This is a genomic window from uncultured Polaribacter sp., assembly GCF_947503855.1.
Lineage (GTDB): Bacteria > Bacteroidota > Bacteroidia > Flavobacteriales > Flavobacteriaceae > Polaribacter.
Genome location: NZ_CANNFF010000007.1, coordinates 115344 through 173014 on the forward strand (window position 1 = coordinate 115344; position 57671 = coordinate 173014).

Below are 57671 nucleotides of genomic sequence, written 5' to 3' on the forward strand. Positions count from 1 at the left end.
ACCCCAACAAAAAGAATTTTAGGGTTTTTAAAAAGACGTTTAAAATCATCAATAGAAATACCCAGAGCTACCCCAAACATAATAATAGCAATAGCAATATTTAATACCCATAAACCACTGGTATCAAAATTTATTTTTATGGAATCTATATCTATTGGGTTTTGCATATTTTTAGTTTCAAAGTTTCAAAGTTTCAAAGTTTCAAAGTTGTTGATTTTTGTGAGTTTTAATTAAATTGCTCTAATTTTTTATTGTTACCAAAATCCACCAGACAAAACCTAATTCTTAAAAGCAAACTCTATAATATTTGCACCCATTTTTAAAGCTTTTTCTCTTACATTTTTAGGATTGTTGTGTATAATTTTATCTTCCCAACCATCACTTAAATCGGTTTCATAATCGTAAAAAACAACCAATCTACCTTCGTGAAAAATACCAAAACCTTGTGCAGGTTTTTTATCGTGTTCGTGTATTTTTGGGATACCATTTGGGAATTTAAATGTTTGATTGTATATAGAATGATTGCTTGGTATTTCTTTAAATACTAGTTTTGGAAATACTTTTTTCATTTCGTTTCTAATAAATTTATCCAAACCATAATTGTCTGAAATGTGTAAAAATCCACCAGAAATTAAATAATTTCTTAGGTTTTCTGCTTCATTATCTGTAAAAAATACATTTCCATGACCTGTCATAAAAAGCATAGGGAAATTAAAAATATCTTCACTACCAACAGCTACGGTTTGTGGGTTTTTAGAAATACTGGTTTTAATATTTGTATTGGCAAATTGCACTAAATTAGGTATAGCAGTTGGGTTGCTGTACCAATCTCCACCACCATTGTATTTTAAAATGGCAACATCTTGTGCGTTAGATTGTAGCAATAGCATACAAAGAAAAAATGTAAAAATATATTTCATATAATAAAGAGTTCTCGATAAAATTTCTATGAAAACGAAATTACTTGAACTAACATTTTGTTAAAAGATAAGCAAGATAGTGATTCTAATTCTGAGAATAAAAAAACGCCATTAAAATCTTTAATGACACTTTTTCTGGAAGACAATTTTCCTTTTTCAAATATTATTATGTGTTTAAAATAATTTTCCGATTATAATACCAGCTCTTGGGTAAAGTAGATTTACTTTATCAGAATTTACTAATGTTCTACTTACACCAAAAGAAAATTCACCAATCCAACCATTTTTTGTTCTGTATTTTTTACCCACATTAAAACCTATGCCAAAACCAGTACCACCTTTTTTTTCTGAACTAAATATATCGCCCGCAGTTTTTTTCTGAGAATAAATTGTTAGATTAGCTTCAACAAAAAATCCTGCCTTTGGTTTTTCTCCAAAATAAACTCTATAATAGGGTATTAAACTAAAGTTATAAGCATTGTTTTCTTCTTCATTAGATTTATTATCTATAGCAAAACTTAATGATATCCCTAAAGAAGTTTCTGACGTTAATACTCGTTCAAAAAGTATTTCTGGATAACCAGCAATTAAATAAGCTACATTTAATTTTAGCTCATTTTTACTTGTAAAATTTGTATAAGATTTTTGTTCTTGGGAGTAAGAATTTATACCTAAAATAAAAGCAAATAATAAAATAAAATGTTTCATAACAAATGTTTTAAAGTTGTTTCCAAAATTATAGTTTGTTAAAAAACAAGAGTCCAGAATTTCTTAGTTTTAGAAAATTCTGGACTCATTTGTAAAATATCGGACTCATTTTAAATTTTAAAATGCCAATATGAAGTTGCTTTTATTTTTTAAAAGATTTTTGATATGCTGCAGGTGTAAAACCTGTATGTTTTTTAAACGTGGCATAAAAGGTAGATTTAGAATTGAAACCAGACTCTAAACCAATAGATGTAATGGTGTAGTTTTTATATTCTTCGTGTATTAGTAGTTCTTTTGCCAAATCAATTCTGAGCTCATTTAAATAATCGTTTAGGTTTTTACCAGAAAATAATTTAATGGTGTTCGATAATTTATAAGCACTTACATCTACTTCTTTTGCTAAAAACTCTACGTTTAATTTTGGCTCTATAAATAGTTTTTTTTTCTTGAATCAAAGCTTCAATTTTATCGAACAATATTTTTTTATCTCCGTCTTTTTCTTCTCCACTGTTTAAAGGTTCTTCAGCAACAGGAGCAAAATTTAATTTTTTACGCAAGTGTTTACGTTCTTTTAAAAGCCTTAGCTGTATGATGGCTTGGTAACCAATCCAATAAATTAAAACAGTTGTTAAAACTCGCAAGGGATAATATGAATAAATAAATTCTTTAAAATCTAAAGCTACAGTAATTGCCAAAGCAATAATCCAAAAAATATAAGTTAATAAGCCTAATTTAAAGAATGTGTATATCCATTTTAAATTATCAAAAGACAGTATTTTGGTAAATAATTGCTCTTTTTTAGATAAAATCTGAAAAGAATATGCAAAAATAATTAACGAAACAATTAATGAGAAAATTTCTTCTATAGACGTATATTTTTCAAATAAATAAGCTATATCTGCTGTGTTTTTATCACTAAAAAAAGATACAAAACCAATTCTAATACATATGATGATTACAAAAATAGGAAGTATAATTTTTAATAAGTTTTTACTCCGTTTTTCTATTTCTAAATAGTGTATTAAAAACATGTAAAAAAATGGTGCAATTAAAAAATGCCAAGGAATATGTACATAATCTAAAAAGAAATATTCGATGAAAAAGTTTTTGGCAAGAATCCAAGATTGTATGTTGTTTAAAGAAATGATTAGCACTAATAAATTGATAAACAACATGCTTTTTTCTTTCCTATTTTTAGAAAATAAGATGATTGTACAAAATAAAAAACCGTGTAAGGCACTTACTAATAAAAAGAGGTTGAAAATTTCTTTAACAGACATTGATTTTTTGAAGTAAGATAGTAAATGAAATTGAAAGAGGTGAAAAAATTTTATTCTAAGTAGTTTCTTATAATTATTACTATCAATTATTCATTCATAAAAGAAACCAAATTAACAGCTACCAAAGCAGCAGTTTCTGTGCGTAATCTACTTTCGCCCAAAGAAATTGGAATGCATTTTTTTTCTAACGCTTTTTTTATTTCACTTGTTGAGAAATCGCCTTCTGGTCCAATTAAAATAGTTGTTTTTTCAGATGGGGTGATGACGTTTTTTAAGTGGTTTTTATCATTTTGATCTTCACAATGTGCAATACAAATTTTTCCGTCAAAACCTTGATTGATAAACTCATTGAATTTTACAGGAGCATTTATTTTTGGCAAGGTGAATTTTAAAGACTGTTTCATGGCAGACTGAATGATTTTTTCAAAACGTTCTGTTTTTACAATGCGTCTTTCTGAGTTGCTGCAAATAATGGGGGTAATTTCATCAATACCAATTTCTGTGGCTTTTTCTAAAAACCACTCTGTTCTATCATTATTTTTTGTAGGTGCAATAGCTATGTGTAAGAAATAATTCCAAGGCTTTGGTTTTACTTCGCTTTTTATAATCGTGGCAGCACATCTTTTATCGTTTGCAAAACTAATTTCGGCATCAAACAAAAAACCTTTTCCATTGGTTATTTTTAAAACATCGCCTTCTTTTTTTCGTAACACACGAACAATGTGTTTGCTTTCAATTTTATCAAACGTAATTTGTTGTGTTTCTGTAGAAATGTCTGAATTATAGAATAGTTGCACTAGTGGTTCTAAATTTAAAGTTGAATAATCAAAGTTAGGTATTTAAAATGATTTTGATGTTTTAGTTTCAAAGTTGTTCTCGATACAATTTCGATAAAAAATCGAAATCACTCGATCTAAAGCATTTAAATAAAAGCTAACCTAAAATAAATTTGTTAACTCTCATCTTCCAACTCCCAACTGATTTAAAGAATGCTTTTTCTATAGGTTCTTCTTCTTTTATGAGTTGTAGGATCAAAATCTTCCCATATTTTTTTAATGGCTTCATTGTCTTCTAATTCAGGGGTTCTAATACAATTTACAATTCCTTTTTCTGCAAATGTTTTTGTGTATTGGTCAAAAATAATAGCATGAACACCTTTGTTTTGATAAGCAGGATCTACACCAATTAAATAAAAAGTAACGTCTTTTGCATTTTTTCTAGCATTTAATAAATGAAACAATCCAAAGGGAAATAATTTTCCTTTCGCTTTCTGTAAAGCTTTAGAAAAAGAAGGCATTACAATAGCAAAAGCAACTAATTTATCTTCTTTGTCAACTACAAATTTTATGTATTCTGGATTGATAAAACTAATATATTTTTTCTTGAAAAACTCAATCTGAGCGTCAGAGATAGGTACAAATGTGGAAAGTTTAGAGTACGATTTGTCAAACACTTTAAACATTTCATCTACATAAGGTAAAATGTCTTTTGTTTTGGTAAAATCTAACGCTTTTAGTTGTAATCTTTTTTGTAAAATATTGCTAATTCTCTTGTAATAAGTAGCATTTACCTTTTCGAATTTAAATTTATTTTCTAAATATTCTTTTTCTTTTACAAATCCTAATTCTTCTAAATGGTCTTTAAAATAGGGGTGGTTGTACCAAGTAATCATGGTGCCTAAATGATTAAAACCATCTATTAAAACCCCAGTTTTGTCTAAATTATTAAACCCAACAGGACCTTCTAAATACTCAAGTTTATGTTGCTTACCAATTTCGCTAACTTTATTTAGTAGTGCTTTGGTTACTTCTAAATCATTAATTACATCAAACCAACCAAAACGCATTTTTTTTATTTGTTGCTTTTCAACTTCAAACCAATTGATAATTGCTGCAACTCTACCCACAATTTTACCATCTTTTAAAGCGATAAAAAACTGAGCATCTGCATTTTTAAAAACAGGATTTTTATTAGGGTCAAAGTTATCAACTTCGTCTTTAATAATAGGAGGTACCCAAAATTTGTTATTTTTGTAGAGTGAAAAAGGAAATGTAACAAACTGTTTCATTTCTTTTTTAGTCGTAATTTTTTTGACTGTAATCATTGCAAAAAAGAGTTTCTATTTGTTGCTTTTTTTTTCTTCTTCTTTTCTTCCTTTTTCATTTTTTCTTCTAGCTCTTTAATTTCTTTTCTATTTCTTTTAGGTCTTGTTCGTCTATTTTAATTTTTCTTCTTAAATACACGAAACAATTTACTAAAAAAGCTATTTTGTTTTTTGTTGAAGTTATCAATTGGGGTGTCTTTTATTTCTAAACCATCGTCACCTAGTTCTTTAAAATTATCATAGTGTTTATCTATTCTGTAAGAAACACCTAAACTAGCGTAAAAACCCTGAGTTTTTCCCTCAAACAACATTCTTGCAGAAGTATTAATCTGTAAATTTCTATTATATAAATATGCAAAACCTGCACCAAGATTTATGTTATTTTGATATTCTTGAAAAACGGTTTGGTTTTCAAAAAAAGCAGACCATTGGTTGCTAAAGTTTTGTGTTGCTGTAATTATGTAAGAAAATTCGGCAAAATCACTCCTAATATTGTCATAGAAAACATTGGTAATCACATTAAAATCTCTAGTTAAATTATGTTGTAATAAAACACCTACTTTTGGGGTAATGTTTCCTGTTTTGTGTATGTCATTTACAAAATCTGTATTCATCCCTAAATAGATAGCTACAGAAGGTATTAATCTTTTTTTATCAAAAGCATTTCTTCTTTTCCAGCTTCTAACTTCTTTTGATTTATCTTCGTATTCTTGTTGATATACTAAATATTTTGCACCAATAGTAGCTCTGCTTAAACCCGATGTAAAATAATGAGAGGTATAGATGTTTTTAAAAGCAACTTTATCTCTTTGATAAGTTAATTGTGTGTTTAATTCTAAGTTTTCTGATAAAAAACTAGTTCTAAAAAGCAAATCGAAACCCAAAGATTGTGGTCTAGAAAAGGTGGGTTCTATAGTAGTATTTCTAAAAAATAGAGTACTTTCAAACTGATAAACTCCTGAGCCAACACTATATGGGCTTTCAGAAAAACCAGGTTTGTTAGAGTTGATAAGATCTGTATACTGCGCATTTACAGCAAGGTAACTCAAAAAACAGAATACAAGAGTAAGTTGTGGTTTTTTTAAGTTCATACGTATTGTAAAGAGTTAATGTATTAAGTTTAACAGGTTACACAAACATAGGGTAAAAAAAGCTATTTTATAAAGGCAAACCCTACTTTTTTAGGTTTAAGAAAGTTTTATAGATTCATAACGCTTCAATTGTGTTCAAATTGTTATTTTTGATATATTTTTAATTATATTTTTAAATGGGTTTACTTAAAACAATCTTTTTTATTCTCATCTTTTATTATGCTTTTAAATTTTTAGCAAGGTTATTTGCCCCTTTTTTAATGAAAAAAGCCGCAGAAACCATTCAGAAAAAAGCCGCACAACAATTTAAAGGAGAGCATAGACAGCAATCATCTACTGTAAAAAATGGTGAAACAATTATTGATAAAAAACCTGGTAGCCATAAAGAAACTAACAAATCTGTTGGAGATTACGTAGATTTTGAAGAAATAGACTAGTAACTATTTTCTTACTCATACATTAATCAAAAAAAATAAAAGCTTTGAAATTTACTAAGATATATCCTTACTTACTAGCCATTGTAATATTTACTGTAGCGTCTGTAATTTACTTTCATCCTGTATTAAAAGGACAAAAATTAAATCAATCAGACATTACTCAGTTTAGAGGTATGGTAAAAGATATTAATGATTACAGAGCAGAATATAATGCAGAACCTTTTTGGACAGCAGCTTCTTTTAGTGGAATGCCTGCATACTCTGTAAGCGCATATTACCCAAATGATTTTGTAAGAAGCTTAGATAAATTATTACGTTTTTTACCAAGACCAGCAGATTATACTTTTTTATATTTTTTAAGTTTTTTTGTATTGATGATGGCCTTAAAAGTAAATTGGCGATTGGCAATTTTAGGAGCTTTAGGCTTTGGGTTTTCTACCTATTTAATTATAATTTTTGGAGCAGGACACAATGCAAAAGCACATGCAATTGCTTATATGCCCTTGGTTTTAGCAGGAGTTTTATGGGTTTTTCAAAAACGATTTGTACTCGGTTTTATAGTAACAGGGGTGGCAATGGCTTTAGAAATTTATGCAAACCACATTCAAATGACCTATTATTTAGGTTTTTGTCTTTTAATTTTAGGAATTGTAGAATTTATATACGCCTTAAAAGAAAAAGTATTGTCTTCTTTTATTAAAAAAGCAGCAGTTATCTTAGCAGCAGTTGTTTTAGGTCTGGGGGCAAATGCACCACGTTTAATGGCAATGAAAGAATATTCAGACCATTCTACCAGAGGTAAATCTGAATTAACCATCAATCCAGATGGAACTCCAAAAAAAGCTACAAAAGGATTAGATAAAGCATATATAACGCAATATAGTTATTCAAAATTAGAAACTTTTAATTTGTTTGTGCCACGTTTTATGGGGGGAGGAACCGTAGAAAAATTAGGAGAAAATTCTAATTTTTATCAATTTATTGAAGGGAAAGCGGGTAAAAAAGCTGCAGATGATTATTCTAAACAAGTATTAACCTATTGGGGAGATCAACCCATTGTAGAAGCACCTGCATATATTGGAGCTGTATTTTTCTTTTTATTTTTCTTAGGATTTTTCTTGGTAAAAGGCAGACTAAAACAATGGTTAGTAGCTGCTACTGTATTTTCAATCATTTTAAGTTGGGGTAGAAATTTTGAAGTAGTTACCCACTTTTTTATTGACTATGTTCCTTTATACAATAAATTTAGAGCAGTTTCTTCTATACAAGTAATTGCAGAATTGTGCGTGCCAATTTTAGCAATTTTGGCGTTACAAGCTTTCTTTTCTTCTAAAATTGCTAAAAAGGAAAAACAAGAAGCGCTTAGAAAAGCGGTTTACACTTTTGGAGGATTAATTATTGCTGGTTTTTTATTAGCACACATGATTGGTACTTTTGAAGGATTAAGAGATGCACAACAATACAGTGAAATACCAGGGTTTTTAGAAGCTGTTATTGCAGATAGAAAAGCCATGTTGTTAACAGATACTATGCGTTCTTTAGTTTTGATGCTTTTTGCGGCAGGATTTTTATGGTATTTATTAAAAGAAAAAATAAAGCAGGTTCCTGTAATTTTAGGCTTGTTAGTTTTACTACTTTTCGATTTGATTTCTGTAGATAAAAACTACGTAAATGCAGACGATTTTAAATCTGCAAGAAAAATTAAAAAACCTTTTGTAGCTACAAATGCAGACAAAGCCATACAGCAAGATAAAGAGTATTTTAGAGTTTTAAATTTTGCTGTAGATCCTATGAATGATGGAAGTACATCTTATTTTCATAATTCTATCGGAGGTTATCATGCAGCCAAGTTAGGGCGTTATAACGAGTTGTTTGAGTATCAAATTGCAAAAAATAACATGCAAGTTTTAAACATGTTAAATATCAAATATTTTATTATACCAGATAAAGAAGGCAATTTGCAACCGCAAATAAATCAAGATGCAAATGGAAACGCTTGGTTTGTAGATAATTTATTAATTGCCAAGACTGCCAATCAAGAAATAAAAGCATTAGACTCCTTAGATACTAAAAAAGCAGCTGTAATTATAGAGAGTGATTACAATCAGCTTAAAAAAGAAAACAATTTTTCTTTACAAAAAGATACTACAGCAACCATCAGTTTAGAGAAATATAGTTTGACAAGTTTGGTCTATAAAACGCAATCTCAAAAACCTCAATTTGCTGTTTTTTCAGAGATATTTTACCAAGATGGTTGGATTGCTTACATAGATAAAACACTGGTGCCACATTACCGAGTAAATTATGTTTTGCGAGGAATGAAAATACCAGCAGGCACACACACTGTAGAGTTTAAATTCGAGCCAAAGGTAATTCAACAAGGTAAATTAATATCACTTTCTTCTTATGGTTTGCTAATTTTGATGGGTTTGGGATGGTTTTTTTATAAAGAAAAGAAGAAGCCTAAACAATTATGAGAATAGGTATGATTTTAGATGCTTCTTTTCCTCCAGATCCAAGAGTAGAAAATGAAGCGGTTTCCTTAGTTAAAAATGGACATGAGGTTTTTCTTTTTTGTTTAAAATATAATAAAAAACAAGAAGATGAAATTATTAACGGAATTCTTATAAAAAGATATGCATCTAACAAATTAGAATACAAATTATCTGCTCTAGCCTATACAATTCCTATTTATTCTTTTTTGATGAAAAAAAAGATTAAAAATTTTATAAAAAACCATGATATTGAAGCATTACACATACACGATATTAAAGTGGCAGAAGCTGTTTTTAAAGCGAATAAAAATTTTAATTTACCAGTAGTTTTAGATTTGCATGACAACATGCCAGAAGTGATGAAATTGTATCCACATTTACAGAAATTTCCTGGAAAGTATATTATTTCTCCTAAAAAATGGAAAATTAAAGAAGAGGAGTTTATACGTAAAGCAGATAAAGTAATTTCAGTTTCTCCAGAGTTTTTAGAAACATTGGCTATAAGATTGCCTAAAGAAAAAGAGAAACTGATTTTAGTACCTAATACAATTAGAACTTCTTTTTTTAAAGATTATATAATAGAGCAAAGTATTTTAGAAAAGTATAAAAATAATTTTGTGCTTCTGTATTTGGGAGATACCCATTTAAGAAGAGGTTTACAAACTGCTATTGCAGCATTAGCCACTTTAAAAATTAGCATACCCAATATTAAGTTGGTAATTGTTGGTAAAAATACCACAGATACTATTTTAAAAAAACAAGTTAGAGATATAGAAATTGCAGATTATGTAGATTTTGAAGGTTGGCAAAGTGTATCTTTATTTCAGTCTTATATTTTAGCAAGTAGTATTTGTATTTCTCCTTTACATAGAAATTTACAGCACGATGTTGCCTACGCAAATAAAATATTTCAATATATGAGTTTTGCAAAGCCTTTGCTGGTAAGTAATGCAACAGCCCAACAAAAGCTAATTGAAAAAGTAAATGCGGGCTTGGTACATACAGATAGAGATATTACAGATTTTACCAATAAAGTTTTAGAGCTTTATAAAAATGAAAAATTAAGAGTAGTTTTGGGTAAAAATGGAAAACGATTTGTAAAAGATGAATTTTCTTGGGAACAAACCTCAAAAAAACTACTACATTTATACGATAACTTACAAGCTTGAAAGTATTAATAATTACATATTATTGGCCACCTGCTGGTGGTTCTGGTGTACAACGTTGGTTAAAATTTGTAAAATATTTACAAAATTTTGATATAGAACCTGTGGTGTATACTGTAGATAATGCCAACTATCTAAAACAAGACAGCTCTTTAGAAAGTGAAATTCCAAAAAATATAAATATTTTAAAACAGCCTATTTGGCAACCTACAGATATCTTTTTTTGGAAAAAAAATAAGCAACAAAAAAAAGGAATTTCTAACTTGAGTAAAGGAGGTTTTTTATCTTTTGTGAGAGGAAATTTTTTTATTCCAGATCCTAAAGTGTTTTGGGTTAAAAAATCTGTAAAATTTTTACAAAGATTTTTAAATAACCATAAGGTTGATGTAATTATTTCTACAGGACCACCACACAGCATGCATTTAATTGCAAAAAAAATCCATCAAAAAAATAACATAAAATGGATTGCAGATTTTAGAGATCCCTGGACAGATTTGTATTACAATAAAGATTTTAAACAATTATCATTTGCTAAAAATAAAAATAAGAAGTTAGAAACTTCAGTTTTAAAAAATGCAGATTGTGTTGTAACTGTTAGCAATCATTTAAAAAAGCAGTTTGCTGCCATTGCAAAAAACGTAGAAGTAATTACCAATGGTTTTGATGATGAGGTTTTATCTGAAAATACTTTCGTTTTAGATAAAAAATTCACCATTTCTTATATTGGTTTGCTACCCAAACAAAGCAATCCAAAGGTTTTATTTGGTGTTTTAAATCAACTTTGTCTAGAAAATAAAGATTTTAAAAAGGATTTACAATTAAATTTTATTGGAGATATTGCTGATGAGGTGAAATTAGAAATAGAAAATACTAATTTATTAGAAAACGCATCTTTTACAGGATATGTTTCTCATAAAAAAGCTATTGAATTTCAGAGGAAAGCGCAAGTGTTGTTATTGTTAATACCCAATGTAATAAATAATAAAGGAATTTTAACTGGTAAATTATTCGAATATTTAACCGCAAAAAGACCTATTTTAGCCATCGGTCCAGAAGATGGGGATTTGGCAACAATTTTAAAAGAAACCAATGCTGGTGTAATTTCAGATTTTAATAATTCAGTAAAATTAAAAGTAGAAATTTTACACTTATATCAACAATATAAAACAGGTAGTTTAGAGGTTTCTTCTAAAAATATCAATCAATATCACAGAAAAGAGTTAACGCAACAATTGGCAACAATCATTAAAAATTTATAAAATAAATGGGCATTGTTTTAAAACAGTCTTTTAGAAATACCATAATTATTTATGGAGCATTTTTAGTGGGGGGTATCAATACAATTGTTTTTTATCCTAGAATTTTAAAATCTGAATTTTACGGTATGGTAACCTTTTTGTTGTCTGCTTCTAATTTGGTAATGCCTTTAACTGCATTTGGTGTTCAATATACCATTGTAAAGTTTTTTTCATCTTATAATAGCAAAGAAGAAAAAGACAAGTTTTTATCTTCGGTCATTTTTTTACCCTTATTAATTGCGCTGCCTCTGGGTTTTATGTGGGATAATGCACATGATTGGATTATGAGAAGCGTAACCAAAGAGAATGAAATTATAGAAAGTTATACTTTTTCCATTTACTTAATTGCTATTGCTTGTGCGTATTTCGAGCTTTTTTATTCTTGGACCAAAGTTCAGCTACAAACAGTTTTTGGGAATGTTTTAAAAGAATTATGGAATAGAGTAGTAGTAATGTTTTTACTATTGGCTGTATTTTTTGGTTTTATAGCTAAAACAGAATTTATTTGGTACTTAACGTTTGCGTATATTCTTAGAGCATTTGTAATGATGTTTTATGCATTTTACATGTATTTACCGAAGTTTTATTTTAAACTCCCAGCAAACTTTATAGAAATTATTAAATATTCTTTATATATCATTTTAGCAGGTTCTGCAGGTGCCATTTTATTAGATATTGATAAAATTATGATTCCTGGAAAAGACACCATAGAAAAAGCAGCTTATTATTCTGTAGCTGTTTTTATTGGTTCTTTTATAGAAGCACCCAGTAGAGCTATGACTCAAATTTTACAACCTTTAACCTCTAAATCTTTAAACGAATTTAATACCAAAGAAGTAGAAAGTTTATACAAAAAGAGTTCTATTAATCTATTATTGGTAGGTGGTTTGTTTTTTTTATTAGTGAATTGTGGGGTTAGGGAATTATTTAAATTAATGCCAGAAAAAGGATATGCAGGTGGTGAGTTGGTTGTTTTAATGATTTCTTTAGCAAAATTATACACTATGTTTTTAGGTAGTAACGGAGCTATTATAAATAATTCTAAGTTTTATAAAGTTACTTTGCCAATTGCTATAGGTATGTCTGTTTGTGTGTATCTATTAAATCAGTTATTTTATTTTAATTTAGAATTTGGCACAGATGGTCTAGCCTTGGCAACATTATTAACAATTTTATTGTTTAACTCTTTTAAGTTGTGGTTTGTGCATCGTAAATTTTCTATAACACCATTTACACCCAAATCTATAAAAATGGTGTTTATAATTTTGGTGCTATTTTTAGGGTTTTATTTTTGGGATTTTAATTTACCTGCTATAGAAGTACAAAATTTTTCAATAACACCAATTATAAATATTTTAATTAAAACAGTTTTAATTACGGTGGTGTATGTTTATTTAGTTTTAAAACTAAAAGTATCTAACGAGTTTGATGCTTTACTACAGAAGTTTTATAAATTTTATAAGTAACAATCTAAATAATCTGTAGCCATATGAAACAATAAAGCAATGGCTAAAATTCTAATTCTCTTAAAAAATAAGGCTATAAAGTAACCACCAATAGCAATATAACTATGTAATGGGTGAAAATTGATACTACATCTATTTTCATCAAAAATAGGATTTGCTAATAAATGATCTACATCTACCAACATAGAAGCTAAAAATATAAGAAACACTAATTTCCATTTTTTTCTAAAAAAGAAAAAAGCTATTAAGAAAGGGGCAATAAAATGTAAAGAGTAATGTATTGTAAATTTTAAATCAATCATATTTTAAAAATAAGCCCTATTTATAGATAGCTTAATGTATTAGGACCTTCCATAAAAATTAAATCTAGAATAGATAAATTGGGTATAAAGCCATGTTTGTCATCAAACATTTGAATGTACTTCTTAAAAGTGTTTTCTGGTTGATGTTTTACATCTGCTAAAAACCGAAAATCATTCTTTATATTTTCAGTTGCATAAGTGTTTGTTTTCTGGAATTGAATGTCTAATTGCATAGCATCTTTAACAAATAAAAAAGTATCGATATTTAAATCTTGTAAAAAGTTGTATTCTTTGGTAAATATGGGCAACAAATCATCAATATAAAACTCAAAAAAAGGTGAGTTATGGTAAGCTGTTTTTAACGATTTTAAATGTTGATCTTGCCAAGCCACATTGTTTTCTATACGTGTGTCTTTTGTTTTTTTTCTGCCATTTGTGACAGGATGTTTAACAGGAATATTTAATAATTGTTTGCCATTTGTGTTATAAATGTAGCATCTATTCCTATAACTTTGTTTCTGAAAATTATCTTCTACTTCAAAAGTTATTGCTCTATTATCTGCCATTCCAGTATATTGAGAAATAGGAGAGAAGTAAGTAGGAATAAACAACGCCATTGTTTATTTTTTTGTGGCTTTTTTCTTCGGTTTAAAAAAGCTATACCCAATATAAATAGCAATTAGTGCAAATACAATGTATCTATAAGAAACAGGTTTTCCATCTCCACCTACAGTGGTAAACATTCTGTCCCATCGAATCGATTTAATTTTTGCCCCAAAACTAGGTGCATTGGCGTCCCAACTAAACCAAACCATTACAGGTTTTCCTAAAACATGATCAAAAGGAACATACCCCCAATATCTTGCGTCTAAAGAGTTGTGTCTGTTATCTCCCATTAACCAATAATAGTCTTGTTTAAAAGTGTAAGAATCTGCTTTTTCTCCGTTGATAAAAATATCATCTCCAACAACTGATAAGCTATTATTTTCGTAGTTTTTAATAATTTGCTCATAAAAAGGTAAAGTTTCTGTATTTAACTGTACAGATGCCCCAGCTTTTGGTATGTAAATTGGTCCAAAATTATCTTGACTCCACCCTAGTTTTTCAACATGAGGAAAAATGGCTTTGTCAGCTCCAAACGTTAATTTTGTTAAAGATGCAGTTTGTGGGTGTTTTCTTAATCTAGCAGCCTCTTCTTCAGTTAAATTGATATTTATTTTATTTTCTACAGAAACTATATTAAGTTTTGCAGCTAAACCTTGACTTACACCACCAGCAACTTCTGTGTATAAAGAATCGTTGCTAATTTTAGTTAAGTTGGCAGCTTTTTCAAAAGCTTCTTGTACTCTTGTATCGTTCCAATATTTGTTTAAAACTTTATAGACACCTGTTCTTTCTTTGCTAATTACAAACTTTGGAAACGTATTTCTAGTAATAGGCCCCTTAGCTTCATAGGTATAGTAAAATTGTAGTTTGGCTCTTTCTGGTAATACATTTTTCTTACCATTAATATATACATACCCATCTCTTAGCTCTAAAGAATCGCCAGCAATAGCAACACAACGTTTTACATAGTTGGTTCTTTTATCTACTGGTTTGTAGGTAAACTCGCCAGAGTTATCTCCCCACATTGTTTTTAAAGAATCTACAGGCCAATTAAAACAAACAATATCGTTGTTTTTAATTTTCTGCAAACCAGGTAAACGTGTATAAGGTAGTTGAGGTTTTTTTAAGTAAGATGCCAAACCAGTTAAAGGTATAGAATCGTGTACCATAGGCGCTGCAATTACTGTTGATGGAACTCTAGCCCCGTAATGAAACTTGCTCACAAACAAATAATCGCCCACCAAAAGTGTTTTTTCTAAAGAGGATGTTGGTATGGTAAATGGCTGTATAAAATAGGTGTGTACCAGTGTTGCAGCAATTACTGCAAAGGTAATTGAGCTTATCCATTCTCCTAACTCAGAACGTGGTTTTAAGCTTCTGTTTTCATGAAACGAAGCATCTGCAGTGTAATTGATATAGTAAATATAGAAACCTAAGGTTACTATTACTAAAAGAGAATCTATCTTTTTGTAAAAACCAAACGTTCTGATGGTTTCTATCCATATTACAGGAAACATTAATAGATTCACTACAGGTATAAATAATAAGATGGTCCACCATTTTGGGCGTTTTATCATTTGCATTAAAACCACTCCATTATAAATTGGTATGGCTGCTTCCCATGCTTTTCTACCTGCTTTTACATATAGCTTCCAAGTACCCAAAAAGTGAAGTACCTGTACTACTATAAAAAATATAAACCATTCTGTAAATGTCATACTATTTTATTTTATTGATGTCAACTTGATCTTAGTTAAGAATTCATTATAAATTACTTAATAAGAACTCTTTATTGCTTTTAAGGAAACAAAACCATTTTTTATTGGTAGGTTTTGCGTGTATTTTGTTACAATATTATTTAATGTTTAATACATCTTTCATAGAAAAAACACCCGTTTTATCTAAAATCCATTCTGCAGCAACTACTGCGCCTAAGGCAAACCCTTTTCTGTTGTGTGCTGTATGTTTTATTTCTATAGAATCTACTTCAGAATTATACCAAACAGTATGTGTGCCAGGAACTTCTGGTATTCTTTTAGCTACAATTGGTATGTTGTTTTCTGATGTTTTATGGTCTAACTCCCATTTTTCTTTAGATGAGTTATCTATAATTCCTTCTGCTAAAGTAATGGCTGTTCCACTTGGTGCGTCTAATTTTTTAGTATGATGAATTTCCTCCATAGAAATGTCATAATCTTCTAAATTTTCCATCATTTTAGCCAATTGTTTGTTTAGCTCAAAAAATATATTTACACCTAAACTATAATTAGAGGCATAAATAAATGCCCCTTTTTCTTTTTTACAAAGGTTTACAGCATCCTCATATTTAGCTAACCAACCGGTTGTACCAGAAATAACTGGAACCCCATTTTTTAAACAATTAGAAATATTATCAAATGCAGAAGTGGGCACACTAAAATCAATAGCTACATCAGCTATTGTTATGTCTATAACATCTTCTACATCTTTTCTTATAACAATTTCATGGCCTCTAGAAACTGCAATTTTTTCAATTTCTTTGCCCATTCTACCATAACCCAATAATGCAATTTTCATTTTTAAAAAGTATATTTTAATGTAAAACCAACTTTTGGAGCATCAAACTGAATAGGATCTTGCACCATTGTTGGTCTAATTGATAAATTATCGTCTGTATTAAATTGAATTAAGTGTGCGTTTACACTTGCTTCTACAATTTGTAAAACATAAAGAATAACACCAGAAAGTAAAGACATATCTCTGTTTTCTCTTAACTGTTCTTGTGCTCTTTCTAAGGTTTCTAAAGAAACTCTTTCGTTTCCTAAATCATCTGTAAATTCGTCTTGAAAACCATTTTTTCTTAACTTGTAAGCAGTTCTATATCTTTTGTAGCTACTATTATTTGTTAAATAATAATAAGTAGGTATTGCTAAAGCACCCCAAACAATAGGAGCTTTCCAGTATTTTTTGTTATAAATTTGGCCTAAGCCAGGTAAAATAGCAGAGTAAAATGCAGCTTTTGCGGGTGCTAAAGGTTTGTAAGTACCTTGTGCAACAAACACATCATCTTTAATTTTAATGTCTTTTACTTTTGTAGAATCTATTTGACTATAAAGTTGTAAAGAAAGAAAAATAATTGAAAAAAAGAATATGTTTTTTTTTGAAAACACTTATTTTAATAAGTTTTTTATGCGATTAAAATCTTCTTCTGAATCAAATGGAATGGAAATTTTACCTTTACCATTGCTTGAAACACTAATTGTAACTCCATGCCCAAAAAAATCGCTAATATCTTTTGTACCACTTTTAATATAGGCAGGAACTGCTTTTTTCTTTGGTTTTGTAACGGTACCTGATTTTAAGCTTTTTACCAAATCTTCTGTTTGTCTTACAGAAAGTTTTTCTCTTAAAATTCTTTCGTAAATGGCTAGTTGATCTTCTGTATTATCTACATTGATCATTGCACGTCCATGCCCCATTGAGATAAAACCATCTCTCATACCTGTTTGTAAAATTGGGTCTAACTTTAATAAACGTAAATAATTAGTTACTGTAGATCTTTTTTTACCAACTCTTGTGCTTAATTCTTCTTGCGTTAATTGAATTTCATCAATTAAACGTTGATAGGATAATGCTACTTCTATTGGGTCTAAATTTTTACGTTGAATATTTTCTACCAATGCCATTTCTAGCATTTCTTGGTCGTTGGCAATTCTAATATACGCAGGTATGGTTTTATTACCTATTAATTTAGAGGCCCTAAAACGTCTTTCTCCAGAAACTAGTTGAAATTGGTTTCCTTCTAATTTTCTTACAGTAATTGGCTGTATAACACCTAGCTCTTTTATAGAGCTTGCGAGCTCTCTTAGAGCATCTTCATCAAAATATGTTCTTGGTTGGTAAGGGTTTACATCAATTAAATCTAATTCTATTTCTATTATATTTCCAACCACTTTATCTGCATTTTTATCTTTTGCAGAGTTTATGTTTGGTGATTCTTTTAACAAAGCAGATAATCCTCTTCCTAAAGCTTGTTTCTTAGTTGCTTTTGCCATTTTATGAATTCTTTTTTAATAATTCTTGTGCCAAATTTAAGTAATTTACTGCACCTTTACTTGTGGCATCGTACGCAATAATGCTTTCTCCATAACTTGGTGCTTCTCCTAAACGAGTATTTCTTCTGATAATTGTATCAAAAACCATGCTAGAAAAATGCTTTCTAACTTCATCAACAACCTGGTTAGACAAACGCAAACGAGAATCGAACATTGTTAAAAGTAAGCCCTCTATTTCTAAATCTGAATTATGAATTTTTTGTACACTTTTTATTGTGTTTAATAATTTCCCTAAACCTTCTAATGCAAAGTATTCACACTGTATAGGAATAATTACAGCATCTGCAGCTACTAAAGAGTTTAGTGTTATCAACCCTAAAGACGGTGCACAATCTATTAAAATATAGTCATAGTCATCTTTAATTTCTACTAAAGATTTTTTTAACATATACTCTCTATCTTGCTTATCTACTAACTCAATTTCTATAGCTACTAGGTCTATGTGGGCAGGAATAATATCTACATTTGGCGAATTTGTTTTTACAATAGCATCTTTTGCAGAAAGTGTGTGCTCTAATACTTGATAAGTACCCCCTTCTACATTTTCTATATCAACACCTAAACCAGAAGATGCGTTTGCTTGTGGGTCTGCATCTATTAACAATACTTTTTTTTCTAAAACACCTAAAGAAGCGGCTAGATTTACACTGGTAGTAGTTTTGCCTACACCACCTTTTTGATTTGCTATTGCAATAATTTTACCCATTAAAATACCTCTAGTTTTATAAATGTAAAATTACATTTTTTTATGATTTTTTAAAGTTAAAGATGTTAACAAAAGAATAAAGTTTTAAAACACTGTATTTTAGTGTTTTATATTGTTTTTTTTATTCTTTTTTCACAAATTAAAGTCTAAAAAAACGAAGGTTTACTTCGGTTTTAAAAAGTTTTATTTGGATTAATTTATGGGGGTATTCTTTAAAACCTCTTTTAAAAAGTTCCAGAATTTCTGTGTTGATGAAATACTTGCACGTTCGTCTGGAGAGTGAGCTCCTCTAATGGTTGGTCCAAAAGAAATCATGTCTAGTTTTGGATAGTTTTGTCCTAAAATACCACATTCTAAACCTGCATGACAGGCTGAAATATGTGCTTTTTCGCCATGTAAATCCTCATATAATTTAGAAACTATTTCTACTATTTCTGAGTTGATGTTGGGTTGCCAACCAGGATATTCTCCAGAAAAAGTTACTGTAAAATTAGCCAATTCAAACGCAGATTTTAAACTATTTGCCAAATCTTGTTTACCACTTTCTAAAGAAGAACGTGTTAAACAACTTATTTTTATATTGCCATTTTTTACTGAGATTTTTGCAATGTTGTTGGATGTTTCTACCAAATCTTTAATTGCTGGACTCATTCTGTAAACTCCATTATGTGCTGCGTAAATAGCCTGAATTAAACTTTGGCTTGTGTTTTTATCTAGTGATTTCTTGGGAGTTTCAAAAGTAGAAATATGTATTTCTAAGTTGGGTTCTATTGTTTTAAACTCTGCTTTAATATTCTTTATTTCAGCATCAAAAGCAGTAACTACCTCATGATTATCATTTTTGTTTATTGTAATAATAGAAGTACTTTCTCTAGGAATGGCATTTCTTAAACTTCCTCCATTAACTTCACAAATATAAATAGCGTTAATTGCTGTGTAGTGAATACGATTCATTATTTTATTGGCGTTTCCTAAACCTTTAATAATGTCCATTCCAGAATGTCCTCCATTTAAACCTTTAACTTCTATTTTGTAAGCGATAAAATTATCAGAAACATCAACTTCAGTATACGTTTTGGTAGCTGTAATATCTACACCACCTGCACAACCCATTCCAATTTCATCATCTTCTTCTGTATCTAAATTTAAAAGAATATCACCTTTTAAAATACCGGCTTCTAAACCCATAGCGCCTGTCATGCCAGTTTCTTCGTCAATAGTAAATAGGGCTTCTAAGTTTGGATGTGCAATTTCTTTGGATGCTAAAATAGCCATAATTGCAGCCACACCTAAACCATTGTCAGCACCTAGAGTTGTTCCATTTGCAGTTACCCAATCTCCATCAACCAACATTTGAATACCTTGGGTGTTAAAATTAAAATTGGTATCATTATTTTTTTGATGAACCATGTCTAAATGACTTTGTAAAACCACTGTTTTTCGGTTTTCTAAGCCCTTGGTTGCCGGTTTTTTTATAATGACATTACCTACTTTATCTACAAAAGTTTCTAAATTTAGTTTTTCACCAAAATTGACCATAAATTGTATAATGCGTTCCTCTTTTTTGGAAGGGCGAGGTACAGCATTTAAATCTGCAAACATGTTCCATACTTCTTTTGGTGCTAAATTTCTTACTTCTAAGCTCATTATTATGTTTTTATATTTCGATACTCAAAAATACGTTTTTAAAGCGGTTCAATAAAATTAAAAACTCACTAAAATAGACTGTTTTTAGACTTTTTTAGTGAGTTGATTATTTTTTTTATTTTAAAAAAATTAAGAGATTTCTATAACCGTTTCAGTAATATTTTTTCTAACTTTTTTCAAATCTTTCATATAATCATCTTCTGCTCTAAAGCCAACAGGTAAAACTAAAATAGATTTTAAATTACGTTCTGTTAATTGTAAAATTTCGTCATATTTTTCTGGATTAAAACCTTCCATTGGACAAGAATCTATTTGTTGCATAGCACAAACCGTTAAAAGGTTTCCCAAAGCAATGTATGCTTGGTTTTTATTCCATATAAATAATTCTTCTTGTGTTTTTTTTGCAATTTCAGCTGTTAAAAACTCTTTAAACGGATTGATAATGTCATCTGGTGTGTTTCTAATTTTCTGTACTAAATTAAAATAGGTTTCAACTTCTTTTGGGGTATACTTATCTTTTACACAGATAACCAATAAATGAGAAACTTGTACAACTTGTTGTTGATTCCAAGAATGTGGAACCAATTTTTCTTGAATTTCTTTATTTTCTACAACCACTAATTTTAAAGGTTGTAAACCGTAACAAGTTGCAGTTAAATTAAACGCTTCTTTTAAGAGGTTTAGCTGTTCTTGAGTAAGGTTTTTATTTGTGTCGAATTTTTTTACAGCATATCGCCATTTTAAATTGTCTATAATATTCATTTATCTATATTTTACTTCAAAAATAAGGTATTATTGTTATTTTGTAAAAAGTAGATTATTGTATAAATTTATACAAGTATCAATTTTTTTGTACCTTGAAAACAAAAAATTATGAATGAAGATTTTCTGCACTTTGTTTGGAAATTTAAATTGTTTGCTAACAATAATTTACGTTTAACTTCTGATGAGGATTTAGAGATTTTAAAATTTGGAATGCATAATTTTAATGCAGGTCCCGATTTTTTAAACGCACAAATTAAAATTGAAGGACAAGTTTGGGTTGGTAACATAGAAATTCATTTGAAATCTTCTGATTGGTATTTACACAAACACGAAACGGACCCAAATTATGATGCAGTTATTTTACATATAGTTTGGGAAAATGATGCTGTAATTTTCATGAAAAACAATTTACCTTTGCCAACTTTGGTTTTAAAAGAATTGGTAGACGCCCAAGTTTTAAGTAATTACAGATCGTTGCTTTTTACCCAAAAAGACTGGATTCCCTGTGAGAAATCAATTGATAAAATAGATGATTTTACACTAGAAAATTGGAAAGAACGCCTCTTTTTTGAACGATTAGAACAAAAATCATCAGTTATAAAAAATCTTTTAGAACAAGAACATAATAATTTTGAAGCTGTACTTTTTCAGCTTTTAGTTAAAAATTTTGGTTTAAAAATAAATGGAGATGCGTTTTTAACACTAGCCAAATCTATCGATTTTTCTGTGGTGCAAAAAGTCAACTTTAATGAGCATCAATTTGCAGCCTTGTTATTTGGGCAGGCAGGTTTTTTAGAGGAAGTACAGGAAAATGATTATCATTTACAACTTAAAAATGAGTATCAATATTTGCAACATAAATATCACTTACAGCCAATTTTGAAAGCGCAATTTTCATTTTTTAGAATGCGCCCTAATAATTTTCCTACTATTAGAATTGCACAATTGGTAGCTTTGTTTAGTAAACAGAAAAATTTATTTTCTAAGCTGATAAATTTAAAAGAACTAAAAGAGTTTTACGATTTGTTTGCTATTGAAATGCATCCTTTCTGGAAAACACATTACCATTTTAATTCGGTTTCAAAAAAATCTCATAAAAAGCTTACAAAGTCTTTTATAGATTTGTTAATCATAAATACCATTTTACCTTTAAAGTTTCTTTATCAAAAGAGTAGAGGAGCAGTAGATGAAGATTCTTTTTTGCAGCTTTTGAAAAAGATAAAACCAGAAAAAAATAGTATCATTTCTAAATTTTCTGATTTGGGCGTTTGGTCTAAAAATGCTTTTGATACACAGGCTTTGTTAGAGCTTAAAAATAACTATTGCGCACCTAAACAATGTTTACAATGCGCAATAGGAAAAACTATTTTATATAAATAGTTCAGTTATTTTGGGTCTAAAATACTGTTAACTATTACAAAAGCATCTTTGTAATGGTATTTTGTTATTTTATCTACAGCTCTTTTACTTGCTACATTTAACTGATATTTTAAAGTAGTTAATTCTCCACGAACAATAGATGAAATATCTGTATTTTGTAAAGATTTGTCTTCCATTAAAGATTTCATTCTATCAATAAAATACTTTTGTAAATTTCTTCTATAAACAGTTACATTTTTTATAGATTTTGTTTCAGAGAAAATACCTTTTCTTAAATCACTAATCATATCTACAACAGTGTAATTGTTGTTTAGAATTACCTCTGCATCTATCATTCTATTTAAAGTTCTTGTGCTTAAAATACTTCTAAGATATCTGTTTTGGTAACTTCCAAATTTTGATATGTAACCAGCTTCATCAATTTTATTTAAAATATTTTTACTTAGTAACCAATCTTGAGTTTTAAATACATTTTCTTGCAACCATTGCATAGATTCTTTTTGCTTATCTTTAGATACTGGCACATAAATATCTCCAGATTGTGATGGTTTTTTATGAAACTCATAAACACCACCAATATTTCCGGCTACATGCCCAACATATCTGCCCCAAACACTTAATAACTCTCCATACAATTCACTTAAATCTTCGTAATTATTTGTTTGATTAGAGGTCCATTTTGGTAAGTTTTTAGCAACAATTTTTAAATTTTTTACCCCATAAGTGCTTGATTTTACTTGGTCATTTCCAATACCTTCTGTTTGTGCAGATGGGTCAAAACGTTGCGCACCAAATCTGTAAATAGGATTGTTTGCTTTGTCTTCAATCCATTTGTTTAAGATAGCAACTTCCTCTTCAGGTTTTTTTGCTGATGGTATTTTTCGATATCCCCAATTGATTGCATAATGATCATAGGGTCCTAATTGTCTTATAAAACGGATATTTTTATCTCCAGGTTGTGCTACATAATTGTATCTAGCATAATCCATAATAGTTGCTGCAATTCCATTTTTCTGAGTAAAATTACCATTTCTTAAATCTTCTGTATCATAAGCATAACTTGCAGCCATATTATGAGGTAAACCTAGCGCGTGCCCAACTTCATGTGCGATTACCATGCGCATCATATCTCCAATTTCTTCATCTGGAGTGTTTAAAGTTCTGGCAGAAGGATTTGCTGCACCTGTTTCTAATAAATATCGGTTTCTGTAAGAACGCAAATGGTTATGATACCAAATAATATCACTTTCTAAAATTTCTCCTGTTCTTGGATCTGATACACTTGGGCCAACTGCATTTCTTGTGGTACTTGCTACATATCTTATAGAAGAATAACGAACATCTTCCATAGAAAAATCTGGATCTTCTTCTTTTGTTGGTGGCATTTTCGCCATAATTGCATTTTTAAAACCAGCAGTTTCAAATACTTTTGCCCAATCATCTACACCTTGTTTGATGTATTTTCTTAATTTTTTGGGTGTTGCTGGGTCTAAATAATAAATAATTGGTTTTACGGGTTCTACCAATTCACCTTTATTATAGGCAGCCCAATCTTTTGGTTCTAAACGCCAACGTCTAATATATCTTTTACTTTCTGCTTTTAAGGCTTCTGAACTGTAATCTACATTTCCGATTGAAAAATACCCCACACGTTTATCGTAAATTCTTGGCATCATTTGGTTTTCTGGTAATAAAATCATAGATTGATTGATGCGCATTGTAATGGTGTTTGTAGAAGAATTACTCGGTGGTGCATCTGCATCAAACGTAAAATCTTGTACAACTTCTATATTTTTTGGGTAACTTTTTACGCTATTTATAAAACTTCTAGAAGCATCTAATCTTCTAACCTTATATCTTTTTCTATAATACGATGGTAAGCCAGTAATTGCTTTTACATCTGTAGAAAAGAATTTTGTAACATCTATTAAAACTGCTGTAGAATCTATGTTTTGTGATTTGATATCAAAAGCATAAATAATAGGTTCTAAGTTATTTGCTTTTACAGATTTGTAAATTGGTAAAGAGTCGTTTGCAATGGCATTGTAAGATTTTACTTTTAGTAATATTTTGTTTTTATAATGCTCCCAAACAATAACTTGTGTGTTTATTTTAGAACCCGCATTTACATAACCACCTCCTAAACCGGTAGGTAAATCTTTAATTCTGGTTACTAGAAGCATGTCTTTATTTAAAAGGTTTTTAGGTATTTCGTATAAATACGAATCTTTATTGTTATGAACTTTAAATACTCCATCATCTGTTTTTGTCTCTTTTTTTACAAAGTCGGTATATTTTTTTGCTCTTTTCTTTTTAGAAGTTGATGTTTTTGCTGTTGTTTGTTTTTTTAAAATTCTGCTATTTTGTGGTGAGCACGCAAAAAATATTAATAAAGCAAAAGATAAAAAGATTATTTTTTTCATGTGTTGGTTTGTTTAAGTTTAGTATACTAAACTATAAAATAGATTACAGAATATTCTTATAGGGTTGTTAAAAAAAAGAGCATAAAATTTAACCTTTATGCTCTTTTTATAGATTTTAAACTGTTTTTTAATATAAACTCTTATATTTTTCAGGATTGTATTCGTGCATAATTTTATATACTTTTTCAAAAATATCTTCTGTAGAGGGTTTTGAAAAATAATCGCCATCTGTACCATAAGCAGGTCTGTGTGCTTTTGCAGATAGAGTACTAGGTTTGCTATCTAAATGTTGGTAGCCATCTTGCACTTCTAAAATTTCTTGTAAAATGTAGGCAGAAGCTCCACCAGGTACATCTTCATCAACCACCAATAATTTATTTGTTTTTGCTAAACTTTTTACACAGTCGTGGTTTAAATCAAATGGTAAAAGACTTTGTGCATCTATAATTTCTACATTAATATTTACTTGTAATAATTCTTTTGCAGCTTCTTCTACCAAGCGCAATGTAGAGCCATAAGAAATTATCGTAATATCTGTACCTTCTTTAATGGTTTCTACTAGTCCAATTGCAGTTTTAAAGTCTCCTAAATTTTTAGGTAATTCTTCTTTAAGTCTGTAACCATTTAAACATTCTATTACTAAAGCTGGTTCATCACCTTCTAACAAGGTGTTGTAAAAACCAGCAGCTTTGGTCATGTTTCTTGGTACCAAAACATGCATACCTCTTACATTGTTAATAATACCACCCATAGGTGAACCTGCATGCCAAATACCTTCTAATCTATGGCCGCGTGTTCTTATAATTAATGGTGCTTTTTGTTTACCAAAACTTCTATAATGTAAAGTAGCTAAATCATCGCTCATAATTTGTAAAGCATACAATAAATAGTCTAAATATTGTATTTCTGCAATAGGTCTTAAACCACGCATTGCTAAACCAATTCCTTGTCCAATAATGGTTGCTTCTCTAATACCAGTATCAGAAATTCTAATGTCTCCATATTTTTCTTGTAAACCTTCTAAACCTTGGTTTACATCGCCAATATAACCAGCATCTTCTCCAAAAATTACAACTTCAGGGTGTTTTTTTAAGATAGCGTCAAAATTATCTCTCATGATAATTCTTGCATCTACCATATTTTTTTCTTGTGCATATTGTGGTCGTTTTTCCACAACATTTAATGCACTTAAATTACTTTCACTTAAAAGAAAAGTTGAATATTTTTTTTCAGCGTCTTTTAAACTAGCTTTTATAAAGTTTTGTAACGCTCTTTTTTCGGGAAAATTTTCATCTTTTAGATATCTTAATGTTTTTCTACAAGTAGTTAAAATATCTTTTCTAATAGGTTCTATAATTTTTTCTAAATCGGCTTTATTTTTTTCAATAAATGCGCTGTTTTTACTTTTATTAGCAACTTGCTCTAATAGGTTTACTGCTTTATCTACTTCATCTCTAATTTCGTTACTATAAGCACTCCAGGCATTTCTTTTCGCTGTAGTTACTATCTTTTTGGCTTCTTTTTCTAAAATGATTAAATCTTCTTCAGAATCTACAAAACGTAAAGTTTCTCCATTTTCTGCTTCTAATTCAAACTCTAAAATCCACTTTCTCATTTGAGCAATACAATCATGCTCTTTTTCCCAAAGAAGCCTTTGTTTACCTTTATATCTTTCATGAGAGCCAGAGGTAGAATGTCCTTGAGGTTGTGTTAATTCTTTAACGTGAATTAAAACTGGTACATGTTCTTCTCTAGCTATTTTTCCAGCTTTATTATAAGTATCAATTAATTGAACATAATCCCAGCCATTTACTATAAGAATTTCATAACCATCATGTTTATGGTCTCTTTGAAAACCTTTTAAGACTTCAGAAATACTTTCTTTTGTAGTTTGATGTTTTGCATGAACTGAAATACCATATTCATCATCCCAAACACTCATAACCATAGGTACTTGTAAAACACCTGCAGCGTTAATGGTTTCAAAAAATAAACCTTCGCTTGTACTTGCGTTTCCAATGGTGCCCCAAGCAACTTCATTTCCGTTAATTGAAAAATTAGAGCCGTTTTGAACACTTTTTTCGTTTCTATATATTGTTGATGCTTGAGCTAACCCTAACAAACGTGGCATTTGACCTGCTGTTGGAGAAATGTCTGAACTAGAATTGTATTGTTTTGTTAAATTTTTCCAAGAGCCGTCTTCATTTAAACTATGAGTTGCAAAATGCCCCCCCATTTGTCTACCAGCAGACATAGGTTCTAATTCGATATTTGTGTGTGCATATAAACCTGCAAAAAATTGTTGAGCAGTAAGTTCTCCAATAGCCATCATAAAGGTTTGATCTCTGTAATAACCGGATCTAAAATCTCCTTTTCTAAAGGCTTTTGCCATTGCTAATTGAGGTACTTCTTTACCACCGCCAAAAATACCAAATTTTGCTTTTCCTGTTAAAACTTCACGCCTGCCTAACAAACTGCATTCTCTACTAATTTTAGCAATTTTATAGTCGTTTAAAACTTCTGCTTTAAAATCTTCGAATGAAAGTTCTTTTTTATTTTTAGTAAGCTCTTGTTCTAACATTTAACCTGTTTTTTAACTACTACAAAGGTAGTTTTTTTAGTTGATATTTAAAAATATATTAATATATTAAACATTTTGTAATGTTTTTGTAAAAAATCATTCAATTATTAAGAATAATGCAATAAAAACCTGTTTTTTTAATTTTTAGAAAAAACCTCTCCTAAAAAAATTGAAAACCCTACTTATTTCGCCAGTAAAAGTAAATCTTATTTTTTGTGAATAGGATTGATGAGAAATTTCCCAACCGTTATTGGAGTATAAGGGAAAATAGATTTCAAATATATTGTGTATAAAGTTTAAGCGAATACCATTTTCATACCCAAAAAATACTGGTTTTTGCTTACTTTTTAAAAAAGCAACATCATTATAATACTCTACCCATCTCCAAAGACCAATACTAGAGTTTAAAGACAGCATGTATTGATTTGCAAACCTAGTTGGTAGTACCGTTTTAAAACCACCTTCTGTAATAATATATTGTTGACTAAAAATACCCGAATCTTCTGAACGTCCGTAATAATTTAATTCAAACAAATAATCATTAGCCCTGTCTAAACCAAAACTAAAATAATCGCCATTGGAATTGTTGTGTAAAAAAGCACCTGCAAAAATTCTAAAATCTAATTGGGTGTCTGAGGTTGTTAGTTTTCGGTACCTTATATCTGCAGCTATTTTAGAAAAACTTTTAGAAACCTCTGTGCTAAAAATATACCTGTTTTCTTTTATAATATCTGGATTAATGTAATTGTAACTTACACTGAAAACATTGTAATTGTCTTGGTCTGTTTTTATAGCTGTTGGTGCAACCTCTTTATTGATGTGAACCATTTTTGCTCTAATAAATTCATTTGAAGCATCTCTTAAAGATTTTCTTTTAAAAATTACATCTACATAAGGTATTAAGGAACTGTAAGATAAATCTGGTGCATATTGTAAGGTGCCTCCTACAACACCGTAAGCTATTTTGTAAATACTTGTTTTTTCGAAAAATTGATTGTACAAAACATTAAAAGAGCCATTTACTTTTTGACTTTTTAAAGCAAACCCTGGAGAAACTTTAAACTCTAAATTCCTTTTTATTAAAGGTTTGTTGTGCAATTTAACTCCTAAAATTAATCCGTCGTAAAAATTATAAGAAACAGTAGGCTGGTAAAATAGTTGGTTATAGTCTGGCGCTTTTACATCTTTTATTAATGTAAATTTAAACGGTTTGTTAAAAAAATTCTTTTTGATATTGTAATAATTATCAAACGTATTGTATTCTGGATATATGTTTTCGTAATTTAATGCCAATTGATCAAATTGATTTTTAGCAACAGAAATAGTGGTTTGATCCTTTATATTAGGCAGCCATTTTTTTAAGGTAATTTTATTATTTTTTAAACCATAAAAAGCTACAGGTGTAGTAATGTTTCTTTTGTTTTTTATGGTAACTTTTAAGCTATCTCCATCTTTTTCAACATCTTCTATTGTGTAGTCTATCTTTTTGTTTGTTTTTAGAAAATCGCCAAAAAACCATTCGACATCTTTCGTGGTATTTTTTTGTAATACATTTTTAAACTCTTTGCTAGAGGCAATTTTGCATTTATTTTTTTGATAAAATTCTTTAATAGATTTGTTTAAAACAGTATCTCCTAAAAAACCTTTTAAATACACAAAACCCAAACCAGCTTTGTATGTATTAACAATTTTTCTATTAAAATTTGATAAAGAATCTGCAGAGGTTGTAAGTGATTGATCTAAAAATTTTCTAGCTGTAAATTGATATACAAAAGGATATTTCTCGTTAAACTTTAGTTTAGAAATATTATATCTTTTTAAAAACCAGGAGTTTGATGCTTTACCCAACAATTTAACTTCTGGGTAATATTGGTTAATATATTCTATCATCAAATAGTTTTGTATACCATCTATCAACCAATATTCTTTTCTGCTGTTTAACAATAAAGATTTTTTGATATATCTTTTAGAGAGTACTTTAAAGAGGGTTAAATCATATTTGAAAACGTCTGAAAAAGGACTAATAAATTCAGGTAATTGGCTTAATCCATAAATGGGGTTTTTCTTACGCATTACCTCGTCTATAAAAATATTTTTTATGGGGAGTTTACCCAGGTGATTTTCTAAAAACTGTAACTCTCTATTTAAAATTTTTTCTGTAAGTTCTTTGCCAATATCTTCTTCTAAAATATTAGTTTGTATAGTATTTTTATCTGTTATGAATTCTTTAAAAGTATTATTTTCTGCAATATTAATGATAACATCTTTTTCATTTGTACCCTTAAGGTTATATGTGTTTGTTGTTGTATTACTTGTTTTAGTTGCTTTTAAACTACTAACTAAATTTAAATGTTTTGGTAGCGTAAAGTGGATGTTAAATGTTGTAAAATCTTCATACAGATCATCTAAATTTAAGTTGCTCATTAATTGCCAACCGTTTTTGTAAATTGCTGGGCTTATATACCAATATCTTAAATTAAATTTATTTTTGCTAAAACCGTAATTGGTAAACTTATGGTTGGGTAATTTTACAGAATAGGTTAATGTAATTTTTTTCTGATTTCCTGGTAATAAAGGGGTGTCTAAAAATAACTCTAAAATGTCTGGCTTGTTCTTTAGTTCGTTATAAACAACACTTTTAAAATCGATAGAAATATTTTTGATAGAAGTATACCCTAAATTCTTTGGATTTGCAAAATAGAGGTCTTTTCTAAAATCTTTAATAAATCTTTTAGCTAAAGGTGTTTTTCTATCTTTAAAACTATTAGGCCAATTATGAAAAAAAAGACGTGTTAAAGTGTCTTTAGAATTATTAAAATATAAAACTTCTTGTTGAATTAAAAGTGTGTTTTTATCTGTGTTTAAACTTGCTTTAATAGTGATGTTGTTTTGTTGCGACATGCAATAAAAACTACAAAGAAATAACGTAATAGATATGTAAGTAAACTTTGTCAATTATATTTTAATAAAATTTTTAGGTTTGTTTTTTTAACTTGTTTGTCCATGTGAAGAGCATGAATAAGCAATTAAAAAATAAGACATATTCTTTTAAAAGTCTTTTAAAAGTTTGGTTTTAATTGGTATTTAGAATAAAATTTATTTAAGTGAGCTATCGCTTCTTCTGCAGTATCTACTAATCTAAAAAGATTTAAGTCTTTTTCACTAATATTTCCTTCTTCTAAAAGTGTATTTTTAATCCAATCTAATAAGCCTCCCCAAAACTTTTTACCTACCAAAATTATTGGAAAACGTCCAATTTTATGAGTCTGGATTAAGGTTATTGCTTCAAAAAGTTCATCCATAGTACCAAAACCACCAGGCATTACAATAAAACCTTGTGAGTATTTTACAAACATTACTTTGCGAACAAAAAAGTAATCGAAATCTAAACTTTTACCTGCGTCAATCCAAGGATTATTGTGTTGTTCAAAAGGAAGATCAATATTTAAACCTACAGAAATTCCTTTGCCTCTGTTTGCACCTTTATTTCCAGCTTCCATAATACCTGGGCCTCCACCTGTAATAACACCATAACCATTTTGAGTTAATTTAAATGCAATTTCTTCTGCTAAAATATAATATGGATGATCTGGTTTTGTTCTTGCAGAACCAAAAATAGATACACAAGGGCCAATTTTACTTAAAGTTTCATAACCCTCTACAAACTCTGCCATAATTTTAAAAATGGCCCAAGAATCGTTTGTTTTTATTTCGTTCCAGGTTTTTTGCTGTAATTTTTCTCTTATTTTTCTATCGTCATTTGTCATTTTAAAAATTTTTTAAAACTAATTTTTTTTTAAAATTAGTATGCTAATTTAATTCTTTTTTAAGTACTTTAAGAAGTAATAGTTAATAGTTGAATTAGATTGTTACAACAGTTTCTTTAAAAACTGAGCAGTATAACTTTTTTTATGTAGAGCAACTTCTTCTGGAGTTCCCGTAGTTAGTATTTTACCACCTTTTTTACCACCTTCCATACCAACATCAATAACATAGTCTGCTAATTTTACAACATCTAAATTATGTTCAATAATGAGTACAGTGTTTCCTTTGTTTGCTAATTTATTTAAAACTTCCATGAGAACTCTAATGTCTTCAAAATGAAGACCGGTTGTAGGTTCATCTAAAATATAAAAGGTGTTTCCAGTATCTCTTTTAGAAAGTTCTGCAGCCAATTTTATGCGTTGTGCTTCACCACCAGAAAGAGTGGTAGATTGTTGGCCAAGAGTAATATAGCCTAAGCCTACATCTTTAATGGTTTTTAATTTTCTATGTATTTTAGGAATATTTTCAAAGAAATCTGTAGCGTCTTCAATGGTCATATTTAAAACATCAGAAATTGATTTTCCTTTGTATCTAATTTCTAGAGTTTCTCTATTAAAACGCTTTCCCTGGCAAGTTTCGCATTCTACTTGTACATCTGGTAAAAAGTTCATTTCTATTACGCGAACTCCACCACCTTGACAAGTTTCACATCTGCCGCCTTTTACATTAAAAGAAAAACGCCCAGGTTTGTAACCGCGTATGGCGGCTTCTGGAGTTTTTGCAAACAAGCTTCTAATTTCGTCAAAAGTTTTTGTGTAAGTTGCTGGGTTAGAACGAGGTGTTCTGCCAATTGGAGATTGATCTATATCAATAACTTTGTCTACGTGTTCTAAACCTTCAATTTTCTTGTAAGGCATTGGTATTTTTACACCTCTGTATATATGTGCATTTAAAATTGGGTATAAAGTTTCATTAATTAATGTAGATTTTCCACTACCTGAAACCCCAGTTACACAAATCATTTTTCCTAATGGAAATTCTACAGAAACATTTTTTAAATTGTTACCAGATGCACCTTTTAGTTTGATGGTTTTTCCATTTCCTTCTCTTCTTTTAGCAGGAACTTCAATTTTCTTTTTCCCTGTAATATAATCTGCAGTTAATGTTCTTTGTTTTTTAAGCTCTTTAAAAGTGCCTGCAGAAACAATTTCTCCTCCATGTCTTCCTGCTCCTGGGCCAATATCAAAAACAAAATCAGCATTTTCTATCATGTCTTGGTCATGTTCTACCACCAAAACTGAGTTACCAATATCTCTTAATTTTACTAAAGAATCTATTAGTTTTTGATTATCTCTTTGATGTAAACCAATACTAGGTTCATCTAAAATATATAAAACGCCCACAAGCTGAGAGCCAATTTGTGTAGCCAAACGTATTCTTTGTGCTTCTCCGCCAGAAAGCGATTTAGAAGTCCTGTCTAAAGTTAGATAATCTAAGCCAACATCCAGTAAAAACTGAATTCTAGTTCTTATTTCTTTTAGAATTTCTGTGGCAATTGTAATTTGTTTTTTAGATAATTTTTTTTCTATAGTTTTAAACCAGGCAGCTAATTCAGTCACATCCATTTGTGCTAAATCGCTTATGTTTTTATCTAAAATTTTAAAATGAAGCGCTTCTTTTTTTAAACGTTTGCCTTTACAGTTAGAACATGTAACTTCATCCATATAGTTTTTTGCCCAACGTTTAATAGATGTACTTTCTGCGTGATCATATTGATTTGTAATAAAGGCGATAATACCTTCAAAATCTATTTTATAATTTCTTCGAACGCCAACAGTTTTAGATGCGATTTCAAAAGATTCGTTTCCGCCATTTAAAATAATTTCTAAGGCTTGTTTTGGAATATTTTTTATTGGGTCTGTTAATGTAAATTGATAACGCTCTGCAATGTTTTGAATTTGTTTAAAAATCCAACTATTTTTTTGTTCTCCTAAAGGTGCAATTCCACCATTTTTAATAGAAATAGCATCATTGGGTATTACTTTTTTTAGGTTGATCTCATTGGTAATTCCTAACCCGTTGCAAGAACTACAAGCGCCTTTTGGCGAGTTAAAAGAAAATGTATTCGGTTCTGGATTTGGATAGGCAATTCCTGTGGTTGGACACATTAATTCTCTACTAAAATAGCGAGGTTCATTCGTATCTACATCGATAACCATCATGATATTGTTGCCAGAATACAAGGCGGTTTTTATGGTTTCGTCTAAACGTTTGCCTATAGAATTGTTTACAGCCAATCTATCAATTACAACCTCAATATCATGAGTTTTGTAACGATCTAATTTCATGCCTTTTTCTAGCTCTCTTATTTCTCCATCAACACGAACTCTTACAAAACCTTGTTTAGAAATTTGTTCAAAAAGTTCACGATAGTGCCCTTTTCTAGACTTAATTAAAGGTGCTAAGACGGCTATTTTTTTTCCGTTAAAATCCTTTAAAATTAATTGTTTTATTTGCTCATCAGAATAACTTACCATTTTTTCGTTGGAGTTGTAAGAATAAGCATCTGCGGCTCTTGCAAATAAAAGTCGTAAAAAATCGTAAATTTCTGTAATTGTACCCACTGTAGAACGCGGGCTTTTATTGGTGGTTTTTTGCTCAATAGAAATTACTGGCGATAAACCATCAATTTTATCTACATCAGGTCTTTCTAAACCACCTAAAAATTGTCTTGCATAGGCAGAAAAAGTTTCAATGTAGCGTCTTTGTCCTTCAGCATAAATGGTGTCAAAAGCTAAAGATGATTTTCCACTACCACTTAAACCTGTTATTACAACGAGTTTTTCACGGGGTATTTTTACATCAATATTCTTTAAATTGTGTGCTCTTGCTCCGTAAACTTCTATAAATTCTTGCTCTTTCAAATGTGGGTTTTTTCAGAAAAAAGCAAAGTTAATCAATAGATATTTAATTTCTATACCAAACTATAAACCTTTAACAATGTTTTTATGTGAAAGCAGTTATTTTTTTATTGAAAAAACTCTAATAAATAGTATCTTGCCGTATATTTTAATAAAAATGATCAATACCCTAAGACATTATTTTGAAAGAAATGGTTTTGGTGTTTTTTCTAGATTGGCAGATAGATTAGGCATGAGAGCTGTAAACGTACGTTTGTTTTTTATTTATGTTACATTTTTTACAGTAGGTTTGTCTTTTGGTTTGTATTTAACTATGGCATTTTTATTAAAATTAAAAGATAAAATTTACACAAAAAGAAGTTCGGTTTTCGACTTATAAAATATGCCAATTCTACAATCTAAAATAAAAAAAATAGCCATTTTGGTAACCTCTGTATTAGCCATTGGTATCATGGGGTATATGGGTTTGTCTAATTACAATTTTATAGATGCTGTTTACATGACTGTAATTACAGTAACAACAGTGGGCTTTGGAGAACTCAAACCTTTTTCTCCAGAAGAAAAAGTATTTACAATTTTTTTAATTTTAACCAGTATTACCCTTTTTGGTTATGCAGTTTCTGCATTTTCAGAATATTTGGTAAGCGGTAAATTATTTGAACATTTTAAACACAGAAAAGTGGAGAAGCAAATAGGATATTTAAAAGGCCATACTATTGTTTGTGGTTTTGGTAGAAACGGTAAACAAGCCATTGTAAAGTTAAATAATTACAACAAGAAATTTGTTGTTGTAGAAAAAGACAAAGAAATTGTCGATTTTTTAGACTCAGAAAATATTTTAAACATAGAAGGTGATGCAACTTTAGACGAAACTTTACTAAAAGCGGGTATTAAAAATGCATCGTTTTTAATTACAGCCTTGCCTTCTGATGCTAATAATTTATTTGTTGTTTTAACAGCAAGTCAGTTAAATAAAAATTGTACAATTATTAGTAGAGCCTCTAACGAATCTTCTTACAGTAAACTTAAAATCGCAGGTGCAAATAATGTTATTATGCCAGATAAATTAGGAGGTAATCACATGGCGTCTTTAGTTACTACACCAGATGTTATTGAGTTTGTAGATCGTTTAACAATAGAAGGAGAAACTACTGCGAATTTAGAAGAAATCGCTGTAGATGATTTACCAAAAAAATACATTAATCAAACTATTTTAGATTTAGATTTAAGAAGACAAACAGGTTGTACAGTTATTGGCTTTAAAAATCCTGATAAGGATTATGTAATAAACCCAGAAGCAGATATAAAATTAATTGAAGGCTCGCATTTAATAGTTTTAGGAAGACCAGAACAAATTATAAAACTTAGACAATTATTTTAATGAAAAAAGTAATTATAACAGGTAGTAATGGGTTGTTAGGGCAATCTTTGTTAGAGTTATTGTTACAAGAAAAAGAAAACTACCAAGTTTTTGGTTTTTCTAGAGGAAAAAATAGAAGTGGTAGAACCGATTTCGATTATGTTTCTATTGATATTACTGATAAAAACCGTCTAAAGAACGAAGTAGAAAAAATAAATCCTGATTTTATTATAAACACAGCGGCAATGACCCAGGTAGATGATTGCGAAACCAATAAAAAAGCCTGTGATACTTTAAATGTAGACGTTGTAAAATGGTTGGCAGAAATATCATCAACTATAAATTGCCATTTAATACAAATTTCTACAGATTTTATTTTTGATGGTAAAAAAGGATATTATAAAGAAACAGATGCGCCCAATCCTTTAAGCTATTATGGCTTGTCTAAATTAAAATCAGAAGAGGTGTTAACCAATTCAACCATAGATTTTACAATTTTAAGAACTATTTTAGTGTATGGTAAGGTGTACGATTTGAGTAGAAACAACATTGTGCTTTGGGTAAAAAAAATGTTAGAAAACCAACAAGAAATCACCATTGTAGATGATCAATATAGAATGCCAACTTATGTGGTAGATTTAGCAATGGCTTGTAAAATTGCTATCGATAAAAAAGCGATAGGAATTTTTAATATAGCATCCAATACATTATTAAGTGTTTATCAAATTGCGCAAGAAATTGCCAATTGTTTTGGTTTAAATAAAGACTTTATAAAACCAATTTCAACTGCAACTTTAAATCAAACAGCACCAAGACCTGCAAAAACAGGTTTCGATTTAACCAAAACAAATTCACAATTAAGTTTCTACCCTAAATCCTTTACAGAAGACTTAAAAAGGTTTAAAGAAAAATTAATAAAAACCACATTTAACTCATAAAAGTTGTTAAAAGCGCAATTTTTTATGATATTGCAAGCCACTAATTAAAAAACAATTAAACATATTATGAAGAAAAAACTTCTTTCGTTAATGCTTTTAGTATTTCCAATGATATCATTTGCACAAAGTACAACAGATAGCATTGATGCTACTTTTAAAAATTATACAGGCTGGTTTGTAGATGCTATTTTTTATGAAATTCCGTTTTCTGATACCTTTCAAATACCATGGGTTTTAATTGTATTAATTGGTGGTGCTTTATTTTTTACAATTTACTTTAAGTTTATCAATTTTACTGGTTTTTTAACAGCGATACAGGTCGTTAGAGGTAAGTATGAAGATATAGAAAAACATGGTGTAGATAATCTTTATGGTGAAAATGCTCAACAAAAAATTGTAGATGAAGAAAATAATGAAAAAGCATATGGAGATCAAACTCCAGGCGGCGATTTAATTGAAACAATTAGAGATGAAAGTGTTGATGGTGAAGTTTCTCACTTTCAAGCCTTAACGGCAGCATTATCTGCTACAGTTGGTTTAGGTAATATTGCTGGTGTAGCAGTAGCTTTATCCATTGGTGGGCCAGGAGCTACATTTTGGATGATAGTTGCTGGTCTTTTAGGAATGGCATCAAAATTTGCAGAATGTACATTAGGGGTAAAATATAGAGATGTTGGTGAAGATGGCACTGTTTATGGAGGTCCAATGTACTATTTAACCAAAGGATTAAAAGAAAAAGGAGCTGGTGGTTTTGGTAAAGTTTTAGCTGTACTATTTGCAATCTTTGTAATTGGAGGTTCATTTGGTGGTGGAAACATGTTTCAAGCAAACCAAGCAGCCGCACAGTTTACAAAATTATTTGAACTAACAGGACCAAATGCAGGTTTGTATTTTGGTATAGTAATGGCTGTTTTAGTAGCAGTTGTAATTATTGGAGGTATTAAAAGAATTGCTTCTGTAACAGAAAAAGTAGTGCCTTTTATGGCGGGTATTTATGTGTTAGCGGCTTTAATTATCTTGTTTGCTAATTTTAGTTTAATAGACGATGCCTTTGCTTTAATTTATGAAGGTGCCTTTTCTGGTTTAGGGATAGCAGGTGGTTTAATTGGGGTGATGATACAAGGTATACGTAGAGGAGCATTTTCTAACGAAGCTGGTGTGGGATCTGCAGCAATTGCACACTCTGCAGTAAGAACTAAATACCCTGCAAGTGAAGGGATTGTTGCTTTATTAGAACCCTTTGTAGATACAGTAGTAATTTGTACTATGACTGCCTTGGTAATTATTATAACAAATTTCGATGGTCAGTTTATGCAATATGGAGTAGAAATTAAAGAAGGTGTAGAGTTAACAGCTATAGCGTTCGATTCTGTAATACCTCATTTCTCTGTAGTGTTAACAATTGCTGTAATACTATTTGCGTTTTCTACAATGATTTCTTGGTCTTACTATGGTATGCAAGGTTGGAAATTCTTATTCGGAAAAGGTAAAATTACAGATTTAGTTTATAAAGTATTATTTTTAATGTTTGTTGTTGTGGGGGCATCTATTAGTTTAGGAGCAGTAATCGACTTTTCTGACGCTATGATTTTTGCAATGGTAGTACCAAACATTATTGGTGTAATTATGTTATCTCCAGTTATTAAGAAAGAGCTTAGTAAATACATGAATGCTATCAACAAAAAAGAAGAAGCAATAGAAGATGGTGCTGTTGATATCAATGAGCATATGTAAAAAACAATTTATATGAAATTATTAAAATCCCATTTCTGGTATAACAAAAGCCAAAGAAATGGGATTTTTCTTTTAGTAATAATTATTTTGATTTTTCAAGCAATTATTTTCTTTACAGACTTTTCTTCTGAAGGAAAAATTGATATGAACTCTCCAGAAGTAGTAGCATTTCGAAACCAAATTGATAGTTTAAAAAGAATTGAACTAGAGCATAGAAAACCTAAAAGATATCCATTCAACCCCAATTACATAACAGACTATAAAGGAGAACAATTAGGAATGTCTTTAAATGAGATAGATCGTTTGTTAACCTTCAGGAAAACGAATAAGTTTGTAAATTCAAAAGAAGAATTTCAAAAAGTAACCAAAGTCTCAGACACCTTACTAAATAAAATTGCTCCATATTTTAAATTTCCAGATTGGGTAGTGGAAAGAAATAGAAATCAACAGAGCAGTATAAATACGATTACTAGTAAAACAAAAAAATATAGAGGAAATTCATACCACAATACCCCCAAACATATAATAACATCAACAGATATTAATAAGGCTTCACAAGAAGATTTTAAAACTATATATGGTGTAGGAGAGAAGTTGTCAGAAAGAATTATTAAGTATCGTTCTAAATTACAAGGATTTTCTTTGAACAGTCAACTCTTTGAAGTGTGGGGTTTAAAAAAAGATGTGGCAGAAAAGGTATTAAAAACTTTTAAAATTATAGAAAAGCCAATCATAAAAAAAGAGAACGTAAACATAGTAACATTCAGGCAATTATTAAAAAATCCATACATAGATTACGAGCTTTGTAAAAAGATTTTCGATTACAGAGATCAAGTTGCTGAACTTCAAGACATAAAAGAATTAATAAACATCGAGGGTTTTCCTGTAGATAAATATGACAGAATAGTCTTATATTTGGTGGCTGAATAAACAACTAAAAAAGCACTGAATGAAAAGTATGTATTTTACAGAAGAGCATGAAGCTTTTCGTGCAAGTTTCAAAGATTTTTTACAAAAAGAAGTAGTTCCTCATGTAGAAAAATGGGAGAAAACCGGAAGTATAGAACGTTTCATTTGGAAAAAATTTGGAGAAATGGGCTACTTTGGCTTATCTACTCCAGAAGAATATGGTGGTTTAAATCTAGACCTTTTTTACACAGTTGTTTTTTTAGAAGAAATGCAAAAAATAAATTCAGGTGGTTTTGCTGCAGCAATGTGGGCTCATGAGTATTTAGCAATGACGCACTTAAACAAAGAAGCAAGCGAAGCAACAAAACAAAAATATTTAGTACCAAGTGTAGAGGGTGCTAAAATCGGTTGTTTATGTGTAACAGAACCATTTGGTGGTTCAGATGTTGCAGGCATGCGTTCTACAGCTATAAAAAAAGGAGATAAATATATTTTAAATGGCTCTAAAACATTTATTACAAATGGTGTTTATTCAGACTATTTAATTGTAGCTGCAAAAACAGACCCATCAGAAAAATATAAAGGGATTAGTATTTTTGTGGTAGATAGAAATACGAAAGGTGTATCTGCAACCAAATTAGACAAATTAGGTTGGCGTGCATCAGACACAGGAGAAATTGCTTTCGATAACGTAGAAATTCCCCAAGAAAATTTATTAGGCGAAGAAGGGAAAGGCTTTCCATATATTATGCAACATTTTGCCTTAGAAAGGCTTTTAATGGGCGTAAATGCACATGCAAGAGCAGAGTTTGCAGTAGATTACGTTATTAAATACATGCAAGAAAGAGTTGCGTTTGGTAAGTCTTTAGATAAATTTCAAGCACTTAGGCACAAAATTGCAGAGATGGCAAGTAGAGTAGATATGTGTAGAGAGTACAACTACTCTATAGCAAAAAGATTAGACCAAGGTAACTATGTTGTAAAAGAAGCAAGTATGTCTAAGCTATTATCAACAAAAATGGCAGACGAAGTTATTTATGACGCCTTACAGTTATTAGGTGGTTATGGTTATATGGAAGAATATCCAATGGCTCGTTTGTTAAGAGATAGTAGGTTAGGCCCAATAGGAGGAGGTACTTCTGAAATTTTAAAAGAAATTATCGCAAAAATGGTAATTGATGGTAAAGAGTATAAGCCAGCAACGTAGTTTTTATAATTAGCCTTTTTGCGAAAATAATTCTTAAATTATCGCAAAAATGATAATTGACGACAAAGAGTATAAGCCAGCAACGTAATTTAACATCAACTCAACTAACTACTAATAAACTAAAGCCTACAGACTAATTTGGGCGTTCCCTAAAGGTCGGGCTTTACGTTATATCTTTTTTTTAATCTAAACTTATTTTAGTATTTGTTTATTAAAAAGCTTATTGTCATGTGAATTGCAACTTTTATATTTTATAAAAAAAGGATGCCACTTCAATCCCTAACGCGTAACGTTTTTAAAATAAAATCAATAAAAAAATTGTAATTCATAATTAATAATTACATTTGCAGTCCAAAAAATAAAAACAAATAGTTTAATTACTATAAAAATATAAAGATACTTATGAAGGGAGGTGCCAACTTATGTTAATTATTCCAGTAAAAGATGGAGAGAATATAGATAGAGCGTTAAAGCGTTACAAAAGAAAGTTCGACAGAACAAAAACAATGAAAAACTTACGTAACAGAAAAAACTTTACAAAGCCGTCTGTAGCTAAAAGAGCTCAAAGAATCAAAGCATCTTACGTTCAAAGATTAAGAACACAAGAAGAAGTAGGTTAGTGAAACTCAATTTTGAAAAGACCAAAGGTAGCATTCAAAATTGTAAGTTGAACTAATCCCGATTTTACATCGGGATCTATAAATATAAACCTCATACAAAATTTGTATGAGGTTTTTTCTTGCTTCTAATTTAAAAAGACCAAAGGTCGTATTCAAAATTGTAAGTTGAACTAATCCCGATTTTACATCAGAGTTTTAGCTTAAAATAATAATCCGTAGAATTTATTTCTAGGGATTTTTTTATAAACAAAATTTTGTAGTTTTACACAAACAACAACAAATACTGTGATACAGTCTTTCTTAGAATATTTATCTTTAGAAAAAAAATATGCTACACATACTATAATAGCCTATAAAAACGATTTGCTAGCGTTTAAAGATTTTATAGAAACAGAGTATAAGGTGGAAGATTTAGCAGAGGTGCATTATTCACAAATTAGAACTTGGATAGTTGCTTTGGTAAATCAAAAAATAACTAATAGAAGCATAAATAGAAAAATTAGTTCGCTAAAATCATTCTATAAATTTCTTCAAAAAACAGCACATATAGAAAAAAATCCATTATCAAAACATAAATCCTTAAAAACACCCAAAAAAGTACAAGTACCATTTACAGTAAAAGAAGTAAATAATGCTATAAATAGTTTTACAGAAGAAGACAATTTTACAAGCTTAAGAAATAAACTTTTAATAGAACTTTTATACTCTACAGGAATTAGAAGAATAGAACTCATTAACTTAAAAGAAAGAGATATAAACCTTATAGACAAAACAATAAAAGTTCTAGGAAAAAGAAATAAAGAAAGGTATGTGCCTTTGTTAGCTTCAGTAATTCAACTATTAAAGAGTTATCAAGAAGAAAAAAATAAAATTTCAGTAAAATCAGAATACCTATTTATAACATCAAAAGGAAATAAAATATACGAAACACTTGTTTATAGAATTATAAATTCTTACTTTAGTAGAGTCTCAGAAAAGGTAAAAAAGAGTCCTCATATATTAAGACACTCTTTTGCAACCCACCTTTTAAACGAAGGTGCAGATTTAAATTCTGTAAAAGAACTACTAGGGCATTCATCCTTAGCCTCAACACAAGTCTATACGCACAATAGTCTTGATGCAATAAAAAAAGTGTATAACCAAGCTCATCCAAAGAGCGTAAAAAAAGATGACGTATGAAAGTATTCTCCCAATCCGTAAATTTTAATGCAGATCACAAGTTAATTGAGTTTGTAAAAACAAAAGTTTCAGCCTTATCAAAATTTCACGACAAAATTGTAGATGCAGAAGTTTTTTTAAAAGTTCAAAATACAAGCGATAAAGAAAATAAAATTACAGAAGTTAAAATAAATATTCCAGGTAAAGAATTAATCATAAAAAGAGAAACAAAGACATTTGAAGAAGGTATTAATTTAGCTGTAGAAAACCTTAAAAGACAGCTCAAAAGATCTAAAGAAAAACACAGAGATTCATTAATATCATAAAATGATAAAAAAAAGTAAAAAAAAATTATAAAAAGTTTTAGAATATAAAAAAACTTTATACATTTGCAGTCCGTTAGAAATAGCGGATTGTTTTTTTGTTAAAACAGCCGATGTAGCTCAGCTGGCTAGAGCAGCTGATTTGTAATCAGCAGGTCGTGGGTTCGAGTCCCTCCATCGGCTCTAAAGTAAAATAAATTGCAAATGCAATTTAGTTCATTGAAATAGTAAATGAAAGGGGAGATACTCAAGCGGCCAACGAGGACGGACTGTAACTCCGTTGACTATGTCTTCGCAGGTTCGAATCCTGCTCTCCCCACAATTTACATATTGCGAAAGTAGCTCAGTTGGTAGAGCGTCAGCCTTCCAAGCTGAATGTCGCCGGTTCGAACCCGGTCTTTCGCTCAAATAATTTACGAGTTACGAAACAAGAAATACAAATCGTAAATCTAAATCGGCAGTAGTAAATTAATTGCCGATGTAGCTCAGTTGGTAGAGCGCATCCTTGGTAGGGATGAGGTCATGGGTTCAAATCCCATCATTGGCTCACTTTAAAAAGTATTATTAGACACTAAATATATTTAAACTAAGAATTAAAATTAATAATTATGGCAAAAGGAACTTTTGACCGTTCGAAACCACACTTAAACATTGGTACTATCGGACACGTAGATCACGGTAAAACTACTTTAACTGCGGCTATTACTAAAGTATTAGCTGATGCAGGTTTCTCTGAAGCTAGATCTTTTGATCAGATTGATAATGCTCCAGAAGAAAAAGAAAGAGGTATTACAATTAACACTTCTCACGTAGAATATCAAACAGCTAACCGTCACTATGCTCACGTAGACTGTCCAGGTCACGCGGATTATGTAAAGAACATGGTAACAGGTGCTGCTCAAATGGATGGTGCTATATTAGTAGTTGCGGCTACAGATGGTCCTATGCCACAAACTAGAGAGCACATCTTATTAGGACGTCAGGTAGGTATTCCACGTATCGTTGTTTTCTTAAACAAAGTTGATATGGTAGACGATGAGGAGCTTTTAGAATTAGTAGATATGGAGGTTAGAGAATTATTATCTTTCTATGATTATGATGGAGATAATGGTCCTGTTGTTTCTGGTTCTGCTTTAGGAGCTTTAAATGGTGAGCAAAAATGGGTTGATACTGTTTTAGAATTAATGGCTGCTTGTGATGAGTGGATTGAAGAGCCTACAAGAGAGGTTGATAAAGATTTCTTAATGCCAATTGAAGATGTATTCTCAATTACAGGTCGTGGTACAGTAGCAACTGGACGTATCGAAACTGGAATCGCTAATACTGGAGATGTTGTAGATATTATTGGTATGGGTGCAGAGAAATTATCATCTACTATCACTGGTATCGAAATGTTTCGTCAAATCTTAGATAGAGGTGAGGCTGGAGATAATGCTGGTATCCTATTAAGAGGTATTGCAAAAGAAGATATTAAAAGAGGTATGGTAATCTGTAAGCCAGGTTCTGTAACTCCACATGCTAAATTCAAAGCAGAAGTTTATGTTCTTAAAAAAGAAGAAGGTGGTCGTCATACGCCATTCCATAATAACTACCGTCCACAGTTCTATGTAAGAACTACAGATGTAACAGGTACTATTAACTTACCTGATGGAGTTGAAATGGTAATGCCAGGTGATAACTTAACAATAACAGTAGACTTAATACAGCCGATTGCATTAAATGTAGGTTTACGTTTCGCTATCCGTGAAGGTGGTAGAACTGTAGGAGCTGGTCAAGTAACTGAATTATTAGATTAAGAGTAACTTAATTTACTAATTATAATTTAAAAGGGTGTCCCGATTTTTTCGGGATGCCTTTATAAATGAAATAATAAACGGGTTTAGCTCAGTTGGTAGAGCACTGGTCTCCAAAACCAGGTGTCGGGAGTTCGAGTCTCTCAATCCGTGCAAAATATAAAAGTAAGATGAACTTTATACAATATATCAAAGATTCTTTTGAAGAGTTAAATAATCACATGACTTGGATCTCAAAAGAAGAAGCTCAAAAAACTACTGTAACTGTAGCTGTTTTTACAATATTATTTGCATTAGCTGTAGCAGGTATAGATTATGTTTTTCAAACTGGGTTAGATAACTTTTTCAAATTATTTTAATAATAAATTATGGCTGATTCAGTGATGAAATGGTATGTTGTTAGAGCCATTGGAGGACAAGAAAATAAAGTGAAAGCTTACATAGAAACAGAAATTTCTAGAGTAGGTTTATCAGATTACGTAAACCAAGTAATTGTACCAACAGAAAAAGTTGTACAAATTAGAAATGGTAAAAAAGTAAACAGAGAAAGAGTTTATTTTCCAGGGTACATAATGGTAGAGGCTAATCTTTCAGGAGAAGTACCTCACGTTATAAAAGCAATAACTGGTGTTATTGGTTTTTTAGGTGAAACCAAAGGTGGTGAACCTGTTCCAATGAGAAAATCAGAAGTGAATAGAATGCTAGGTAAAGTTGATGAACTTTCTGTGCAAGATGAAAATATTGCAATTCCATTTAACGTTGGAGAAACAGTAAAAGTTGTAGATGGTCCATTTAACGGATTTGACGGAACTATAGAAAAAGTGAATGAAGAAAAGCGTAAGCTTGAGGTAATGGTGAAAATATTCGGAAGAAAAACACCATTAGAATTAAGCTATATGCAAGTAGAAAAGATATAATTGTTACACAAATATATATCGATTTATTTTTTGGCTTCCAACTTAAAATAAATCATTAAACATTTTTAAAATGGCAAAAGAAGTTAGTAAAGTAGTTAAGTTACAAGTAAGGGGAGGCGCAGCGAATCCATCGCCGCCGGTTGGACCCGCTTTAGGTGCTGCTGGTGTTAACATTATGGAGTTCTGTAAACAGTTTAATGCAAGAACGCAAGACAAACAAGGTAAAGTTTTACCTGTTGTTATTACTGTTTTCAAAGACAAATCGTTTGATTTTGTTGTAAAAACTCCTCCTGCAGCAGTTCAGTTACTAGAAGCGGCCAAAATTAAAAAAGGTTCAGGAGAACCAAACAGAAAAAAAGTAGCATCTGTTACTTGGGATCAAATTAAAGTAATCGCAGAAGACAAAATGGTAGATTTAAATGCCTTTGAAGTTACTTCAGCTATGAAAATGATTGCAGGTACAGCACGTTCTATGGGATTAACAGTAAAAGGTAATGCACCAGCATAAACTTTATAAAAAGTAGTAAAATGGCAAAATTAACAAAAAAGCAAAAAGAAGCTTACGCAAAGTTAGATAGCTCTAAATCTTATGATTTAGCTGCTGCTTCAGCGCTAGTCAAAGACATTACTAATGTAAAGTTTGATGCATCTGTAGATTTGGCAATACGTTTAGGAGTAGATCCACGTAAAGCTAATCAAATGGTTAGAGGTGTAGTAACATTACCTCACGGAACTGGTAAAGATGTAAAAGTTTTAGCATTGGTAACTCCAGATAAAGAAGCAGAAGCTACAGCAGCTGGCGCAGATTATGTGGGATTAGATGAATACCTTCAAAAAATTAAAGGAGGATGGACAGATGTAGACGTTATTATAACAATGCCTAGTGTTATGGGTAAATTAGGTCCTTTAGGTAGAGTTTTAGGTCCTAGAGGTTTAATGCCTAACCCAAAAACAGGTACTGTAACAATGGATGTTGCAAAAGCTGTTCAAGATGTAAAAGCTGGTAAAATCGACTTTAAAGTTGATAAAACAGGTATTGTTCATGCGGCAATTGGAAAAGTATCTTTTGATGCAAAGAAAATTGAAGAAAATGCAAATGAATTATTACAAACAATTATGAAATTGAAACCTACAACTGCAAAGGGTACATATGTAAAAAGTGTATTTATGTCTAGTACAATGAGTCCTAGTGTAGCTGTTGAGTTTAAATCTGTTTAATACGTTAAAACTTATAATTATGACTAGAGAAGAGAAATCACAAGTAATACAAGATTTAACAGCAACATTAGCAGATACTAATACTTTATATTTAGCAGATATTTCTGGTTTAGATGCAGGAACTACCTCTAATTTACGTAGAGCTTGTTTTAAAGCAGGTATTCAGCTATCAGTTGTAAAAAATACTTTACTTGCAAAAGCAATGGAAGCTTCAGACAAAGATTTTGGAGACTTACCAACAGTATTAAAAGGAAACACTTCTATGATGATTTCAGAAGCAGCAAATGCTCCTGCAAAATTAATCAAAGAATTTAGAAAAAAATCTAAAGATAGACCATTATTAAAAGGGGCTTTTGCAGAAGAGTCTATTTATATTGGTGATGAACAATTAGATGCTTTAGTAGATATTAAATCTAGAGAAGAACTTATTGGAGAAATCATTGGATTATTACAGTCTCCTGCTAAAAATGTTGTTTCAGCATTACAATCAGGTGGACAAACACTTTCAGGTATTATTAAAACTTTATCTGAAAAATAATTACGCGCACAAATAAACTAAAATAAACAAAATTTTTAAAAACAATTAAAATGGCAGATTTAAAAGATTTCGCAGAACAATTAGTTAACTTAACAGTAAAAGAAGTTAACGAATTAGCTACTATCTTAAAAGATGAGTATGGTATTGAGCCTGCAGCAGCAGCAGTAGCAGTAGCAGGACCAGCAGCAGGTGGTGCTGACGGTGGTGCAGATGAGCAAACAGAATTTGATGTAATCTTAAAAGCAGCAGGTGGTTCTAAACTAGCAGTTGTAAAATTAGTTAAAGAATTAACTGGTTTAGGATTAAAAGAAGCTAAAGGTATCGTAGATAGCGCACCAGCTGCAGTTAAAGAAGGTGTTTCTAAAGACGAAGCTGAAGGTTTAAAAGCATCTTTAGAAGAAGCAGGAGCTGAGGTAGAGCTTAAGTAAGCTATTACTCCCGATTTCGAATTATCGAAAAACGGGAAAACAAATTTAGGTTTAGGTACTAAAAATAACAGTTTTTAGGCCTAAACCATTTTGTGTATATATTCGTTCTTTATTTTAATTCAGATTTTAATCAAAAAAATATTCTCTTTTGGCAACGAAAAACACTACTGAAAGAATCAACTTCGCAACTTCTCAAATGATAAAAGAATATCCAGATTTTTTGGATATTCAGGTAAAATCTTTTCAAGATTTTTTCCAACTTCAAACAAAGGCAGAAGAAAGAGGTGAAGAAGGTTTGTACAAAACCTTTATGGATAACTTTCCAATTACAGATACAAGAAATCAATTCGTATTAGAATTTTTAGACTACTTTGTAGACCCACCAAGATACTCTATACAAGAATGTATAGAAAGAGGTCTTACACACAGTGTTCCTCTAAAGGCACGTTTAAAATTATACTGTACAGATCCAGAACACGAAGATTTCGAAACTATTGTACAAGACGTATATCTTGGTACAATTCCTTACATGACAAACTCTGGTACCTTTGTAATTAATGGTGCAGAGCGTGTGGTGGTTTCTCAATTACACAGATCTCCTGGTGTATTTTTTGGGCAATCTTTCCATGCAAACGGTACAAAATTATATTCTGCAAGAGTTATTCCTTTTAAAGGATCTTGGATAGAATTTGCTACCGATATCAATCAAGTAATGTATGCTTATATTGATAGAAAGAAAAAATTACCAGTAACAACATTATTTAGAGCCATTGGGTTCGAGAGAGATAAAGATATATTAGAAATTTTTGATCTTGCAGAAGAAGTAAAAGTTTCTAAAGCTGGATTAAAAAAAGTATTAGGTAGAAAACTTGCGGCTAGAGTTTTAAAAACTTGGCATGAAGATTTCGTAGATGAAGATACAGGAGAAGTTGTATCAATCGAAAGAAACGAAATTGTTTTTGATCGTGATACAATCTTAGAAAAAGACCATATTGATGAAATAATTGATGCAGGTGCCAAAACAGTATTACTTCATAAAGAAGATAATCAAATGGCAGATTATGCAATTATTCATAACACATTACAAAAAGATCCTACAAACTCAGAAAAAGAAGCTGTAGAACATATCTATAGACAATTACGTAATGCAGAACCGCCAGATGAGGAAACTGCAAGAGGTATTATAGATAAGTTATTCTTCTCTGAACAACGTTATAATTTAGGTGAAGTTGGTCGTTTTAGAATGAACACAAAACTTCAGTTAGATGTTGATATGGATCAAAAAGTATTAACAAAACTAGATATTATTACAATTATCAAGTTTTTAATACAATTGATCAACTCTAAAGCAGAGGTAGATGATATTGATCACTTATCTAACAGACGTGTAAGAACTGTAGGAGAGCAATTAGCTGGTCAGTTTGGTGTTGGTTTAGCACGTATGGCTAGAACAATTCGTGAGCGTATGAATGTACGTGATAACGAAGTGTTTACACCAATCGATTTAATTAATGCAAAAACATTATCATCTGTAATTAACTCATTCTTTGGTACCAACCAATTATCTCAATTTATGGACCAAACCAATCCATTAGCAGAGATTACTCACAAACGTAAATTATCTGCACTTGGACCAGGTGGTTTATCTAGAGAAAGAGCAGGTTTTGAGGTGCGTGACGTGCACTATACACACTATGGTCGTTTATGTCCGATTGAAACTCCAGAGGGACCAAACATTGGTTTAATTTCTTCTCTATCAGTATTTGCTAAGGTAAATAATTTAGGGTTTATAGAAACTCCTTACAGAAAAGTAGAAAACGGTGTTGTAGCTGGTAAAGAGCCTATTTATTTAAGTGCAGAAGAAGAAGAAGGTATGAAAATTGCCCAATCTAATTTAGAACTTAAAGAAGATGGCGCTATTGTTTTAGATAGAGTTATTGCTCGTGAAGAAGGAGATTTCCCTGTTGTTAATCCTGAAGAGATTAATTATATGGATGTGGCTCCAAATCAAATTGCCTCTATATCTGCATCTTTAATACCATTTTTAGAGCATGATGATGCAAACCGTGCATTAATGGGATCTAACATGATGCGTCAAGCAGTACCATTATTACGCCCAGAATCTCCTATTGTAGGAACTGGTTTAGAAAGAAGAGTAGCAAAAGATTCTCGTATTTTAATAAATGCAGAAGGAGAAGGTGTAGTAGAATATGTAGATGCAAATAAAATAACCATTAAGTACGATAGAACAGAAGAAGAAAAAATGGTAAGTTTTGATTCTGATCAAGTTTCTTACGACTTAATTAAGTTTAGAAAAACCAACCAAGGTACTTCTATTAACCTGAAACCAATTGTAGAAAAAGGAGACAGAGTTACAGAAGGTCAAGTACTTTGTGAAGGTTATGCAACACAAAAAGGAGAATTAGCTTTAGGTAGAAATATGAAAGTAGCCTTTATGCCTTGGAAAGGGTATAACTTTGAGGATGCAATTGTAATTTCAGAAAAAGTAGTTCGCGAAGATATATTTACATCTATTCATATTGATGAGTATTCTTTAGATGTTAGAGATACAAAATTAGGAACAGAAGAGTTAACTAATGATATTCCTAACGTTTCTGAAGAAGCAACCAAAGACTTAGATGAAAATGGAATGATAAGAATTGGAGCAGAAGTAAATCCTGGTGATATCTTAATTGGAAAAATTACCCCAAAAGGAGAATCTGATCCAACTCCAGAAGAAAAATTATTACGCGCTATTTTTGGTGATAAAGCAGGTGATGTAAAAGACGCATCATTAAAAGCTTCGCCATCATTAAGAGGGGTCGTAATCGATAAAAAATTATTTAAGAGAGCGGTAAAAGATAAAAACAAAAGATTAAGAGATAAAGAAGCAGTAGCAACTTTAGAGCAATCTTTCGTTTCTAAATTCGAAACTTTAAAAGATCAATTAATAGAAAAGTTATTTGCACTAATTAGCGGAAAAACATCGCAAGGTGTGTTTAACGATTTAGGTGAAGAAGTTTTACCAAAAGGTAAAAAATACACCCTAAAAATGTTAAATTCTGTAGACGATTATGTTCACTTAACAGGTTCTTGGACAACAGATAGCGACTTAAATAAATTAGTTGGTGAGTTAGTTCATAATTATAAGATTAAAGTAAACGATTTACAGGGTTCTTTACGTCGTCAAAAATTTACAATCTCTGTAGGAGATGAATTACCAGCCGGAATCTTAAAACTTGCTAAAATTTACATTGCTAAAAAACGTAAATTAAAAGTAGGAGATAAAATGGCAGGTCGTCATGGAAACAAAGGTATTGTTGCACGTATTGTAAGAGCAGAAGATATGCCTTTCTTAGAAGACGGAACTCCAGTAGACATTGTTCTTAACCCATTAGGGGTACCATCTCGTATGAATATTGGTCAAATTTACGAAACTGTTCTAGGTTGGGCAGGTCAAAAATTAGACAAAAAATATGCAACACCTATTTTTGATGGAGCGTCTTTAGACGAAATCAACAAATATACAGATGATGCAGGTGTACCAAGATTTGGACACACTTATTTATATGATGGAGGAACAGGAAAACGTTTTGATCAACCAGCAACAGTTGGGGTAATTTATATGATTAAATTAGGACACATGATTGAAGATAAAATGCACGCACGTTCTATTGGTCCTTACTCATTAATTACACAACAACCATTAGGTGGTAAAGCACAATTTGGGGGTCAGCGTTTTGGAGAGATGGAAGTTTGGGCACTTGAAGCTTATGGAGCATCGAGTATCTTAAGAGAAATCTTGACTGTTAAGTCTGATGATGTTATGGGTAGAGCTAAAACATACGAAAGTATTGTGAAAGGTGAAGCTATGCCAGAACCAGGTTTACCAGAATCATTTAACGTATTAATGCACGAATTGAAAGGTTTAGGATTAGACGTTAGATTAGAAGAATAATTTTTAATAGTTGGTAGTTGTTAGTGCTTAGTTATTGGTTTCAATCCTTTAATTAGAATTTTGAGAGTCACAACTAAAAACTAACAACTAAAAACCAAAAACTATATAAAAGAACATGGCAAGAAAACAAGAAAAGTACACTGTAAAAAAGTTTAATAAAATCTCAATTGGTTTATCATCACCAGAAGCAATATTAGAAGTTTCTAAAGGTGAAGTTTTAAAACCAGAAACTATAAATTACCGTACACACAAGCCAGAAAGAGATGGTTTGTTTTGTGAGCGTATTTTTGGTCCTGTAAAGGATTATGAGTGTGCTTGTGGAAAATACAAAAGAATTCGTTACAAAGGGATTGTTTGTGATAGATGTGGGGTAGAAGTTACCGAAAAGAAAGTACGTAGAGATAGAGTAGGGCACATCAACTTGGTAGTTCCTGTAGCTCATATTTGGTACTTTAGATCATTACCTAACAAAATGGGATACCTTTTAGGTTTACCATCTAAAAAGTTAGATATGATTATCTATTACGAACGTTATGTTGTAATTCAACCAGGTATTGCTAAAAATGTAGAAGGAGAACCATTACAAAAAATGGATTTCTTAACAGAAGAAGAATACTTAGATATTGTTGATGAATTACCACAAGAAAATCAATATTTAGAAGACACAGACCCAAATAAATTTATTGCTAAAATGGGTGCTGAGTGTTTAATAGACTTATTGGCTAGAATCGATTTAGACCAATTATCTTTCGATTTAAGACACAAAGCAAATACAGAAACTTCTAAACAACGTAAAACAGAAGCATTAAAACGTTTAAATGTTGTAGAAGCATTTAGAGATTCTCAAAAAAATAGAGAAAACAATCCTGAGTGGATGATCATGAAGGCAATACCAGTAATTCCACCAGAATTACGCCCTCTAGTGCCTTTAGATGGTGGTCGTTTTGCAACCTCAGATTTAAATGATTTATATAGAAGAGTAATTATTAGAAACAATCGTTTAAAAAGATTGGTAGAAATAAAAGCTCCAGAAGTTATTTTACGTAATGAAAAACGTATGTTACAAGAATCTGTAGATTCATTATTTGATAACACACGTAAATCATCAGCAGTAAAAACAGAATCTAACAGACCATTAAAATCTTTATCAGATTCATTAAAAGGTAAACAAGGTCGTTTCCGTCAAAACTTATTAGGAAAACGTGTAGATTATTCAGCACGTTCTGTAATTGTAGTTGGGCCAGAAATGAAATTGTCTGAATGTGGATTGCCAAAAGATATGGCAGCAGAACTTTACAAACCTTTCGTAATTAGAAAATTAATAGAAAGAGGAATTGTTAAAACTGTAAAATCTGCCAAGAAAATTATAGATAGAAAAGAACCCGTTGTTTGGGATATTTTAGAAAATGTAATTAAAGGACATCCTGTTTTATTAAATAGAGCTCCTACTTTACACAGGTTAGGTATCCAAGCTTTTCAACCAAAATTAATTGAAGGAAAAGCAATACAATTACACCCATTAGCATGTTCTGCATTTAATGCCGATTTTGATGGAGATCAAATGGCGGTTCATTTACCATTAGGACCAGAAGCTATTTTAGAAGCACAATTATTAATGTTAGCTTCTCATAATATCTTAAACCCGGCAAATGGCGCCCCAGTAACTGTACCTTCTCAAGATATGGTACTTGGGTTATATTATATGACTAAAGAAAGAAAGTCAACCAAAGATGTTCCTATTAAAGGAGAAGGGTTAACATTCTATTCGCCAGAAGAAGTAACGATTGCTTTTAACGAGCAACAAGTAGACCTAAATGCTGGTATAAAAGTTAGAACTCAAGATATAGACGAAAACGGAGAGCAAGTAACTAAAATTATAGAAACTACTGTAGGTAGAGTTTTATTTAATGAAAAAGTACCTGCTGAAGCTGGATATATTAATGAGGTATTAACTAAGAAAAACTTAAGAGGAATTATTGGTGGAATTTTAAAAGCTACAGATATTCCTACAACAGGTGCTTTCTTAGATGAAATAAAAAATATGGGATATAAATTTGCCTTTGAAGGCGGTTTATCATTCTCATTAGGAGATATTATTATTCCTGCAGAAAAACAATCTATGATTGATGAAGCCAACAAAGAGGTAGACATGATTGTAGGAAATTATAACATGGGTATGTTAACGCAAAAAGAGCGTTACAATCAGGTAATTGATGTTTGGGGTTCTACCAACAATAGATTAACTGAATTATCCATGAAAAACTTAAGAGAAGACCAACAAGGTTTTAACTCTGTATATATGATGCTAGATTCTGGTGCAAGGGGTTCTAAAGAACAAATACGTCAGTTAACTGGTATGCGTGGTTTAATGGCAAAGCCTAAAAAATCTACTGCAGGTGGTGGAGAAATTATTGAAAACCCAATTCTTTCTAACTTTAAAGAAGGTTTATCAATCTTAGAATACTTTATCTCTACACACGGTGCTCGTAAAGGATTAGCAGATACCGCTTTAAAAACCGCAGATGCAGGTTACTTAACACGTAGACTGGTAGATGTATCTCAAGACGTTATAATTAACGAAGAAGATTGTGGTACATTAAGAGGTTTAGAAGTAGCTCCTTTAAAGAAAAACGATGAAATTGTAGAGTCTTTAGCAGACAGAATAGAAGGTAGAGTTTCTTTAAACAATGTTTATCACCCAATTACAGACGAAATCTTATTAGAAGCTAACCAGAGAATTACTTCTCAATTAGCAGAAGCTGTAGATAAATCTGGTATAGATGCTGTAGAAGTAAGATCTCCATTAAGTTGTGAATCTTCTAAAGGGATTTGTGCAAAATGTTATGGACAAAGTTTATCTACACTTAATAAAGTTCAAATTGGTGAAGCAGTTGGTGTAATTGCAGCACAATCTATTGGAGAGCCAGGTACACAGTTAACATTACGTACATTCCACGTTGGTGGGGTTGCAGGTAACATTTCTGAAGATAATAAGTTAACCGCAAAATTTGAAGGTAAAGTTGTTATAGAGGATTTAAGAACTGTTGTAGGTAAAAATAACGAAGGAAATGAAGTTGATATTGTAATTTCTAGAACAGCAGAAATTAAAATTATAGACAAGAAAACAGGAATCACGTTAAGTACTAATATTATTCCTTATGGTTCTATCATTTTTGATAAAGACAGAAAATCTATCAAAAAAGGAGATGTAATTGTACAATGGGATCCATTTAACGGTGTAATTGTTTCAGAATTTTCTGGAAAAGTGAAGTTTGATAATTTAGAGCAAGGTATGAACTATGCTGTAGAAATTGACGAACAAACAGGTTTCCAAGAGAAAGTAATTACAGATTCTAAGAATAAGAAAATTATAGCTTCTTTAATTATAGAAGATAAAGATGGTAATGCCCTACGATCTTACAGTTTACCAGTTGGTGCACATTTAATGGTCAATGACGGAGACACTGTAGAAAGTGGTAAAACATTAGTAAAAATACCTAGAAAATCTGGTAAAGCAGGTGATATTACAGGAGGTTTACCACGTGTAACAGAATTATTTGAAGCACGTAACCCTTCTAATCCATCTGTAGTTTCAGAAATTGATGGTGTAGTTTCTTTCGGAAAAATTAAACGTGGTAATAGAGAAATTATCGTTGAATCTAAAACAGGAGAAATTAGCAAGTATTTAGTAAAACTTTCTAACCAAATCTTAGTTCAAGAAAACGACTTTATTAAAGCGGGTATGCCATTATCTGATGGAGCAACAACACCTTCTGATATTTTAAGAATTAAAGGACCCTCTGCAGTACAAGAGTACTTAGTAAATGAAATACAAGAAGTATATCGTTTACAAGGTGTAAAAATTAATGACAAGCATTTCGAAGTTGTAGTTCGTCAAATGATGCGTAAAGTTAAAATTATAGATTCTGGAGATACATTATTCTTAGAGAATCAATTAATTCATAAAAACGACTTTATCGAAGAAAATGATGCAATTTACGGAATGAAAGTTGTTGAAGATGCGGGTGATTCTGAAAACTTAAAACCAGGTCAAATAATTTCTGCACGTCAATTAAGAGATGAAAATTCTTTATTAAGAAGAAACGATCAGAACTTAGTAGTAGCAAGAGAAGCTAGACCTGCAACTGCAGAACAAGTTTTACAAGGTATTACTAGAGCATCATTACAAACCAAATCGTTTATTTCTGCAGCTTCTTTCCAAGAAACTACAAAAGTATTAAACGAAGCAGCTGTAAATGGTAAAATAGATACTTTAGAAGGCTTAAAAGAAAATGTAATTGTTGGTAAGAAAATACCAGCAGGTACAGGAATGAGATCTTACGATAAAATTATTGTAGGACCCAAAGATGAGATAGAACAAAGTTTCTAAAAAAAAAAACGTGTAAACGTTTAAATATTTAAAAGTTGAATTGTTTACTGTAATTTTATTACACTATTCAATTCAACTTTTTTTTTGTCATTCCTGCGTAGGCAGGAATCCATAATATGAAAGTTTTAGATTCCTGCTTTCGTAGTAATGACATTTCGTTTTTAAGAATACAAGAGAAAATTACACAAGTAAACAAATTAACATTTAAATATAGAATAAATGGAAGAAAATCAAAATAAAGACGGCCAATTAAATATAGAGTTAGATCAAGAGGTTGCAGAAGGTACGTATTCTAACTTAGCAATCATCAATCATTCTGTATCAGAATTTATTGTAGATTTTATTAATATTATGCCAGGTGTACCTAAAGCAAAAGTGAAATCAAGAATTATTTTAACACCACAACACGCTAAAAGACTTACCAAAGCTTTGGCTGATAATGTTAGAAAATTTGAACAAGCACATGGTGAGATAAAAGATTATGAACAACCACCAATACCCATGAATTTTGGACCTACAGGACAAGCTTAATAAAAAAGCGAAACTTTTAAGTTTCGCTTTTTTTTATAGTTTTTTTGAATCGTATCATTTATAAAGATTAAACTAAAGTAGTATTATGTTACATATTAGTCATAAATAACAAATAAACACTTATATGTTGTAATGTTTTGTTAACTAGATATTTATCTGTTTTATGTTGAATAAATTGTAAAAAATAATTTAGTTAAACGTTAATTAAGCTTGTTTTTAAACTATTATTTAGTGTTTTCTTTTCATTTTATTAATCGGTTAAAGTTATTCTACATCTAATTTTGGAGAAAATTATAACTAAACTAAAATGAAACAATTGAATACTTTAAGACTTTTCTTATTTATTGCTGTACTTTCTTTAACAGCATTCCAAACATTTTCGCAAACAGGCACAATACAAGGTTTAATTACCGATGAAAATGGAATTTACGTTCCAGGTGCTAGTGTGTCTTTAGAAGCTATCAAAAAAGGTGATGTTACCAATTTTGATGGTAAGTTTACTATTGTAGCTGTACCAGTAGGTACTTATACTTTAAAAGTTACCTATTTGGGTTATAAAGATGTTGAACAATCAATAATTGTTAAGCAAAACCAAACAACTAAAGTAAGTTTACAATTAAAATCTGGAGGAATTGAATTAAATGAAATCCAAATAAAAACATACGCTTTAAGTGGTCAATCTAAAGCCTTAAATAAACAGAAAAATAATATTAATATTACCAATGTTGTTTCTACAGATCAGATTGGTAAATTTCCTGATGCTAACATTGGAGATGCTGTAAAAAGAATTCCTGGAATTACAATGCAAGTAGACCAAGGAGAAGCTAGAAATATAATTATTAGAGGGCTTTCTCCTCAATTAAACTCGGTTACTTTAAATGGTAGTAGAATCCCTTCAGCAGAAGGGGATAATAGAAATATTCAAATGGACTTAATTCCATCTGATATGATTCAGTCTATTCAAGTTAATAAAGCAGTTACTCCAGATATGGAAGCTGATGCTTTAGGTGGTTCTGTAAATTTAATTACTAGAACAGCTCCACAAGGATTTAGATTATCTGCAACTGCAGGTTCTGGTCTAAACACAATCACCGATAAAAGAATCTTAAATGGTTCATTTTTAGTAGGAAATCGTTCTAAAAACAAAAAATTTGGTTGGATGATTTCTGCAACTGTAAATGATAACGATTTTGGTTCTGATAATGTTGAAGCAGAATGGATAGATCAAGCTGTAAGCCCATTAACAGGGAATGATATTACTGTTAGCCCATATATTGCAGAATCTGATATTAGAACGTATTTAGTACAACGTGTTCGTAGAAGTTTTTCTGCAAATTTAGATTATCAGATTAACGATAATAATAACATCTACTTAAAAACAATGTACAATTGGAGAGATGATAGAGAGAATAGATATAGGTTACGCTACAGAAGTATTGAGCCAATATTTACTTCAGGAACTGATCAAATTATTGGTTATCAAGGTGAAATTAG

48 protein-coding genes and 5 tRNA genes (2 of these 53 cut by a window edge) are annotated in these 57671 nt (G+C 30.5%); 31 read left to right on the plus strand and 22 right to left on the minus strand.

The genetic code is table 11. The features are described from left to right. The 8 genes from Q0662_RS07630 to Q0662_RS07665 all read right to left on the minus strand — a co-directional run. Positions 1–167 carry the 5' portion of a bile acid:sodium symporter family protein gene (locus tag Q0662_RS07630; RefSeq protein ID WP_298948388.1) on the minus strand. It extends 769 nt beyond the left edge of the window, so the window shows 167 of its 936 coding nt (coding positions 1–167); it begins with the start codon at positions 165–167; its stop codon lies beyond the left edge, outside the window. A gap of 111 nt (positions 168–278) precedes the next feature. Then, positions 279–890, minus strand: coding sequence for a DUF4159 domain-containing protein (locus tag Q0662_RS07635; protein WP_298948389.1), 612 nt, complete (start codon positions 888–890; stop codon positions 279–281). A 204-nt stretch (positions 891–1094) separates the two neighbouring features. Next, entirely contained in the window at positions 1095–1628 is a 534-nt protein-coding gene (locus tag Q0662_RS07640; RefSeq protein WP_298948390.1) for a DUF3575 domain-containing protein, read from the minus strand. A 142-nt stretch (positions 1629–1770) separates the two neighbouring features. Further along, positions 1771–2058 (minus strand): helix-turn-helix domain-containing protein, encoded by a 288-nt coding sequence (locus Q0662_RS07645; RefSeq protein ID WP_347186971.1) that lies wholly within the window; start codon positions 2056–2058, stop codon positions 1771–1773. After that, a complete protein-coding gene (locus Q0662_RS07650) occupies positions 2000–2908 on the minus strand; it encodes a hypothetical protein (protein ID WP_298948391.1) in 909 nt (302 codons plus the stop codon). The genes Q0662_RS07645 and Q0662_RS07650 overlap by 59 nt, the downstream gene beginning before the upstream one ends. 86 nt (positions 2909–2994) lie before the next feature. Beyond that, positions 2995–3705, minus strand: a complete 711-nt coding sequence (locus Q0662_RS07655; protein WP_298948392.1) for a 16S rRNA (uracil(1498)-N(3))-methyltransferase — start codon at positions 3703–3705, stop codon at positions 2995–2997. A 185-nt stretch (positions 3706–3890) separates the two neighbouring features. Then, the gene (locus Q0662_RS07660) at positions 3891–5012 is read right to left on the minus strand and encodes a GTP cyclohydrolase (RefSeq protein WP_298948393.1); all 1122 of its coding nucleotides are present in this window, start codon (positions 5010–5012) and stop codon (positions 3891–3893) included. A gap of 116 nt (positions 5013–5128) precedes the next feature. Continuing rightward, positions 5129–6103 carry a transporter gene (locus Q0662_RS07665; RefSeq protein WP_298948394.1) on the minus strand — a complete coding sequence of 325 codons (975 nt, stop codon included), beginning with the start codon at positions 6101–6103 and terminating at the stop codon, positions 5129–5131. A 176-nt stretch (positions 6104–6279) separates the two neighbouring features. Here Q0662_RS07665 and Q0662_RS07670 point away from each other — a divergent pair, with 176 nt between their 5' ends. The 5 genes from Q0662_RS07670 to Q0662_RS07690 are packed head-to-tail and all read left to right on the plus strand — an operon-like array spanning position 6280 to position 12965. Next, positions 6280–6540: a DUF4834 family protein gene (locus Q0662_RS07670; RefSeq protein WP_298948395.1), complete on the plus strand. Its 261-nt coding sequence runs from the start codon at positions 6280–6282 to the stop codon at positions 6538–6540. 35 nt (positions 6541–6575) lie between these two features. Next, positions 6576–9017 (plus strand): YfhO family protein, encoded by a 2442-nt coding sequence (locus tag Q0662_RS07675; RefSeq protein ID WP_298948599.1) that lies wholly within the window; start codon positions 6576–6578, stop codon positions 9015–9017. Next, positions 9014–10204: a glycosyltransferase family 4 protein gene (locus Q0662_RS07680; protein ID WP_298948396.1), complete on the plus strand. Its 1191-nt coding sequence runs from the start codon at positions 9014–9016 to the stop codon at positions 10202–10204. Before Q0662_RS07675 ends, Q0662_RS07680 begins: the two co-directional genes overlap by 4 nt. Beyond that, positions 10201–11460: a glycosyltransferase family 4 protein gene (locus tag Q0662_RS07685; protein ID WP_298948397.1), complete on the plus strand. Its 1260-nt coding sequence runs from the start codon at positions 10201–10203 to the stop codon at positions 11458–11460. Before Q0662_RS07680 ends, Q0662_RS07685 begins: the two co-directional genes overlap by 4 nt. 5 nt (positions 11461–11465) lie before the next feature. Then, on the plus strand, positions 11466–12965 hold the full coding sequence (locus Q0662_RS07690; protein ID WP_298948398.1) for an oligosaccharide flippase family protein: 1500 nt from the start codon (positions 11466–11468) through the stop codon (positions 12963–12965). Here the strand turns inward: Q0662_RS07690 and Q0662_RS07695 are convergent. The 9 genes from Q0662_RS07695 to Q0662_RS07735 all read right to left on the minus strand — a co-directional run bounded on the left by Q0662_RS07695 (position 12956) and on the right by Q0662_RS07735 (position 21082). After that, on the minus strand, positions 12956–13267 hold the full coding sequence (locus tag Q0662_RS07695; RefSeq protein WP_298948399.1) for a DUF6122 family protein: 312 nt from the start codon (positions 13265–13267) through the stop codon (positions 12956–12958). The two genes, Q0662_RS07690 and Q0662_RS07695, sit on opposite strands and share 10 nt — an antisense overlap. 20 nt (positions 13268–13287) lie before the next feature. Further along, positions 13288–13884: a WbqC family protein gene (locus Q0662_RS07700; protein WP_298948401.1), complete on the minus strand. Its 597-nt coding sequence runs from the start codon at positions 13882–13884 to the stop codon at positions 13288–13290. A gap of 3 nt (positions 13885–13887) precedes the next feature. After that, the gene (gene lepB / locus Q0662_RS07705; RefSeq protein ID WP_298948403.1) at positions 13888–15591 is read right to left on the minus strand and encodes a signal peptidase I; all 1704 of its coding nucleotides are present in this window, start codon (positions 15589–15591) and stop codon (positions 13888–13890) included. 136 nt (positions 15592–15727) lie between these two features. After that, a complete protein-coding gene (gene dapB / locus Q0662_RS07710; protein ID WP_298948405.1) occupies positions 15728–16429 on the minus strand; it encodes a 4-hydroxy-tetrahydrodipicolinate reductase in 702 nt (233 codons plus the stop codon). Positions 16430–16431: 2 nt separating this feature from the next. Beyond that, positions 16432–17022: a DUF5683 domain-containing protein gene (locus Q0662_RS07715; RefSeq protein ID WP_298948407.1), complete on the minus strand. Its 591-nt coding sequence runs from the start codon at positions 17020–17022 to the stop codon at positions 16432–16434. Beyond that, positions 17023–17907, minus strand: a complete 885-nt coding sequence (locus Q0662_RS07720) for a ParB/RepB/Spo0J family partition protein (protein WP_298948409.1) — start codon at positions 17905–17907, stop codon at positions 17023–17025. It lies immediately after the preceding gene. Position 17908: 1 nt separating this feature from the next. Continuing rightward, positions 17909–18673: an AAA family ATPase gene (locus Q0662_RS07725; protein ID WP_298948411.1), complete on the minus strand. Its 765-nt coding sequence runs from the start codon at positions 18671–18673 to the stop codon at positions 17909–17911. A 192-nt stretch (positions 18674–18865) separates the two neighbouring features. Beyond that, positions 18866–20320, minus strand: a complete 1455-nt coding sequence (locus tag Q0662_RS07730; protein ID WP_298948413.1) for an aminoacyl-histidine dipeptidase — start codon at positions 20318–20320, stop codon at positions 18866–18868. Positions 20321–20449: 129 nt separating this feature from the next. Continuing rightward, positions 20450–21082 carry an NAD(P)H-dependent oxidoreductase gene (locus Q0662_RS07735; protein WP_298948416.1) on the minus strand — a complete coding sequence of 211 codons (633 nt, stop codon included), beginning with the start codon at positions 21080–21082 and terminating at the stop codon, positions 20450–20452. Between the two features lie 111 nt (positions 21083–21193). On the opposite strand from Q0662_RS07735, the gene Q0662_RS07740 reads away from it, so the two are divergent. After that, entirely contained in the window at positions 21194–22465 is a 1272-nt protein-coding gene (locus Q0662_RS07740) for a DUF2851 family protein (protein ID WP_298948418.1), read from the plus strand. 5 nt (positions 22466–22470) lie between these two features. Here the strand turns inward: Q0662_RS07740 and Q0662_RS07745 are convergent, their stop codons facing one another. From Q0662_RS07745 to uvrA, 5 genes are all read right to left on the minus strand, one after another. Further along, positions 22471–24888, minus strand: coding sequence for a zinc-dependent metalloprotease (locus Q0662_RS07745; RefSeq protein ID WP_298948420.1), 2418 nt, complete (start codon positions 24886–24888; stop codon positions 22471–22473). Between the two features lie 127 nt (positions 24889–25015). Then, entirely contained in the window at positions 25016–27469 is a 2454-nt protein-coding gene (locus Q0662_RS07750; protein ID WP_298948422.1) for a thiamine pyrophosphate-dependent enzyme, read from the minus strand. 144 nt (positions 27470–27613) lie between these two features. Then, entirely contained in the window at positions 27614–30370 is a 2757-nt protein-coding gene (locus Q0662_RS07755; RefSeq protein ID WP_298948424.1) for an aminopeptidase, read from the minus strand. 158 nt (positions 30371–30528) lie between these two features. Continuing rightward, positions 30529–31236, minus strand: a complete 708-nt coding sequence (locus Q0662_RS07760; RefSeq protein ID WP_298948426.1) for a TIGR00730 family Rossman fold protein — start codon at positions 31234–31236, stop codon at positions 30529–30531. A 102-nt stretch (positions 31237–31338) separates the two neighbouring features. Further along, entirely contained in the window at positions 31339–34158 is a 2820-nt protein-coding gene (gene uvrA, locus Q0662_RS07765) for an excinuclease ABC subunit UvrA (protein WP_298948428.1), read from the minus strand. Positions 34159–34312: 154 nt separating this feature from the next. On the opposite strand from uvrA, the gene Q0662_RS07770 reads away from it, so the two are divergent. The 25 genes from Q0662_RS07770 to Q0662_RS07890 form a co-directional block, all read left to right on the plus strand. Further along, positions 34313–34534, plus strand: a complete 222-nt coding sequence (locus tag Q0662_RS07770) for a PspC domain-containing protein (protein WP_298948430.1) — start codon at positions 34313–34315, stop codon at positions 34532–34534. A 3-nt stretch (positions 34535–34537) separates the two neighbouring features. Next, the gene (locus tag Q0662_RS07775) at positions 34538–35536 is read left to right on the plus strand and encodes a TrkA family potassium uptake protein (RefSeq protein WP_298948432.1); all 999 of its coding nucleotides are present in this window, start codon (positions 34538–34540) and stop codon (positions 35534–35536) included. Beyond that, the gene (locus Q0662_RS07780; RefSeq protein ID WP_298948433.1) at positions 35536–36453 is read left to right on the plus strand and encodes an SDR family oxidoreductase; all 918 of its coding nucleotides are present in this window, start codon (positions 35536–35538) and stop codon (positions 36451–36453) included. The genes Q0662_RS07775 and Q0662_RS07780 overlap by 1 nt, the downstream gene beginning before the upstream one ends. A gap of 66 nt (positions 36454–36519) precedes the next feature. Further along, entirely contained in the window at positions 36520–38187 is a 1668-nt protein-coding gene (locus Q0662_RS07785; protein WP_298948435.1) for a sodium:alanine symporter family protein, read from the plus strand. Positions 38188–38199: 12 nt separating this feature from the next. After that, a complete protein-coding gene (locus Q0662_RS07790; RefSeq protein ID WP_298948438.1) occupies positions 38200–39117 on the plus strand; it encodes a helix-hairpin-helix domain-containing protein in 918 nt (305 codons plus the stop codon). A 19-nt stretch (positions 39118–39136) separates the two neighbouring features. Continuing rightward, complete coding sequence (locus Q0662_RS07795) at positions 39137–40303, plus strand: acyl-CoA dehydrogenase family protein (RefSeq protein WP_298948441.1); 1167 nt, start codon at positions 39137–39139, stop codon at positions 40301–40303. 422 nt (positions 40304–40725) lie between these two features. Further along, entirely contained in the window at positions 40726–40923 is a 198-nt protein-coding gene (gene rpsU / locus Q0662_RS07800; RefSeq protein ID WP_298948443.1) for a 30S ribosomal protein S21, read from the plus strand. 285 nt (positions 40924–41208) lie between these two features. Continuing rightward, positions 41209–42102: a tyrosine-type recombinase/integrase gene (locus Q0662_RS07805; protein WP_298948445.1), complete on the plus strand. Its 894-nt coding sequence runs from the start codon at positions 41209–41211 to the stop codon at positions 42100–42102. Then, complete coding sequence (gene raiA / locus Q0662_RS07810; RefSeq protein ID WP_298948447.1) at positions 42099–42407, plus strand: ribosome-associated translation inhibitor RaiA; 309 nt, start codon at positions 42099–42101, stop codon at positions 42405–42407. The genes Q0662_RS07805 and raiA overlap by 4 nt, the downstream gene beginning before the upstream one ends. 106 nt (positions 42408–42513) lie before the next feature. Continuing rightward, a tRNA-Thr gene (locus Q0662_RS07815) sits at positions 42514–42587 on the plus strand. A gap of 54 nt (positions 42588–42641) precedes the next feature. Beyond that, positions 42642–42723: transfer RNA gene (locus Q0662_RS07820), tRNA-Tyr, on the plus strand. 13 nt (positions 42724–42736) lie between these two features. Next, positions 42737–42809, plus strand: a tRNA-Gly gene (locus tag Q0662_RS07825). 69 nt (positions 42810–42878) lie between these two features. Next, a tRNA-Thr gene (locus Q0662_RS07830) sits at positions 42879–42951 on the plus strand. Positions 42952–43012: 61 nt separating this feature from the next. Beyond that, on the plus strand, positions 43013–44200 hold the full coding sequence (gene tuf, locus Q0662_RS07835) for an elongation factor Tu (protein ID WP_298948450.1): 1188 nt from the start codon (positions 43013–43015) through the stop codon (positions 44198–44200). A gap of 77 nt (positions 44201–44277) precedes the next feature. Next, positions 44278–44350: transfer RNA gene (locus Q0662_RS07840), tRNA-Trp, on the plus strand. A gap of 17 nt (positions 44351–44367) precedes the next feature. Next, positions 44368–44556: a preprotein translocase subunit SecE gene (gene secE, locus Q0662_RS07845; RefSeq protein ID WP_138534161.1), complete on the plus strand. Its 189-nt coding sequence runs from the start codon at positions 44368–44370 to the stop codon at positions 44554–44556. Between the two features lie 9 nt (positions 44557–44565). Then, positions 44566–45114: a transcription termination/antitermination protein NusG gene (gene nusG / locus Q0662_RS07850; protein ID WP_298948510.1), complete on the plus strand. Its 549-nt coding sequence runs from the start codon at positions 44566–44568 to the stop codon at positions 45112–45114. A 70-nt stretch (positions 45115–45184) separates the two neighbouring features. Then, a complete protein-coding gene (gene rplK / locus Q0662_RS07855; protein ID WP_015480733.1) occupies positions 45185–45622 on the plus strand; it encodes a 50S ribosomal protein L11 in 438 nt (145 codons plus the stop codon). A 20-nt stretch (positions 45623–45642) separates the two neighbouring features. After that, complete coding sequence (rplA, locus tag Q0662_RS07860; protein ID WP_298948516.1) at positions 45643–46332, plus strand: 50S ribosomal protein L1; 690 nt, start codon at positions 45643–45645, stop codon at positions 46330–46332. A 19-nt stretch (positions 46333–46351) separates the two neighbouring features. Continuing rightward, positions 46352–46870 carry a 50S ribosomal protein L10 gene (gene rplJ, locus Q0662_RS07865; RefSeq protein ID WP_298948519.1) on the plus strand — a complete coding sequence of 173 codons (519 nt, stop codon included), beginning with the start codon at positions 46352–46354 and terminating at the stop codon, positions 46868–46870. Between the two features lie 50 nt (positions 46871–46920). Continuing rightward, on the plus strand, positions 46921–47298 hold the full coding sequence (gene rplL / locus Q0662_RS07870) for a 50S ribosomal protein L7/L12 (protein WP_298948522.1): 378 nt from the start codon (positions 46921–46923) through the stop codon (positions 47296–47298). 148 nt (positions 47299–47446) lie between these two features. Further along, on the plus strand, positions 47447–51256 hold the full coding sequence (rpoB, locus tag Q0662_RS07875) for a DNA-directed RNA polymerase subunit beta (RefSeq protein ID WP_298948525.1): 3810 nt from the start codon (positions 47447–47449) through the stop codon (positions 51254–51256). A gap of 115 nt (positions 51257–51371) precedes the next feature. Further along, the gene (gene rpoC / locus Q0662_RS07880) at positions 51372–55646 is read left to right on the plus strand and encodes a DNA-directed RNA polymerase subunit beta' (protein ID WP_298948528.1); all 4275 of its coding nucleotides are present in this window, start codon (positions 51372–51374) and stop codon (positions 55644–55646) included. Between the two features lie 219 nt (positions 55647–55865). Continuing rightward, the gene (locus Q0662_RS07885) at positions 55866–56177 is read left to right on the plus strand and encodes a DUF3467 domain-containing protein (protein ID WP_298948531.1); all 312 of its coding nucleotides are present in this window, start codon (positions 55866–55868) and stop codon (positions 56175–56177) included. Between the two features lie 307 nt (positions 56178–56484). Further along, positions 56485–57671 carry the 5' end (the start) of a TonB-dependent receptor gene (locus Q0662_RS07890; protein WP_298948533.1) on the plus strand. Its footprint extends 1669 nt past the window's final position, so 1187 of the gene's 2856 nt are visible here — the first part of the coding sequence; its start codon is at positions 56485–56487; the stop codon falls past the right edge of the window.

Coding starts and splice junctions, on each gene's coding strand:
- tuf (WP_298948450.1), top strand. CDS start 43,013: ATGGCAAAAGGAACTTTTGACCGTTCGAAACCACACTTAAACATTGGT.
- Q0662_RS07735 (WP_298948416.1), bottom strand. CDS start 21,082: ATGAATATTATAGACAATTTAAAATGGCGATATGCTGTAAAAAAATTC.
- Q0662_RS07695 (WP_298948399.1), bottom strand. CDS start 13,267: ATGATTGATTTAAAATTTACAATACATTACTCTTTACATTTTATTGCC.
- Q0662_RS07635 (WP_298948389.1), bottom strand. CDS start 890: ATGCTATTGCTACAATCTAACGCACAAGATGTTGCCATTTTAAAATAC.
- Q0662_RS07680 (WP_298948396.1), top strand. CDS start 9,014: ATGAGAATAGGTATGATTTTAGATGCTTCTTTTCCTCCAGATCCAAGA.
- Q0662_RS07750 (WP_298948422.1), bottom strand. CDS start 27,469: ATGTTAGAACAAGAGCTTACTAAAAATAAAAAAGAACTTTCATTCGAA.
- rplL (WP_298948522.1), top strand. CDS start 46,921: ATGGCAGATTTAAAAGATTTCGCAGAACAATTAGTTAACTTAACAGTA.
- Q0662_RS07670 (WP_298948395.1), top strand. CDS start 6,280: ATGGGTTTACTTAAAACAATCTTTTTTATTCTCATCTTTTATTATGCT.
- Q0662_RS07775 (WP_298948432.1), top strand. CDS start 34,538: ATGCCAATTCTACAATCTAAAATAAAAAAAATAGCCATTTTGGTAACC.
- Q0662_RS07660 (WP_298948393.1), bottom strand. CDS start 5,012: ATGATTACAGTCAAAAAAATTACGACTAAAAAAGAAATGAAACAGTTT.
- rplK (WP_015480733.1), top strand. CDS start 45,185: ATGGCAAAAGAAGTTAGTAAAGTAGTTAAGTTACAAGTAAGGGGAGGC.
- Q0662_RS07650 (WP_298948391.1), bottom strand. CDS start 2,908: ATGTCTGTTAAAGAAATTTTCAACCTCTTTTTATTAGTAAGTGCCTTA.
- Q0662_RS07795 (WP_298948441.1), top strand. CDS start 39,137: ATGAAAAGTATGTATTTTACAGAAGAGCATGAAGCTTTTCGTGCAAGT.
- Q0662_RS07665 (WP_298948394.1), bottom strand. CDS start 6,103: ATGAACTTAAAAAAACCACAACTTACTCTTGTATTCTGTTTTTTGAGT.
- raiA (WP_298948447.1), top strand. CDS start 42,099: ATGAAAGTATTCTCCCAATCCGTAAATTTTAATGCAGATCACAAGTTA.
- rpoC (WP_298948528.1), top strand. CDS start 51,372: ATGGCAAGAAAACAAGAAAAGTACACTGTAAAAAAGTTTAATAAAATC.
- Q0662_RS07640 (WP_298948390.1), bottom strand. CDS start 1,628: ATGAAACATTTTATTTTATTATTTGCTTTTATTTTAGGTATAAATTCT.
- Q0662_RS07745 (WP_298948420.1), bottom strand. CDS start 24,888: ATGAAAAAAATAATCTTTTTATCTTTTGCTTTATTAATATTTTTTGCG.
- Q0662_RS07740 (WP_298948418.1), top strand. CDS start 21,194: ATGAATGAAGATTTTCTGCACTTTGTTTGGAAATTTAAATTGTTTGCT.
- Q0662_RS07730 (WP_298948413.1), bottom strand. CDS start 20,320: ATGAGCTTAGAAGTAAGAAATTTAGCACCAAAAGAAGTATGGAACATG.
- secE (WP_138534161.1), top strand. CDS start 44,368: ATGAACTTTATACAATATATCAAAGATTCTTTTGAAGAGTTAAATAAT.
- lepB (WP_298948403.1), bottom strand. CDS start 15,591: ATGACATTTACAGAATGGTTTATATTTTTTATAGTAGTACAGGTACTT.
- Q0662_RS07760 (WP_298948426.1), bottom strand. CDS start 31,236: ATGACAAATGACGATAGAAAAATAAGAGAAAAATTACAGCAAAAAACC.
- rplA (WP_298948516.1), top strand. CDS start 45,643: ATGGCAAAATTAACAAAAAAGCAAAAAGAAGCTTACGCAAAGTTAGAT.
- Q0662_RS07700 (WP_298948401.1), bottom strand. CDS start 13,884: ATGGCGTTGTTTATTCCTACTTACTTCTCTCCTATTTCTCAATATACT.
- Q0662_RS07720 (WP_298948409.1), bottom strand. CDS start 17,907: ATGGCAAAAGCAACTAAGAAACAAGCTTTAGGAAGAGGATTATCTGCT.
- Q0662_RS07725 (WP_298948411.1), bottom strand. CDS start 18,673: ATGGGTAAAATTATTGCAATAGCAAATCAAAAAGGTGGTGTAGGCAAA.
- dapB (WP_298948405.1), bottom strand. CDS start 16,429: ATGAAAATTGCATTATTGGGTTATGGTAGAATGGGCAAAGAAATTGAA.
- Q0662_RS07785 (WP_298948435.1), top strand. CDS start 36,520: ATGAAGAAAAAACTTCTTTCGTTAATGCTTTTAGTATTTCCAATGATA.
- Q0662_RS07755 (WP_298948424.1), bottom strand. CDS start 30,370: ATGTCGCAACAAAACAACATCACTATTAAAGCAAGTTTAAACACAGAT.
- Q0662_RS07790 (WP_298948438.1), top strand. CDS start 38,200: ATGAAATTATTAAAATCCCATTTCTGGTATAACAAAAGCCAAAGAAAT.
- rpsU (WP_298948443.1), top strand. CDS start 40,726: ATGTTAATTATTCCAGTAAAAGATGGAGAGAATATAGATAGAGCGTTA.
- Q0662_RS07885 (WP_298948531.1), top strand. CDS start 55,866: ATGGAAGAAAATCAAAATAAAGACGGCCAATTAAATATAGAGTTAGAT.
- Q0662_RS07770 (WP_298948430.1), top strand. CDS start 34,313: ATGATCAATACCCTAAGACATTATTTTGAAAGAAATGGTTTTGGTGTT.
- nusG (WP_298948510.1), top strand. CDS start 44,566: ATGGCTGATTCAGTGATGAAATGGTATGTTGTTAGAGCCATTGGAGGA.
- rplJ (WP_298948519.1), top strand. CDS start 46,352: ATGACTAGAGAAGAGAAATCACAAGTAATACAAGATTTAACAGCAACA.
- Q0662_RS07690 (WP_298948398.1), top strand. CDS start 11,466: ATGGGCATTGTTTTAAAACAGTCTTTTAGAAATACCATAATTATTTAT.
- Q0662_RS07780 (WP_298948433.1), top strand. CDS start 35,536: ATGAAAAAAGTAATTATAACAGGTAGTAATGGGTTGTTAGGGCAATCT.